Consider the following 57,671-nt stretch of genomic DNA (forward strand, 5'->3'; position numbering starts at 1 on the left):
CGCTGCCAAAGACGAGTCCAAGTAAAAACACCCTCAACTTTTAGCCAAAACCAAATAGCCTCCGTTATGCGGGGGCTTTTTTATTCAGTTGCAAAGCTGTTATATAAACAACAATCTACTGCTCCCCGGCCGCAACACCAACTGTAAACCGCAGCTATCAATCGCCACCTGCATTTCCGCACACTATCTTTTCATTTTAATTTAAAAGCCTATGCTCTTTAAAACTATGTATGAATCAGATTTTAACAGGATCAGGATAGATACCAACAGCAACCTGCTTTATGCAGAATGGCTGCGCCCTGTAAATGAAGAGGAAATTAAAATTGGCAGCCTACAACTTACTGAGGTGTTGCTTGCTACCCGTATACAGCGCGCGCTGGTAAACCTGGAAGTATTTGGTGCCTTGACAGCGGAGGTGAAAGAATGGATTGTAACAACGCTGTATGAAGCGTTGCTACAGACATCGTTGCAGAAGCTGGCGCGGGTGCTCCCCGACAATGTTTTTTATCGCCTCGCGTTAGAATCGATTGTTACGCGCGCTGAAGCATTGCACGCCATCAACTTCCCGATCCAAAATTTTTGCAACCAGCAGGAAGCGCTGAAGTGGCTTACGAAAGAAGCTATACTTGTTACGCCTGCTATAAAGTAAGTAGCAAGACCCACAGCTTGCTATAATAAATGCCAGCTTATACTTCAGCAGGAACATCAGGCAGCTAGTACAGCAGGGTTTGTCTGTTCGTGGTAAGCCTCTTTTCCCAATTTCCGGAGCATGCGGTAGTGCGAGCAAATGGCCGTTAAAAACGTTGGACTTTCATTATAAGGCAAGTCAAACTCTTCAGCTGTTTGCCGCACAATCACAGCAATGGCCGGATAATGAATGTGGCATACTTTCGGAAAAAGGTGGTGCTCGATCTGCCGGTTAAGGCCACCGAGGAAAAAAGCAGCTATTGGGCTCTGAGGAGCAAAATTAGCAGTAGTCCGCATCTGGTGTTCTGCCCAGGCTTCCTCTATGTTACCATCTTCATTCGGCATCGGAAATTCAGTGCCTTCTACTACGTGCGCCAGCTGAAAAACAAGTCCCATCACCACACCTTCGGCCAGGTGCATCACCAGGAAACCGATAGCGGCCTGCCACCAAGTGAGGTCAAGCACCAGCATCGGTACGCCTATAAATAAAAAGTAATGCAGAAATTTATAGAAGAACAGGTTAAAATACTCACTTTTAGGATGTTTGGCGCTGTGCTGACCGATGCTTTTCTTAAAAAACTTAATATAGTCTTTGCGCAGTACCCAGGAGAGCGACGCCAGACCATACAGCCAGAATGCATACAGGTGCTGGTAGCGTTGAATGCTGTTTACCTTCTCAGTGGCATCCAATCGGATCAGTCCCGGTGCGACTTCAATGTCCTCATCATGACCAGGTATATTGGTGTAAGTATGATGTACAATGTTATGGGTGATATTCCACAGGTAAGGATTGGCTCCAACCAGATTAAAAATGTAGCTAAGGCCTTTATTAACATGGGAGTTGCTGGAGAAAGAACCGTGAATGGCATCGTGGCAAATATTGAAACCTACAAAAGCGGCGAAAGCGCCTAGAACTAAAGTAAGCCCCAGCATAACCAGCGGCCCAAACCAGCCAGTCAGTAACAATAAGTATAAAGCGATAAATCCGGTGAGGAAGAAAACCGTTTTGGTCCACATCAGCCCGTTCGCATTTTTAGAAATATTGTTTGCTTTAAAATGTGCCTCTACCCTGCTGCGGGTAGTAGCAAAAAAAGCAGACTGATGGCAGTTAGTAAATTTGATTTTTTTTGACATATGGTGCTGTTCAGCGAGGTGCAACTAAATGGAAATAACTTCTTGATATAGGAATTCCAGAGCCTCACTCGCTGCAATAACACCAATCAGAAAAGAAAATACAAGCTGATGCCTTTATACAATACGTAAATATAAAGTACAGCTCACCGTATGATAACGTACAATTCTGCGTAAAAGTACCACAAATAGAAAAGAAAGTTACTGCAGAACTAGCTAAATGTATCAAACCATACCTATATTAAGCTTCAAACATACTACCATTCGCGTTTGCAGCATTTGCAAGAGGAAAGGCATGCGCGAGCACGTACCTGAAAACGCAGAAGCCAGTCTGAAGTCTAAAAATAAATACCAGCTTTAAACAGCTACAGCCGCGTTTTCGGGCGAAGCTGGAAATTAATCAAGCAAAAATGAATGGTTTTACATATATTTATGTCTTAATAGTATACTAAACAATTATTATGAATCAAGGAACAGTAAAATTCTTTAATGACCTGAAAGGGTTCGGATTTATTAAAGAAACAAATTCAGATCAGGAGTATTTCGTACACGTATCTGGACTTATTAACGAAATCCAGGAAAACGACGAAGTAACTTTTGACTTGCAAGAAGGAAGAAAAGGCTTAAATGCGGTAAACGTAAAACGCGTTTAATAAACCATATCAGTCGTAGAAAAAAGCCTTACTTACCCGTAAGGCTTTTTTCTTTTTATTTATTATTGCCTGGTCTCTAAAACTGCCGCTGCTAATAGCAGCAGGCGTTCTATTTATCCGCACGAACGGGCTTAAGATTAGCTACAATTGTTTTAAAATCGTAGGCAGTAATAGCAAATAGACATTATTAACCTAAACGTACATTATGGGTCGATCTCAGGAAACATTTAGTAAAAAAGAAAAAGAAAAGAAGAAGCTGAAAAAGAGACAGAACAAAGAACAGAAAAAGGAGGAACGAAAAGTGAACTCCAATAAGGGAAAGAGTATGGACGAAATGATTGCGTATGTAGATGATTTCGGCAACATTACTTCTACACCGCCAGAGCCAACTCCCGATCCGGAAAAGTAAGACGATTGTTGCACCTCAAAGTGTGGGCCTGCTGATACGCCATCCTACTGTTTCTCAGATGTAAATTGCGTCCTGTCCGGAGCAGATCATCAGGAAAACGAGCTGGTAAAGGCAGCATCCCACTTTTTTTATGTCCTTGTCCTTACAATCGGTGTAGCAGAAAGCCTCTTAGAGTACACACATGAACAGAAGCAGCAATTTCGAAATATTCAAACACCTGCTTGATCAAACTAACAAGGTATTATTCTCCTATGAACTGGAGAGTCGCAGAATCGTTTCTTTAAACAGCGCCTTTGATCAGATCTGGAAGATTCCGGGTGAAAATGTATTAGCAGATTCGGCTGTTATATTTGATACAATCCATGTGGATGACAAGGAGTACCTGGCTAAAGAATATGCTGAGCTTCTGAACGGCATTCCGAAGCGCGACCTGGAGTTCCGCATTGTGCTTCCGGATAAAGTGGTAAAATGGATCTGCATGACGCCGCAGCTAATTACTGATCGCGATGGGAAACAATTTATTGCCGGTATTGCTGAAGACATTACCGCAGCAAAAGACAATATTGGCAACCTGCAGAAGTTTGCCGCCAAAAAAAATTCGATCCTCGAGATCCTGTCGCATGACCTGGCAGGCCCAATTGCCAACATCCAATCCTTATCAAACCTGCTTTCTGAAAAAGTAGAAGCGTACGAAAATGCCGACCTGAGCAACCTGGTTGACATCATACAGGCAAGCAGCAAAAACAGCCTCCAGCTGATCCGCGATTTTGTGAATCAGGAATTCCTCGAATCATCAAACACCAGCTTGATTAAGCGCAGAGTGAACCTGGTGGAGAAGGTGCAGGAGGTGATTGAGCAGTACAAGGATGGGAAGCAGATACTTAAGAAAGACATCCGGTTCAACACTTCAACAAAGGCGATTTATACTTCTATAGATCAGAACAAGTTTATGCAGGTTATCAATAACCTGATCTCTAATTCCATCAAGTTTACGCGCGACGACGGCATTATAGAAGTTGACCTGCAAGATCAGGGAAACACCGTTTTAGTTATTGTAGAGGATAATGGCATAGGCATTCCTAAAAAGTACCACAAAGAACTGTTTGATAAGTTTACCAAGGCAAGGCGCGAAGGCCTGAAAGGTGAACCAACCATTGGATTGGGTATGTCCATCATCAAAACGATTGTGGAGTGGCATAACGGCCAGGTGTGGTTTGAAAGTGAAGAAAACCAGGGCGCTACCTTTTACATCGAGATACCGAAGGATTAACCTGCCCTAGCAGCCTTGTGCTGCTTACAGGTAAACAGCTGTATAGCTAATAGTAACTGCTTATACTTGCCGCAGCCTTCTTTCCTACCCGCAACGCAGCAGAAAATATTGTGATGAAAGCTTACCTTTGCGAGCACAACGCTTACCTGTATGCAGCACCGCCATTTCATCATTCATAAGCCCTTCGGCTATATCAGCCAGTTTGTTTGCGATAAAAAGAAGAAAAAGCTGCTAGGCGAGCTATACGATTTCCCGGTAGGCACCATGGCTATTGGCCGACTGGACGAAGGCAGCGAAGGTTTGCTGCTACTGACAACGGATGGTTTGGTTAGTGAACAGGTGCGCAGCTGTAAAGTTGAAAAAGAGTATTATGCACAGGTAGATGGCCTCATAAGTGATGCAGCGATTGCACAACTGCAGCAAGGGGTTCTTATCGGCATTGAAGGCACACATTATCGGACTAAACCATGTATAGCATCGCGGCTTACAGCTGATCCGGGATTTGCCGAACGCAGCCGGCGTATTCGGGATGACAGGCATGGCCCCACCAGCTGGGTGTCTATCACGCTCACAGAAGGCAAGAACCGGCAGGTGCGAAAGATGACTGCCGCTGTCGGCTTCCCTACCTTGCGCCTGGTACGTGTGCGGATCGGGGCTATTCAATTGGGCGACATGTCGCAGGGAGCTGTGCAGGAGGTAACAGAATTCGCCCTCTCCCCGGCTCTCTTCAACCAGGCAGTAATACCTCACTCCTGCTCTGAATCACCTTAAAGTATACTTGCAGCATCGCCTTGGCAGGTACCTCACACAAGTATTGCAGACCTTTAACCTAGCGAAAGCAGCACAAGAATACGTTACTTGCTGTGCTGCAGCTATACTTTGCTTCTGCACTTCCTTCTCGCATACTACTGCAAAAGACCACGGGTACAGCCTATACTTCTAATTGCCTCGAAGTATAGGCTGTACCCGTGGAATCTTTGGAACTACATATTAAACATGCCTGAAGTATAATGTAGCACCGCCGTTTTAAAAGCTAGTTGCGGGAGTTATCCGGCTTGTTAACACTACATTGGCGATAAACTGATACGCCTGTTACTTCGGACTGAAGCGATGCTTTTATTTTATTTTATAAACTTTACCGGTGTTTCCACTTGGTCCTGAATTGTCGGTGGTGAGCACGTAAAGCTCACCTGCATTGTCCTGGCCGAAGCCAAGGAGGTAGTGGCCCAACTCGTGATCAGGTGTGTTACTGATGGAGAGCTTGCGATGGTTCCAGTTACTTGCGTTAGCCGAAGCATGAGAAGCAAAGATAGCTCCGCTCTTTTCCGCATCTCCCTGCGACCAGACGCCGAATAAGTAGTCGCCACCAAGGCCAAGCACGTTGTTTAAGCCCCTGTATACATAGCCGCCAACTACTACAACACCAAGGCCACCAGCCACGTGTTCAATGTTACCGAATTCAATAACCGGATCGATCAGAATGTTGCCCCAGATATCGGTATCCGGACATTTGCTAAGTGGGTGCAGCGGATCAGCGGTGTTAAAGCAATGGCGGCCCTCTTTCACATTCCAGCCATAGTTACCGCCTTTTACCACCACATCCACTTCTTCGTAAAGCTCCTGCCCGGCATCACCGGCAATCAGCATGCCGGTCAGCTTATCGAAGGAGAAGCGGTACGGGTTGCGGAAGCCGAAGGCATAGATCTCATCCAGGCCCTCCTTACCAACAAACGGATTATCATTTGGTACACCATAAGGCGAGCCGTTGTCCACGTCCAGCCGCAGGATGTTGCCCTGCAAGTTCTGCGTAATGTCCTGCCCGTTGCCGCCGTCATTTACCTTATACCAGTCTTCCACGTGGCCTAAGTCGTCATCGCCGCCGCCGCCGCCATCACCAATCGAAACATACAAGTATCTGTCTGGCCCAAACATCAGAGTGCCGGCATTATGGTTCAGCTGTGGGTGATCGTCAGCCAGCAGGATTTTTTCTGATGATGGATCGGCTATGTCCATATCACCAGGCATCACCCTAAACTCCGAAACATAGTTTGTATGATCGAAATTACCGGGAGCTGATCCGCGGAGAGGTCCGCTGTAGTATACATAAAACCGGCCATTTTGTGCATAGTCCGGGTGGAAAGCCAATCCCAGCGTGCCTCTTTCGTCATAGCCGGGCCGAATCTGTACCAGCTTGTTTCTGAGATCCAAGAAGGGGGTTTCCTGCAGTTCGCCGTTTTTGATTACCCGGATCACTCCTATCTGGTCCACCACAAAGAGGCGTTGAGGATCGCCGGGTGCCTGCGTCAGAAAAACCGGGGAAGTGAGCCCCTCTGCCACCAGGTCTAACTTAATTGAGTCGCTGTTTCCGATCGGGAAGTTGTCGTTGTCTTTATTACAGGCCAGCAGAAGCAGGCCCAGACCAAACGTAAAGACTGTTTTTAAGGTTTTGGTTACTTTCATAGGTAAAAATTAAGCTTGAGAGATAAGATTTTACAGCAAAGTGAGGAACGGCTGCAAGCGCGTTAGCGGTGTGTCACTAGCAGGTGCTGTTATATAAGGGTGGTGTACATTCCGCGGCTTAAAGGGTAAGCAGCCGCCTGTTTGCTGCGCCAGGTATGAAAAAGGGCAGCATTTAACTTAAGTAGCATACCGCGTTTCTTCCTTCACGCATTAACTTGCCGGATGGTTGCCTGTGTATATAATTTTGATAAGCTAATAATATAAATTTTAATAAAGCAGGATGCCTTGATCCCTGCTGCGACAAGAATGAGCAACCAACACTTGCTTACTCGGTAAGCTCATCATTTTATACTAGCAGTCAGAATTTGATGTGCGCGCAGGTACCTTGAATGAATACATTTCATACATATGCATCAATTATTTTACTGAAAGACGGCCTGTAACTTATTAATTACAAGTATATTAAACTCTAATTATACTTAACTAAACTTATCAAGTATGAACCAACCCAACCTTTATGCCTTAAAACAGTATTATACTCCAGATAAAATATATATAAAAATATATTCCTCTTTAGATTGAATTCTGATCTTCTTTACGACCGTCAGCTTCAAAATCATTCTGATGCTTTATCTGCACCATCTCCACTGTTGCAGTTTAACAGGTATGCGGTGGCGGGCCTGCAAAACACATGGTCCATTTGTTTTGGTAAGCAAGTCCTGTATGCTTTAACCATCTATTTATCAGCTACTTTACCCCTTATTACTCCTGCCGGTCAATCATCCTGGCCGATGCCGCCATATATTCCGATTGCAATCAACATTGTATGAAAAGAAAGCTTACTCAAACTTTAATATCCCTCTTAACAGCAGGCAAGTGGACTACCCTTTGCCTGGCAACCGGTATACTGGCAAGTGCACAATCTGCCTTCTACCTTCCGGAAGTTACTGCTGCGGCTACCAACCATCCACAGCCGCCAATCCCTTTTTCAACCTTTGTTATGCAGGGCCAGGCATCTGCAGCTATTCCTGACTCGCTACGACCTTATGTATCGGCGGTGCGGCCGGCAAATGATGCATCTGAAGTAGCTCTAGATAAATCTGTTTCCGTAGACCTGGAATTTCCGAGTGGCAAATCCATTGATGGTAGTACTGTTAACAGCACAAACGTGCGGCTATACGAGGTAATCGGCGTTTTTAAAAAGCCGGTTTCCGGCACGGCGGTTAATACGACTGCTGCCGGAGATGCCATTACGCTTTCCGCCTCCCTGGCGCTGAATACCACTTATCAGTTTGAAATAACAGATCAGGTAAAGGACCTGAACGGCTATGCGATGAAACCGTTTACGTCCCGCTTTACCACCACCAACACGACCCCAACGGAAATGGCAGGATTGGACGGCGTGGCTTTTACACCCAAGACGCTCATCACCACCAGCCCGGGCGATGATGGCTTCACAACATTGGTTATAGGCCCGGACCATCGCCTGTATGCTACTACCTCCGGCGGCAAAATTGAACGCTGGGATATTGATGCAAATGGTTCACTGAACAACCAGGTAACGATCGCCCCTTTTGGTGACACCCGCCAGTTATTGATCGGTTTCCATTTTGACCCTTTTGCAACAGCCGATAACCTGGTGGCTTGGATGAGCCATTCCTCGGCATCTTTTAATGGTGCACCCGATTGGTCGAGCAAGATCACTCGTATTGACCTGAATAATCCGGACAAGCCCGAGAGCAAAACGTATGTTACCAACCTGCCGCGCTCCACAAAAGACCATGCCATCAACTCGATTGATTTTGGCCCAGATGGTGCGCTTTATGTGCTGATGGGTAGCAACACGGCCATGGGAGCGGCAAATAAGTTGTGGGGCAACAGGCCGGAAAGGCTTTTATCAGCCGCTGTTCTTCGTTTGGATATTTCTAAAGCAGAAAAGCAAACGCTGCCGATAGATGCCAAAACGCCTGACGGCGAAGGCACCTACAATCCTTATGCCAAAAATGCACCGCTCACGATTTTTGCAACGGGCATCCGGAATGCTTACGATATGGTGTGGCACAGCAACGGCCAGTTATACGTGCCCACAAATGGCTCAGCAGCAGGGGGCAGCACACCTGCACTTACAACTAGCACCATCTGGTCAAATGGCAAGCCCTATACCGGTGTGGATGTTCCTGCGATGAACAATGTACGTGCTACCCAAAGCGATTATCTGTACCGGGTGGAGAAAGGCGGCTATTACGGACACCCGAATGCGCTACGGCATGAATACATCCTTAATGGCGGCAACCCCACCGGTGGCGAAGATCCGGCCGAAATAGTATGGACCAACAAAGGCAAGACGTACGGCTATGCCGTGGGTACTCCAAAGGAGCCAAACTTCCGGGGCTGGGTGTATAATTTTGGCCCTAATATATCGCCAAATGGCGCCATAGAGTATCGCAGCAATGCCTTTGACGGTAAGCTGCAGGGCCGGCTTTTGATCTGCCGGTTTAGTGGCGGTGACGACCTGATCGTGCTGGAGCCCAGCCCAACTACCAAGGAGATTGTAAGTGCAGTTGAAGGTATTCAGGTACCCGGCTTACGCCGCCCCTATGCCAACCCGCTGGATGTAGTAGAAGATGAGTTTACAGGCAACCTATATATTTCAGAATACTTTGATGTAAATGGCAAAGGCAAGCCACAGATCACGCTGCTAAAAGCAAATGACCCGGCAAAGATCATTATGCCTCCAGCTGATGAGCCGGTGAGTATGCTGGTTTACCCGAACCCAGTAAAAGATAGAAAAATGATCCTGATGCTGCATCAGTTGGGGCAACAAGAGGATGTGCTTATCACCATGATCGACGTGGAAGGACGCATTGTAGATGTCCGGAAACTAACGTCTAAAGCAGATGGCACCCTTAAAACAGAGTTGATCGTAGCTCCCGCGCTACACGGTGGCTTATACTTTGTTAAAGCTCAGACAGCATCCGGCAAGGTAGAGTATAGAAAAGTGATTGTGCAGTAAAGCCCTCAGTGCTTTACTGGCCGGCAAAGAAGTGTTTAGTCGCGCGCTCCTAACCAGGCCATTGCATCTTCTTTCGTATCAAAGGTCTGCAACTGGTAAGGGCGTGTACCGCGTGGTACCTGGTTGATATTCGCTTGCACTCTTTTTTCCCGATCTGGGTCTAAGGGCAGTACGTGCGCCACTTTCAAAAGCCGGGTCTTCATTAGATCGCTGGTCAGTTGCAAGGCCACGGCTCTGCCTTCCTTCTCGCTAACCCATACTTCGGAATCACTCGAATCAAGCAACAGTTTGCGTACATCGTAATTGCGGATGTTCTCTACCAAAACAGCCAGGCTGTGCTTGATCACCGGAAGCTGCAAGGATCCCAGATCAGGGTACTCCACGTAAAGAATATCCGTGGAGGGGTTATAATGCATTTTAAGAGGGCTGTTCGGGCTAAGGATCATGAAAGAAGCATATGGCAATAGTTTCGGAATACCTCCGATGGTAATCTATGTGGATTAGCCTTACCAGACTGAAAGTCAATTTTATACAGCAACATTTTCAGCAGAATCTTCTTACATTTGGCGCTCTAGTTTCAATTCAGCTTTGTCCTGTTAATGCCGCCTGTTGCCAACTGTTTGACTATATGCAACTGTTACCCAGCTAAAGCAGACATTGCCTAAGCTTTGTTGCCATATTTTTCTAAGATAAAGGTGTACAGGTAGCCACACCTAAAATTACAGTAAATAGCTTTTTTAAACATCAGCAGTTATACTGAGATTGCCATCAACAAATACGTAGTTTTCAAAAGCCCCTGCTAAATCATATGAAGATCCTTTGCAACAAGCACCGTTCTGATGCAAGTTCTAGCAAACTTCCCCGATTGCAGGACAAGTATAAAACTGAATTATAGCTCCTTTATATTTGTAGAGCAATCAGGTTTTACCAGAACGGAGCTAGGGAAACTGTCGCCTGTGCTTCTTACAATAGCATTGAGAAAAGCGCAAAAAAACGCTGCTATACGTAGCAGCGTTCCGGAAAATGGGGTGCTTGCCGCTGGCTAAATGCCGGGCAAGTTGCTTGAAGCTAATAGGCAAGACTTCCCTTTAAAACACAATACGTTCAAAGAAAATGATTTACTGCGGTGTAACAGTAAATTTACTCTAACACCTCGCACTCAAATCCCTGCTGATGCAAAAGCTCTGTTACCGGCGCAATAATCTCAGCATAGTGTACTACCTTCAAAATATGGTCACAATCATCCAGGTCAAAGGTGATCTTTGCTGCCGGTAACTTCTGTTGCAGTTGCGCCAGAAGGTTGTCCGCTGTTGATTTATCCGTAATGTTGGTTTTAAAGATTTCCACCATCGTGTAAGCTATTCCTTAACCGCATGCTTCCCTTGCCTGAAAATGCAACAGCCACTGATTCCCAAACTGATCCGTGAGATCGCCAAACAAAGCTCCCCAGAACGTAAGCTCTAGCGGATTCGTCTTCGTGCCGCCATGGGCCAGCTTTTGGTAACAGGCCCTTAATTCCGCCTCGCTGTCGCAATGAAGCATCATAGCAACTCCATTGCCCCGGTTTAAACCCGCTTCGCCCACCATATCCGACCCCATCAATACCAGGCTGCCGCTTGTGAGCGTTGCATGCAGAATGCAGGACTGCAGGTGCTTTGGCATTTTAGCTGCCATCGGGGATTCGCCTACCGTTTGTAAGCTGAGTTCCCCGCCCAGGCTCTGCTGGTAAAAAGTCATGGCCTGGCGGCAGTTTCCGCTAAAAGTCAGGTAGGAGTTGATGTTCATGCGGCTTCGTATGCTTTCACCAGGTCCGGAATACTCAGTTTTTTCATTTTCATAAAGGCCTGCATCACCTTTCCTGCTTTTTCTTTATCGCGCAGCAGCGAGGGCAGCTGGGCCGGTACAATTTGCCACGTCACCCCAAACTTGTCTTGTAGCCAGCCGCATTGCATCGCAGTGCCTCCCTCCACAAGATTATCCCAGTAATGATCAACTTCATCCTGCGTCTGGCAGGTGACCACAAACGACACGGCTGGGGTAAATGTATACACTGGACCTCCGTTCAGGGCAACAAACTCCTGCCCTTCCAACTGGAAGCTGGCTGTCATGACGGTGCCTTTTGGTAGCGGCGCTCCATCGGCATAATAGGTCACGGTGCCGATCTTCGAATTGCTGAAAATGGAAGTATAAAACTTCATGGCTTCCTCTGACTGGTTGTCAAACCAAAGAAAAGGCGTAATTTTTTGCTGTATCATGTTGGGTATATTTGTTATGATTGCGTTTCTACATACTTGCGGAAGTTATCCAGAATGGCTTGCCATCCGTTCTTCTGTAAGTCCAGCGGATGACTGGTTTCCGGTTCAAAAACTTCTGTCACGGTGGTTTCGTTGCCCTTCGAGGTAAAAATAACAGACACTTTCCGGCCATCGTTCAGCGTGTAATCTATAGCTTTTAAGGGTACGATTCGGGTATAAACGCCTTCAAATTCAAAGGCCATACTTCCATCCTTAGCTGCCATTGTGGTGCTGAATGTGCCCGTAACCTGCAGGTCGTTCACGGCATCAGGCGCATACCAATCATCGGAGGCATAATACCACTTTTTGATGTGGCGAGCTTCCGTCCAAAGTGACCATACCTGGGCTACAGGTGCCGCAAGAGTGGTCTCCACTGTAATGGCTGTTATTTCTTCCGTTTTCATACTTATAAAGTTAAGATAAAGGACTTCACGCACGTGTTAAGTTTTAGCTACTGTCGATTTTAGCTTTCTGGTGGCAATTGCATTGTATATTTCTGCTGCTGCTTATGCTAAAATCATTTAAACAAACTTACAGTAAACCACTAGATTATGAGACGGGCGATAGCGACAATAAAAGGGTAATTTGCGACAGGATTACTTATATTTGAAGTATGAAGCATGTCTCGATACTTGTTCCGGAATCGTCTGTAATGCAGGCCATAGCAGATCCGCGCTACCTGTTCACGGTTGTTAACCAGTTTTTGGCGATGGAGGGCAAACCGCCCCTGTTTCAGGTGCAACTGGTAGGCCTCAACCATGAAGTAAAACTAAATGGCGGCCTATTTACGGTGCACACAGATAAGCAACTGCAGGAAGTCAGGACAACAGACCTGGTGTTTATACCTGCCCTGGCTGGCGATATGGCCGGTGCTGTTGCGGCTAATCAGGAGCTCATCCCCTGGATTCAGGCGCAGTATGATGGTGGTGCAGAAGTAGCTTCGTTGTGTGTAGGTGCCTTTTTGCTGGCTTCTACCGGCTTGCTTGATGGCAAAAAATGTTCGACGCATTGGGGTTATGCCCAGGAACTCAGAGAAATGTTTCCGGCAGTGGAGGTAGTGGATGGCAGCATCGTGACGGAAGATACACGCCTTTATTCCAGTGGCGGAGCCAACTCTTACTGGAACCTGCTGTTACACCTGGTAGAAAAGTATACCAACCGCGAGACCGCTATACTTGCGTCCAAGTACTTTGCCATTGATATTGACCGCAACAGCCAGGCAGCATTTGCGCTGTTCAAAGGGCAGAAGAATCATAACGATGCGGTTATCCAACAGGCACAGGAATACATTGAGCAACATGTAACTGAGAAGATTACGATAGATGAGCTGGCCGCTACTGCTGCAGTCGGCCGACGGAGCTTTGAGCGCCGTTTCAACAAAGCCACCAACAATTCGGTTCTGGAATACATTCAGCGGGTAAAGATTGAAGCGGCCAAGCGAAGCTTTGAATCCAGCCGTAAGAATATCAACGAAGTGATGTTTGATGTTGGCTACACCGATACCAAAGCATTCCGGACTATTTTCAAGAAAATCACGGGCCTGACGCCCCTCGCCTACCGCAACAAGTATAATAAAACCGTTCGCAACTAAAGTATAGCTACTCACTTTACGCTACTGTTAAGAAAATTTGATGCGTTTTACTTCTGCACAATCTCTGCTGCCCCCCTTGCTGGTTTGATTAGGCAGAATATCTAATGCCTTCATCATAAGGGATAGCAAATAGCAGAAGAGCTTTCTGCTTTGACAGCAGTAAACTCCTGACAACATGAAGTTTAAGCAACAGCTCAGTCGTTTTTCCCGGTAGATGTTGCTTCTTTATGCTTGTTGAGCATGTCTACCAGCAAACCGGACCAGGTAAAATCCTCTGCTCCATGCCCTTCTCCGGTAAAAGGGTCGTAGTACTCTCTGAACCCGCTTTTATGGATCAGCCGCTTTACAGTCAGCAGTAATTCTTTAGCTTGATCGTTATAGCCCTTTTCCAGCAGAAAGCCTTGCACAAACCAATTAAAAACAACCCAGGTAGGACCACGCCAAATGTATAAGGATTCGCCCGGTTTAAACGCAGGCTCATCTATGGCAAGCGAGGGAATCGGAAACTGGACATGAAAGCCATCCTGGTGGAACAGGTGCGTTTCCAAAACTTTCCTGCAGACATCTCTAGGCACACTCTTGAGTACCACGGGGAAAAAGATTGTAGCAGTATGCACCTTCAGTTTTGTGAAATGATGGCCATACAGGTCAAAAAAAGCTGCTTCCGACGCATCATACATGTACTTCAGGATACTGGCAGCTGTCTTTTCGGCCTGTGCAAAAAAACGAGGTCCAGCATCATCCCCTGCCAGGCTGCATAAGTGTGCCAGCGCTTCCAGGTTCTGCGCGTAGATTGTGTTAAACGCAGCATCTTTAACTATAAATCTGTTGCTTTTGTAAATCTTAGGCAGGTTATACCCCATCCGGAAGTTATGGGCATCTACCTGCAGCACCTTCCAGAACAACAGCGGACCGCCAACGCCTTTGGTATACTTTAGCACTGGATCATAGCTGGCTTTCCAGTCCATACCTGATTCAAAGGGTGTAATAATGGAGAGCAGTCCCTCCTGCTCAAAGTCGCGGTTGGTGGCTAGCCAGCCATAGTATGCTTTGAGCTTCGGCAGCATCTCTTTCAGAAAAGCGGTATCGTGGCTCTTTTCATAGATGCGGAGTACTGCCTGTGCTGCCAGCGGTGGCTGCACCAAAGCAGACATGTGCGGTTTGTAGAGCCGCAACACGTCGCGGGGCTTCAGCTGCAGCAGGTCGGTAACGCGGGCAGGCCACAGCCGTTCCCAATAGCTCATGTGGCCAACAAAGCCATCTGCTTGCTGCATCCGGAATAAGCTCCTCATGTGCTTTTTTGCCATCTCCACCTCTCCCAACTCGGTAAGTATAAAGATGTGAAAACAGGTGTCCCAGAAGTATTGGAAGGGATATGTGCTGGGGGAGGGCTTGGTATAATGATAATTAAATCCGGCTTTCCGGCCACTAATCATGTTTTTGTATAGCAGCTCCCGTACGAGCTCCTTTATTTGCGCATCGGTCTGCAATGCGTCCTCCTGTTGTACTTGTTTTCCTGCTATATCCATTACTTTCAGTTATACCGCACTATTAGCCTGTTGTGCGGCTGCCGTATACTTTAAGCGCTTACAGATAGTCTTTGTTTTTAAGCTATACCCATCCAGTCTCTCCTGCTTTGCTCCCTGCTTTACGGGCTTCAACCTCATTTAGCTCCGCACGTTATACTTTGCTAACCTATTCATTTTAACAACCAACGCCTCTTTTTGTGCTGTCTGATCATATCAGAACTCTACAATAAACCCAAGCGTCGGCACCAGGTTGCCATCGTCGTTGCTGAGGATGACGGGCAGCGCGTTTGCGCCGTCGGCTCGCAAGGCAGCGTTGTCGGTGGTAGCAAAGCCAGTGTTGTCTTCGTTGCGCTGGAAAGTATAGCGGTCATAGCCGGGCGTTTTGCTGGCAAGCACGTTGGCTATGTCCAGGAAAAGGTCCAGGGTAGCGCGGTTGAAATTCCATTTCTTGTCTACACGAATATCAAGCTGGCTGAAAGGGCGCAGCCGCTCTGTGTTAAGCCTGGCATAATCAAGTATGCCCACGCCCAGGGAAGCATAGTTCCTTTGTGACGCTTCCAGGTCGAAAGGCGTTGTGGGCGCCCCACCTGCATAGCGGTATTTCGCCCCAAGCTCCCAGTTGCGACAAAGCTTTTTACCAAACAATCCGGATAGCAGGTGTCTGTAATCCCAGGCACTGGAGATGTAGCGGCCATCACTTCCGGCAAATTCACTCCGCACGTAAGTATAAGAAAGCACATAAAAAGTGCTTTCTGTCAATTTCTTCTGCATGTAAAACTCTAGGCCATATGCCCGCCCATCGCCAGTTGTGCGCACGGCCTCGTTCCCAATAGAACCAAAGTCACCGCCCTGGTTAGCCAATGAGATTCCATCGCGTACGGAGACAGGATAGTTATTATAATCTTTGTAGAATCCTTCCAGGGTAAATCGTAAATCCGGGCGAGGCAGGTATTCAGTGCCCAGCACATAATGGATGGCTTGTGTGTAATCGGCTGATTTGTTCAGAAACGCTCCTTTTTTCTGAAAGCCAAGAATAGTATAGGAAGGGAGTTTATAGTACACGCCGGATGACGCATTCAGGGTCCACTTATCAGACACCAAGTATGAAAGTGCCAGACGCGGAGAGAAGGTTTTTAAAGGATTTCGCCCTTTCGCTGTAAACGTATTCATATCAGAGCGGATGCCAAATGAGATGCCTAGTTTATCGTTATATACAGACCTGGACACCTGCCCGAAAGCGCCATACCTGAAAAAGCTTAGGTCGGTATTATAATCCAGGGTTATACCTGGCTGCACTACGTTACCAGCTGCGTCGCGGAGCTCACGACGTATCTGGCTAAAAAGATTGTTCGTAAATTGCACATACTGGCCTGATATCCCATAGGCATACCGGAAGCCATACTGATACTTATTTACATCGATCCGCAACTTGTTCTCCGTTTCGCGGGAGCTGGATTGCAGCGTTTTAAGGGGAACGCCGCCGGTTTGGGCTGCCTCGTTCTTCTCCAGGTCGATATTAAAAGTGTTCCGGCTTAAAGCTACATTTACATAGCCTTCATTTATTAGCCGCTTTAAGGCTATGCCGGTCGTATAATTCCATTGGTTGTTCAACGGAATAGAACGCAGGATATACTCGTTTTCAGGGGTGCTGTTGCGGGGTACGCCAAACGAGAACTCGTCTATGGCCCCTACACCTATAAAGGAGAGTGATGTTTTGGCATTTATTTTATTGTCAACTTTATATTGAAAATCCCAGTAATTGGGCCGAATGGGCAGATCGAGGAGTTTGAATAGAAACTGCAGATAGGAACGCCGGGCAGATACCAGGTAGGTTGTTTTGGAGCCGATGGGCCCTTCAAAAGTAGTGGCCAGTTCCGATCCGCTCAGGCGTATGTTCCCGGAAAAGCGATCGGGGTTACCGCTGCGCTGGCTGAACTCAAACACAGCGGCCAAAGCATTACTATAACGGGCATCAAAGGCTGAAGAACTTACTTTCAGGTCTTCAATAAACGAGACGTTCAGTATTCCGGTAGCTCCACCTGCACTGCCTTGGGTGGTAAAGTGGTTGATAAGCGGTATCTCGATTCCATCCAGGTAATACACGTTTTCACTGGGCGCACCACCCCGGATGATGAGGTCATTGCGGCTGCCGCCCCCTGTTCCGCTGGTAGCCATGCCTGGCAGCACCTGCACCACCTTCGAAATATCGAAATTACCTCCTGGGTTGCTACTGATCTCCTCCGAACTCAGGCGCTGTACCGACAAGGGCGTTACCAGGTCAGCTGCGGCGGCACTTTGTCTGCGGTCGGCCACAATTTCTACCTGTTGCAACTGGCTGCTTGCCGGCACCAGTTCAAAATTCAGTATCTGCATGTTGCCAGCCGTAATACTGACGTTGAACTTGCTTAACGTTTGATACCCTACATAAGAAGCTTGCACGGTAAAGGAGCCAACAGGAACACGTTCTATTCGGAAGTCGCCCTGTGCATCACTCAAAGCACCCAACTGTGCCCCTGCTAGCACAACAGAGACTCCGACAAGTGGCTCCTGTGTATTTCTGTCTCTGACACTACCAGTAATCACACCCGTTTGGGCCAGCGTAAGTATCGGGAAAAGCAATGCTAAAATAAATAACAGCCGCATGGTACCTGTATGTTGTAATGGTAGTACATACTTAGGCGTTTAATGTTTGCAAGCCGCGCCATTTTGTTTATCTGGAATCCTGCACTGTAGTTTCGTTTTACAGAAATTAAAGCCCATTTTCTCATGTTCAGGCTCATCATCAACTGAGTGATCACAAAGCAACTTAGGGCAAGGTTTTTACCACTGGTAAACGGCCGATAAACCTTAGATAAAACAAGCTAATTTTAATTTCTATGTTATACTCACCGTTCACCTTGCCAGCTATTCTTAAACGCTGCTAAAACAAAAGGCTCTTACTCCTACTTCTGAGAGGTGAGCCAATCCAAGGCTTCTTCTACGCTATAGAAGTGCTGCATCGGTATGCCAAGATTCGCCTCCTGCCTCACTTCGCTAATGGGCTTTTCCCTGCGGCTACTTTCCGTCACTACACGCGCCATTCGCTGAAGGCGTGTGGCTGCCAAGTCTCTTGTGAACTTGAGCATCATCTCTTTATATACTGCATCGGGGATACTGATCATCCTGTTCCGGGTATCTGTCAACAAATACTTCACATCATAATGCCTGATGGTTTCAATAACTGCATCCATCACGAACATCGCCTCGCTCACTGCATATTCGTTGAAATCAGGCCATACAACTACCAGCACATCTTTGGAAGGATTGTAGTCAAGTTTTACGATAGGGTTTGGTATGATCACGGCTTCTCTTTTTACACTTACTGGCCACTTATTAGCAGGAAAGTGCCAGAACACTTCCTGCTGCTCATTAAATATAGGAATAAAAACAAAGATTGTATTTTAAAAGCCTCCACAGCTATGTATATCCTACCTGTTGTCTTCTATACAACTTTGTAAACCATCTTTCAGGAATAAATTAGAGGATGCCGCTCTCTGGCCCATTCGTTGTCCTGCCCGGGTGCCGACAGAGAACAGCAAAAGCGTTAAAGCAGATTGGGCTAAAGAGTATAGCTCCGATCTATTGATTGAATGCGCTTTTAAATCTAACAACGATTTCCTAATCAGAGAATTATTCCAAAAACATGGTACTATTTTGTTTATCTAAATACCAGCATAAAACGAAGAATTTGAAGGAAGCTTTGCAAAGCTATATAATCATTGTACAATTATAATAAATGTTATAACAACCTATTAAACAGAGTTATAGTATTTAATTTAGTTCGCTTAGAATCATTAAATTGTCACATTTTATATATACTAAAAGCCTTCCTATGAAAACAAAGTTACAGCACATTCAACAGTACTTACCTTTTCTTCTTCTCAGCCGCCGGTGGAACAGGATAATAGGCCTATTACTTTTTTTTGTAAGCCTTTCTTCTACGGCTCTGGGGCAGCAAATTAGCCAAGAATGGGACAGAACCTATGGGAGTGAATATGAAGAAAACATTGAATTTGCAACGATGGTCGCTGCCCCGGATGGAGGTTACCTCTTAGGGGGTGATACCGAATTTAAAGGCACCAACGATGATAAAACTCAGCTTAATAAAGGAGAAAGAGATTACTGGATTGTGAAAACGGATGCGCTGGGTAACAAGGTATGGGACAAAACTTTCGGGGGTAACAGCTATGAGCATTTGGAAGCTATAATAAAGACGGCAGACAATGGTTATTTGCTGGGCGGCTATTCTAGCTCCGGTAAAAGTGGCGACAAAAGTGAAGAAAACAGCCCCAGGGACGAAGCACTCGAATCCTGGATACCTAACTATGACTACTGGATTATAAAAATAGATGCGCAGGGAAATAAAGTATGGGACAAAACTTTCGGGGGTAACAGATCAGATTACTTATCCTCTATTGTAATCACCCCTGATGGAGGCTACCTCTTGGGAGGTTATTCTAGCTCGGAAATAAGCGGCGACAAGAGTGAAGCCAGCCGGGGAGCTAATGATTATTGGGTCGTGAAGATAGATGCCCAGGGAAACAAGGTTTGGGATAAAACTTTCGGAGGCGATAAGGACGATAACTTCACGGCTTTATTAGCCACCAGCGATGGCGGTTATCTGCTGGGAGGCTATTCAAAATCAGGAAGCAGCAGTGACAAAAGCCAGCCCAACCTCGGTACCTGTCAAGGCCAGTATTGCACCAGAGATTACTGGGTTGTAAAGATAAACAACAGTGGGCAAAAAGTCTGGGATAAAACTTTTGGAGGCAATGAAGATGATATCCTGAAAACAATGATCAGTACTCCTGACGGTAATTACCTGCTCGGTGGTGATACCCAGTCTAACTTAAGTGGCAGCAAGAGCCAAGATAAGAAGGGATACTGGATCGTTAAAATAGACAATGCAGGTGAGGAAGTATGGAATAAGACTTTTGGTGGAAATGGCTATTACAAGATGTACACGGTTGTAGCTAACGCAGAAGGTTATCTGTTGGGCGGCTTCGCTAACGTAGGTATTGACACGGATAAGAGCGAAACGAGCCGAGGTGATTTTGACTATTGGATCGTGCAAGTTTCGGAAGATGGTAATACCAAACTCTGGGATAAAACTTTTGGAGGGGGCACCACGCCGGAAATGGGTGAGGAAGTAGGGGCTGATATTTTGAAAACCATCTTACCAACTGCTGATGGAGATTACGTGTTAGGAGGACAATCGGGTTCGGTTGCAGCTAACGAGAAAAGCAGTGACAAAAAAGGTTATTGGGTTATCAAAATAAAGAATACTGCCACACCGCCACCTGTAGATACAACAGTGGCTTTAAGCTATGGTGGCCGGGGGGCGGACCGGCTCAAAGTAGGGCTTAAAACAGCGGATGGTGGTTACCTGGCTGGCGGCTACTCTAACTCCGGCATCAGTGGCGACAAGAGTGAGGCAAACCGCGGAGGCTTTGATTATTGGGTGGTAAAGACCGACGCTAAGGGTAATAAACTTTGGAGTAAGACCTTTGGAGGCAGCGAAGATGATGAGCTAACTACCCTTATAGCCACTAATGACGGCGGGTACCTACTAGGCGGCACTTCCTTCTCCGGGGTCAGTGGCGACAAGAGCGAACCTAACCGAGGGGCAGAGTACGGCAAAACTGAAGATTACTGGATCATAAAAATTGATGCCCACGGCAATAAAGTATGGGATAAAACCTTTGGCGGCTTGTACAGTGATAAATTAAAAGCAATGGTAGTGACCAGGGACGGCAACTACCTGCTTGCCGGAGAGTCTGCCGGAGATGGAGGAGACAGAACCGCAGAACAAACAAACTATATCGACACCTGGCTGGTGAAGGTTGATACTAACGGTAATAAAATATGGGACAATGCATTCTTTTTTCAAGCTGATGAGCAGTATATTACTGCCATATTTACTACTCCAGATGGCGGCTACCTAGTTGGCGGCACATCTAAAATGTATGGTAGCCTGTCTGCAAACTTTGACGATCCTTCCTATTCTTTAGCAGTTATAAAAGTTAATGCAACTGGCGAGAAAGAATGGGAAAAGCTTCTCTACGGAAATGGCTCTCTCAACCAAATGCAAGCAATGATTGCTACTGCGAATGGACACTACTTGTTAGGATCAACTTCTTATAATTATACTTATGAAATAGATCAAGTGTCTGGAACGACACCTAACGACTACTATATAATGGATATAGACAGCAGTGGGTTAAAGCAGTGGGACAAAACACTTGGCGGGACGGGAGACGACGAAATGGCTGCGTTGCTGGCGACCCCAGACGGAGGTTACCTGTTGAGTGGCTCCTCTACTTCTGGGAAAGGTGGTGATCGCACGGAAGCAAACATATCGGGTTATACTTACTTAGATTCTACAGGAGCAGAGGCCTTTCGGCCTTTAAGTGATTACTGGGTTGTAAAACTTAACAAGAATGGCGATAAGCTGTGGGACAAAGCTTTTGGGAATGACGGTTCTACTACTGCCTCTGGCGGCAACTACTTAAGCACCATGTTGGTAGCGCCTGACAGCAGCTATCTGCTGGGAGGCACCAAAAACTGGAACGGTAGCGGGCAGCAAGACAGCGACTTCTGGGTTGTTAAAGTTGAAGATACCGCCACGCCCCCTGTTCCGAATTCCTGGAATGTACGGTTTGGCAGCGCGGGCACCGACCAGTTCACCACTGTCATCAAAACAAAAGATGGCGGTTACCTGCTGGGAGGCTATGCCGCCTTTGGCAGCAGCGGCGACAAAGGCGAAATCCCTAGTGCCTATAACAGGGATTATTCTGGTCGCGGCGGGTACGACTACTGGATCATCAAAACTGATGAAAAAGGCAACCGGCTCTGGAACAGAACCTACGGCGGTACGGCGGATGACTATTTAAACCGGATCATTCCTACGGAAGATGGCGGCTACTTACTGGCGGGTTCTTCTAAATCCGGCGTAGGGGGCGATAAAACAGAGGCCTCGCGCGGTGATCAGGACTACTGGATCATCAAAATCAGCAGCAACGGCACAAAACTATGGGATAAAACCTATGGAGGCTCTGGGTTTGATGATTTGCGCAAGGTTAACCAGCTCGATAACGGGAACTACCTTTTGGCCGGCCAGAGCAGTTCTCCTTTAAGTGGCGACAAGAGTGAAGCCAGCCGGGGCAGCAGAGATTACTGGGTTGTAATGACTGACAATAACGGTATGAAGCTTTGGGACAAACGGTATGGCGGCTCAGGTCGGGAAGACCTGGAAAGCTTTACCAAAACTCCGGATGGCGGCTTTTTGCTTGCCGGTAGTTCCACATCGGGTAAGTCTGGTGATAAGACCCAAGCTACGCAGGGCGGCAAAGATTACTGGTTAGTTAAAATAAATGGCAGTGGTACAAGGCTATGGGATAAAACTTTTGGCGGTAGCAAAGACGATGCGCTGTACTCGATTGGCATTACAAGAAGCGGAGACTACTTTGTAGCGGGCCAAAGTAAATCCGGCAAGGGGGGCGATAAGAGTCAGGACAGCCACCAGGGAAGTACAGACTACTGGATGCTTAAGCTTAGTAAAACAGGCACAAAGCTATGGGATAAGAGTTTTGGCGGCACAGGAGCGGAAATGCTTCGCTCTATAATCCAGGCAAAGGATGGCGGATATATTTTGGCCGGCAGCACCGACTCAGAAGTGAGTGGCGATGTGACGCAGCCCAGCCGGGGTGGCGCAGACTATTGGCTGGTGAAAACAGATGCGCAGGGTAACAAAGAGTATGACCAGCGCTTTGGAGGTGCGGGCAATGAAGAGTTCCGCTACATACAACATACGGCTGACGGAGGTTACTTACTTGGCGGCAGGTCCGATTCAGATGCTAGCGGCGATAAAACGCAGCCTAGCCAAGGAGGCACTGATTACTGGTTGGTGAAAGTAGCTCCTGTAGAGAGCTCAGTACTTGTAGCAGCTGCTAAACAAGAGGCTGTAGTAACTGAAACAGCAAACCTTAAGGGATGGCCTAACCCGTTTGCAGAGAAGGTGATCGTGAGCTTTAGCGTGAAGCAATCCCAACCGGTAAGCCTAAAGCTTTACGATAGCCAGGGCCGCGAAGTGGCTACCCTTTACGAAAGCGAGGCACAGGCTGGCAAAGCATACGAAGTAGAATGGCGACCAGCAGCAGGTCAGGCCAGGGGTATGTACATTCTCCGGCTGCACACTGCTGACAACACCCAGTTCCAGAAGCTTATCTTAACTAACTAGCAGTAAGCTATTCATCAAAAAGGCAATAGCTGTTTCTCTATTGCCTAACCTGTTCTGAAATGCCCGGCTTCCCTAAAGCCGGGCATTTTGATTTACACCTTTTCCTTTCCACAACCTGATCTCTGCTGCTTTAACAAGTATAGTGAATGCGAAAAACTGGACGATTTAGCAGAGGGGCAGAAACAAAAAATCCAGTAAATCAATAATTTACTGGATTTTTACTATTTTTGGTATCGCTACCGGCAGAGAGTGAGGGATTCGAACCCTCGATACCCTTTTGAGGTATACACACTTTCCAGGCGTGCTCCTTCAACCACTCGGACAACTCTCTGTTTGGTGGTGCAAAGTAAAGTATAAAGCGCCATACTTGCAAATTAATACGCTTTATACTTTAGCGTGGTAAAGGCGTCAGTTCTCCCCGCAGGTTTTCACATAGCAGGTTGCGGGTTTCCTCCTCGGGCAATCCAAGCCCGAGCACAAACATCATTTTAGTAATAGCAGCCTCTGTGGTGATATCAGCGCCTGCAACAACACCCATATCCAGCAGGTATTTACTTGTTTCGTAGCGCCCCTGATCCACGTACCCTTTATCACACTGCGACACATTCATTATGTAAATGCCTTTATCTACAGCCTCCTGTAGCAGTGCCAGAAACCATGGGTTAGTGGGTGCATTACCGGCACCAAAGGTTTCGAGCACAACCCCTTTCAGCCCGGGCGAATGAAGTATACTTTGCACGACCTCTGGCATGATGCCCGGAAACAGCTTTAGGATCACCACCCGCTCCTCCATGTTTCGGTGCCCTCTGAAGGGCTTCATCGGTGTTGGCAGGATATCTTCATAGTTATAGTCGATGTCGATCCCGGTTTCTGCCAACGGCGGGTAATTCTCTGACTTGAACGCGTCGAAATGGCTGCTCTCCATCTTTTTAGTGCGATTACCCCGCAGCAGCAGATTCCGAAAATAGATACATACTTCCGGCACCGTGCTTTTGCCGTCTGTTTTGGTAGCGGCGATCTGCAGCGCTGTGATCAGGTTCTCGCGGGCATCCGTACGCAACCGCCCGATAGGCACCTGGGCTCCAGTAAATATTACGGGCTTCTGCAAATTCTCCAGCAGGTAGCTCATGGCAGATGCCGAGTAAGCCATCGTATCCGTTCCGTGCAGCACGACAAAGCCGTCATACTTGTCGTAGTTATCTTGTATCAGCTCTGCCAGCCGGAACCAATCGTGTGCCGAAACATTGGAGGAGTCAATGATAGGTTCGATCGTGAGCACCGTAAGCAGGTAGTTGAACTGCCGTAACTCAGGTACGTGCTCCAAAATCTGGCTGAAATTAAAGGGCACCAAGTGCTGCTCTTTTTTATCAAACACCATCCCGATGGTGCCGCCCGTATAAAAAATCAGAATAGAAGCTTCGGGGTGGAGCGGTGCAGCGGTTTCTATCTCTACAGTCACAACTTTCATTCGTTACAGATTAAAAAGCTGAAGCGCATTGGCTGTGGTTGTGGCGGCTACTTCCGCTTCTGTTTTTTGCATCAGCTCAGCTACTCGTTTAGCGATGAGCGGCAAGTATACGGGTTCATTGCGCTTGCCCCGGTGCGGCACTGGCGCCAGGTACGGGCAGTCGGTTTCCAGCACCAAGTCGCTTAGTTGCAGGTGCGGCAGCACCTGGTCCATGCCGCCATTCTTAAATGTAGCTACCCCGCCTATACCCATCAGAAAGCCCAGTTCTTTCACCTGCTCCGCCTGCGCTACAGTGCCTGAGAAGCAGTGGAAAATACCTCTTAACGATCCGTCCTGCGCAGCGGCAAGAATCTCATACGTTTCATCGAACGAATCGCGGGTATGGAGCACAAGCGGGAGTTGGTGTTTTTTGGCCAGCGCTACCTGCACTTTTAATGCCTCCTGCTGCTCCTTGAGAAAAGTTTTATCCCAGTACAGGTCAATGCCGCACTCGCCCAAAGCTGCAAAAGGGCGCTTGCCAAGCCATTCCTCTACCAGGTACAGCTCTTTTTCAAAGTCCTTACCCACCGAAGTCGGATGCAGCCCCATCATGGGCAGGCATTGCTGCGGGTAGTTTTCTGCTGTTTCCAGCAGCACATCAATAGAAGTATGGTCGATGTTAGGCATGTAAATCCGCTCTACCCCCGCTTCTGCTGCGCGTGCGATGGCTTGGGCCCGATCGGCCTTAAACTGTTCGGAATATATATGCGCGTGCGAATCAATTAAATTCATTTCTAAACTGGTGTTAACATGAAGCAATTCCTTTACCCTACGATCTCCTCTTCAAGTTTGCAAGGTAGGAATTTAATTGCGGACGGGTATTGATGTCTATACACTTAATTAGTGATAATCTTTGCGGCGCTTCCTGTTTTCTGATGGTGCTGCTTTCGTTTTACTTAGTACCTCCTGCCCTTCCAGTTAATGCGCAGAGGCATAAAGAAAAGTATGATCAGGCTGACAGAAGTAACAATGAGATAAAGCTCCAGGAGGATAAAGATCCACCAGGGCATGGTACGACCCAGGCGGTGCAGGCAAATGGCTGCAAACAAGCTTTGAACTAGCAGTTTGGCTATAAATATAAAAATAGCGGTGCTCACCGAAGTATACAGAAAGAACGGCAGCAGAACCGGGTAATAAGCCCCATGAAGTATAAAAATGATCGCCATGTACCAGGGCAGGTGCCTGGTGCCCCGCATCCAGCGCAGGCGCTGGTGCAGAAACCCGTTCAGCGTATGGATGGGCGTAGACAGGGCCAGCACAGAACGGTCGTAAATATTGCGGAAGCCCCATCCTTTTTTTAACACCTGATTGAAGATGGCAATATCTTCTGTAATGGAGAAGTTTATACTCTCAAAGCCTGCCACCTGTTCATAGGCTTCCCGCCGCAGCAGCATATTGTTCCCCATAGCTGTTACCGGCAGGTTCAGGTCCGATACGACCTGCATCAGCCCCAAGGCGTAAAGCCAATCCAACGTTTGCAGCTGCGCAAAAAGACTGTTGCCTTCGGTGGTCGTTATACCGGTTACGACACCCACACCCTCCTTTAGTTCCGACAGCAAGGCGTGTATCCACTGCGGCGGCAGGGCGATATCGGCATCAGTGTAAAAGAAGTAATCAGTAGTAGCAAGCCGAGCCAGCTGAGCAAGCACATTGGCTTTTCCGCGTGCTTTGCCGAGCGTCTCTATAATGGTGGTGCAAGTATACATGGACTTATCTCGGATAAAGGAATCCACTATTGCCCGGGTAGCATCGGTAGAGGCATCATCACCGATAAGCACCTCCAGCTTATCTTTAGGATAGTTTAGTTTTTCAATTGACTCTAAACATCTTATAATGGCATGTTCCTCGTTTCGGGCAGCGATCAGGATGCTTACCCGGGGGAGTTGCGCAAGGTTAAGCCTGTACTGCTGCCGGTTAAACAGCAACAGGGCCAGCAGTAGCAAAAACAGGGAGAAAAAGACTATGAAATAAGCTACTGAAAAGATCATAATGTTTTGAAGGTGTACCCTAGCCCGCAGAAGTGCTCCAGAAAGCGCGGCAAAGTGTACATCAGGTTGTGTCTGGCTTTAAGGCTGTCGTGAAATACGATAATACTGCCGCTTTGGGTATGCTTAAGAGCTTTTTGCAGGCATTTTTCTGCGCCAAGCGTTTGATCATAGTCATTTGTGAGCATATCCCACATAATCAGTTCATACGTAGATGCCAGGTGGGCTGCCTGCCGGCTTGTGATGCGCCCATAGGGCGGCCGAAATAGCCTGTGCTCCTGCTGAGGCTGCAACTTATCCAGTTCAGACTGGCACTTAGCCACATTCTGCAGGTAATCCTGTAAGGGTGTATGCCAGCCTTTCAGGTGGTTGTAAGTATGATTCGCCAGCTTATGCCCCTGAGCCAGTACCTGCCGGGCTACGTCGGTGTGCTTGGCTACGTTTTCACCTACACAGAAGAAAGTAGCTTTTGCGCCGTGCTGCTGCAGTTGCTCCAGTACCCAGGGCGTTACGTCCGGAATAGGTCCGTCATCAAACGTAAGGAAAAGTTCGCGCGCCTGTCCCGCACGCGCCCAGGTATACCGGTGCATCAGTTTCTTTACCAGCACCGGCGTTTTGTAAAGTCTGATCAAAGTAATGTTTGTGGGTTATACTGTTGAACTGTGACTTGCAGAAAGCAACAAAGCTCCTTTGCAGGGTTTGCGGAACCCACCAGACGAATTGCAACAACTACTTAAACCTGCAGGACAGCAGGGTAATATCGTCGTTGAAAGAGGCTTCTTCGTTGTAGAGGTTTATTTCGCGGAGCAGCTGCAGATGCAACATTTTGGAGCTCAGAAAACGGTTGCGCTGCAGAAAGCTGATGGTGCCCTCGATTCCAAATTCCGCCTCGTCTTCATCAAACACCTCTGTTAATCCATCAGTATAGCAAAGCAGCACAGAATTGCGAGGCACATCGACTTTTGTAACAGACATAAACGGCAGCACATCAAAAACGCCCAGCATGGTGCAGCCTTCGTTCAGCAGCTGATGCGAATTATTGTCGTGCAGCAGTATAGGGGAATTATGGCCGGCATTTACGTAGGACAGCTCGCGCGTTTTGCGGTTGTAAATGGCTATAAAAGTGGTGATAAACTTCTCTGCGATTGCATTGCGGTAGATCAGGTGGTTGAGCTCTGATACAACGGTGTTCAGGTCAGCTGTCTGCCGCAGGATGGTACGGAGGCCGGCCTGAAAATTGGACATCAGCAGCGATGCGGGCACGCCTTTGCCTGAAACGTCGGCCACACAAAACAAAAACTGGTCCTTGTCGATCTCAATATAATCGTAATAATCGCCTCCGATGGAAGAATGCGGAATATAGCTGGCATGTATGGTCACATGCTTGTCGTTTGGCAGGCTCTTGGGAAAAAGCATGGACTGCACCTCGCGGGCAATTTCAATCTCCCGGCGAATCGACTCCTGGGCCAGTCGTTGCCGTGCCATCTTATGGTTCTCGATCGCAACAAGCATGATGTTACTCACCGTCTGCACAAAGTTCAGCGCATCCATGTTGTTGTAATATGGCTGCACTTTCCCGATCATCACAAAGGCCAGCACTTTGCCGTTGTGCAGAATAGGAATAACAATCTCAAAAGCCTGCCAGCGTTTGTCCACACTCAGGTCTGCCACGCTGCTTATTTCGGTGATCTTGCGGATAGAGTTGGGCAGTTCCTGCTTTGTAAAGTCCTGCGTGGTGCCAAAGCTAACCTGGCACTTCCACTCCTCATCGTGCACAAATAAGGCCAGGCGGCTGATCTGCAGCTGTGCCAGCAGCGTAAACCGGTAGATCTTATAAAGCGCTCCCTCCGGCAGGTTGTCGTTGATGGCACGCGTAATCTCCAGCAGGGCTGTAAGCTCTAACTTTTTAAGATTCAGCTCCTGCTGCGGGTTTGGTATCGTTAAATCAGGCATTCGAAATCGGTATTTTAGGATCGTATGCATCTCGCAGGCCATTCCCGAGCAAATTAAAGGCCAGCACCAACATGCTGATGCAAATACTTGGTAAAAGTACTAAAAAAAGACCAGCTCTGGCACCAATCAACTGAAATCCCTCATTCACCATCATGCCCCACGAGGGCGCTGGCGGCTGCACGCCCAAGCCTAAAAAACTAAGCCCCGCCTCGATAAGTATGGCAGAAGCAAAATTTGCTGTGGCAATAACAATGATGGGTCCTATCATGTTTGGAAGCAGGTGCCGGAAAATGATAGCATATTGCGTAATCCCCAGTACCTGAGCCGCTTCGATATATGTTTTTTCTTTCAGGCTGAGAATCTGACCCCGCACTACACGGGCTACCTCTACCCACATTGTCAGGCCAACGGCCACAAACGCCACCCATACGCCTTTACTGTCCAGGACCAGGCTGATGGCAATCACCAGCATAATGCCGGGCACCGACCATACTACAGTCATCAGGAAGAGCATCAGTTTATCTACCCAGCCACCGAAATAGCCGCCTACTGCGCCAATCGTCACCCCAACTACAAGCGAGATCAGTACAGCTACAAAGCCAATACCCAGCGAAATGCGTGTACCTAGTATAAGCCGGCTTAAGACATCGCGGCCAGCTTTATCAGTGCCCAGCCAGAAGGTCCTTTGCAACACCTGCTTCTGCTTTATACTTGCAATAATTTGCTGCTTATCAACAGCTTGTCCTTTATCAAGTATAATATCCTTTAAAGCAAACGTGCGGGGTTGATCGGCCATGGCGTTGTTGCTCCGCAGAGGTTGCACGGTCAGGCTATCGCCCTGGAAATGGTAGTTTTCTATTGGCAGTTCGCTGTAGCCAATGGCCCGGCCATGAAGTATAAAAGTCAACGGGTTGCTCTCCTGCCCCACGCCTCCAACGCGCGGCAGCCGAAGTACCTGCGCTGAAAAGCCGGGCGGTTTTTTCTGTATTTGCACAAGCCCGTTATTGGCATTGGGTGTAGCATCGGGCATAATCAGGTACCCTGCCAGTGCAACGAAAACAGCGAACACAATCACGCACAAGCCAAACATAGCCGGTTTGTTCTGCCACAGCCGCTGCCGGATATAATAAGCCGGTGACCGGGAGACAGGCGCTGCTTGCGTTGCTGAATACATCAGATGGAGTTGTGTACAATAAGACCGGCTTTGGTGGCCAGGTAAAAGTACGCGTGGCAGGATGTGCTGAAATTGGCTTCCTCAAAAGGCAGCTCCGTATCCTGGTTCGGGTACAGGATTTTTACATATCCCTGCCGGATCAGCGACTGCAAGGCCGTGCAGATCTCCTCATCTGATAAGGAGAGGGTGCTTTTCAGGTCCGGATATGAGGTAACGAAGTATAGCTCGTCCAGAATATCAAATTCGTTTTCGCTCATGAGGTTCGGATTGTTCTTCCTTTCCAACGGTAGCGGCCAAACAAACCCGCCAAGGCAGTGCCAACCACGTACGGCACATACACCAGTTGCAGCGGCAGCATATACCATACATACCGGCGGCGCCGTAAGAAAAGAAGTATACGATCTAAAAATAAGAAATCTATTCCAAACTTGGTAACATACGCCCCTACAAACCAAGGCACCGGCAACAGCCCCAGCCACACCAGCGGGATGGCGGTAAACAACAGCAGGTTTACGACGAACACATTCAACGCCACCAGTTGCACGTCAAGGCGCTGGTACGCTTTCCATTTACTGGCCCACCGAACGCGCTGCGACATAAAGTTAATCAGGCGTTTATGCGCCATAGTATAAACGATTGCTTTATGGCTCTTCAGAAAGGCTACCTTTTCCGGATAAAGGCTGCTGACCTTATGAAGCAGGAATTCATCATCACCACTGGCTACAGTTTCATTACCGCTAAAACCTTCTACCTGCCCGAAAACAGCTTTGGTATAGGCCAGGTTTGCGCCGTTGCACATGTTTGGCTTCCGCAGTTCGATAGAAGCTCCGCCCACGCCCATCAAGCTGGCAAACTCGACAAGCTGCATGCGTTCGAACAAAGTATGGGTATGCTGAAAGGCAACAGGACCGCTGATGAAGTAGGGTTGCTTTGTCTCATACAGGTAGGCATACTGCCTCAGCCACTCCGGCCCTACCCGGCAGTCGCCATCGGTAAAGACCAGTAACTCGCCCTGCGCCAGTTCTACTCCTTTTTGAATAGCAGCTTTTTTTCCGCTATACTTAACATAAGTATTCAACCGAATACATTTAACTGCCAGAGTGAATTTACTAAAAAACTGTTCGGCCAGTGCCACGGTCTCATCTTCGGAATGGTCATCCAGCACCAGCACCTCGATCAAGTGGCAGGGATACTGCTGCGCTTCCAGGTCCTGCAGCAAAGTTGTAATGTTAGCGGCTTCGTTGCGCACCGGGATAATAATCGTTATCGACGTTTCCGGCTGGAAGCCATGAGGAGCATCCGTACTGCTCATACGGTTCCAGGCGGCGAGGCGGCGCAGGATGAGCCAGCCATACGCCAGTAAGGAAAGCAGCAACAGGTAACGCATCAGGCGATGATCCCTTTCCGCACCAGGCGCAGGCGCAGCACAAACACCAGTCCTGCTGCGCTGGGCAGGGCGATGTTGAGCAGCCACAGGCTCAGGCTGGCGCTCAGCACCTGCAGGCGGGCCTGTCCCAGCAACCCGAATAGGTACATGGCAGAAAGCTCCCGCACTCCCAGATCTGATAAAAGGCTAACAGAGGGCACAACGGACTTCAGGTAGAAAGTACCTGATACGCCGCTGATATACTGCACTGGGCTCAAGTGCACCTCAAACAAGATAAGGAGCAGCACGAACTGCAACAGGAACACGGCATAGCGGCCCAGCGACAGCAGCAGCAGTCGCGACATCTCTCTGGAAGAATAGGTACTCATAATAGCGACATACGGCACCAGCCTTTGCAGCGGCTTTATAGCGGCTACCACTGCTACCAGCACATTGGCATGATATAAAACGACCAGCACCAACATACCTATAGCTCCTAACAAGAAGACAATGCTCAAGCTGATGCCCGGATACGAATGCCAGTAAAAGCGTAAGATAAAGTATAACAGCCCCAAAGAGCCGGCCAGCACGGTAGCCACCAGTTGGCAGAACCTGCCGATAAAGATCGCCCCAAGTGCCTCCAGCCGCTGCCGGCTTTTAAGTTCCAGCACACGCCCGGCATAATCCCCAAGGCGGTTGGGTGTGATAAAGCCTAAGGTAAGCCCCACCATTACTGACCGGTAGGCGCGCAGGTATGAAATAGGCTCGATTTTTTGCCCCAGCAATTGCCATTTACGGGCTTCAAAGCCCCAATTGATGGGGATTAAGAGCGCTGCCAGCAAGTATAATATGCGTAAGGGGCTTTCCAGCGCCCGCCTTACAATACTGCCCCAGGTCAAGTATGTATCCGGTGCCAGGTGAATGGTGTGGTAGAGCAGGTATATGGTGAGCAACAGCACCAGGAGCTTAGCCAGCAGCTGCAGATACTTTTTAGAAGGCATGCTATAAAACATACAAGTTTATAAGGTGCGGCCGGCTAATTCTGGCACGTAGCCCTTAGTGGCGGTTTAATTTTTCCGATCAGCCACAAATATACTTTTTATGGCAGAACAATAGTGTAAATTTGCGGTCCTATGGTTTACACTTCTGCCCTTCCGCCTAATAAACTTATCCTTGGTATAGACCCTGGCACCCAAGTGATGGGCTACGGCCTGATTGAGGTGACGGGGGCTAAAGTGCAGGTGGTACAGTATGGCGTAATACATTTGAAAAGCTACAGCAACCATGCAATCAAATTGAAGAAAATCTTCGACCGCATGATTCAGCTTATCGACGAGTACCTGCCCGATGAATTGGCCATCGAATCTCCTTTTTATGGTACCAACGTGCAGAGTATGCTCAAACTGGGTCGTGCGCAGGGGGTTGCGATTGCTGCTGCCCTCTCGCGCGACATTCCGTATGTGGAGTATGCGCCCAAGCAGATAAAGCAATCGGTTACCGGAAATGGGAATGCTTCCAAAGAGCAGGTAGCCAGCATGCTGGTGCAGATCCTCAAGATACAGGAAGCACCCAAACTGCTGGATGCCACCGATGCCTTGGGCGTAGCGCTTTGCCACCATTACCAGAAAGGCAACAATGCCAAAAAGGGCGGAAAATCGTGGAAAGGCTTTTTGACAGATAATCCGGACAGACTCGCCACATAAACGCTGCCGGAATCATACTTGGACTGCCCTTGGAATAAATTTCTTTAGACTCAGGCACTGGCACAACAGCTTCCGGGCCATACTTTAGCTGGCAAACAGCCATTCGCTTTACTCACTTAATTGCGCTGGTCAGCACCCCTGCTTTCTATACATCCGTATGGATGGGGTAGTATCTATTTATAATTTGTTGCGCTGATTGCCAACATTACCTGTAACTTTGCAGGCGATTGGATTTACTATATAGTAAACACCATCATCTTCATCCAAACTGACGATAGCAAATGCGTAAATATGTAACGACTAGAAGACTGGACCGGGTTTTCCTGGAGATCTACAGAATCTATGTTTTCGTAGTCCGTTTCTTTAAAGAAGTTTTCTTACCGCCCTACGAGGGCAAAGAGATCATTAGTCAATGCTACGAGGTGGGCGTGCGCTCGCTGCCCCTCATCTCACTTACAGGCTTCATCATCGGTATTGTGTTCACGAACCAGTCGCGCCCATCACTGGCTGAATTCGGGGCAACCTCCTGGCTCCCTTCGCTAATTTCCATTGCTATAGTGCGGGCGCTGGCGCCGCTGGTAACAGCCATTATTGCTGCTGGCCGTGTCGGTTCCAGCATTGGGGCAGAACTGGGCTCGATGAAAGTAACCGAGCAGATCGATGCCATGGAAGTATCTGCTACCAACCCTTTTAAATTTCTGGTAGTTAGCCGGGTGTTGGCAACTACCCTGATGGTGCCGGCCCTGATGATGTATACCATGTTCGTTGCCTTAATGGGTGCTTACCTGAGCGTGCATACCAAGGAACTGACAAGTATGACCACTTATTTTGTGCAGGTATTCAATGCCATCTCTTTCCTTGATATTTTCTCTTCCATCATCAAATCCTTCGTATTCGGATTTACGATTGGCATGGTGGGCTGCTACAAAGGGTACTTTTCCTCCAAAGGCACCGAGGGCGTGGGCAAAGCAGCTAACTCATCGGTAGTAACGGCCATGTTCCTTATTTTTATCGAGGAGCTGCTGGCCATGCAGATCATCAATGCCATCCGGGCATTTTAATACGCTACGGAATTATGAAAAAAGAAAAGCCAAAAATAGACTATAGCCACAAAGTAATAGAGATCCGGGGGCTGGAGAAATCGTTTGATGAAAACGACATTCTCCGGGGAGTTGATCTGGACCTGTACCAGGGTGAGAACCTCGTAGTACTGGGCCGCTCCGGCACAGGAAAATCAGTACTGATCAAAATTATTTCGGGTTTGCTGCGGCCGGATGCCGGACAGGTGCTGGTTTTGGGTGAGGAAGTAGACAAACTAAAGCCAAGGCAGCTGGAGAAGCTGCGTCTTAAGATCGGTTTTTCGTTTCAGAACAGCGCCTTATACGATAGTATGACGGTGCGCGAAAACCTGGAGTTTCCGCTGGTGCGCAATTCCCGCAACATGACGCGCAAAGAGATCGACAACCTGATAGAAGTGGTACTGGATGCCGTCGGCCTGTCGCAAACGATCAATCAAATGCCTTCGGAGCTTTCTGGTGGCCAGCGGAAACGCATCGGCATTGCCCGCACCCTGATCCTGCGCCCGGAGATCATGCTTTATGATGAACCTACCGCCGGCCTTGATCCGATCACAAGTATAGAGATCAACAAACTGATCAACGAAGTACAACGCCGCTTCAACACGTCCTCCATCATCATTACGCACGACCTGACCTGCGCCCGCGAAACAGGTGACCGCATCGTAATGCTGCTGGACGGACAGTTTCAACGTCAGGGCACGTTCGAGGAAGTGTTCAACACGGATGATGAACGCGTAAAATCATTTTACAACTACAATTTTATAGATTAAATGGGTACTGCAGAAAATAAACGTTCCATCATGGTGGGGATATTCGTTCTCCTCGCTATCATCATATTTGTTGCCGCTGTACTTACGTTGGGAGGCCAGCAGAAACGGTTTATCCAGAGCATCTCAATCAGTACAGTTTTTGACGACGTGGAAGGCTTGAAGCCCGGTAATAATGTATGGTTTTCCGGCGTGAAGATCGGCAACGTGAAAGAGATCAAGTTTTATGGTAAATCACAGGTAGAAGTGGTGATGAATATCGAGGAGAGCGCGCAGCAGTATATTCGCAAAGATGCCTTAGCCCGCATCAGCTCCGAAAGCCTGATCGGTAACCAGATCATTGAAATTATGGATGGCACGCAGCAGGCTCCTCCAGTTGAAAACGGCACCGTTTTGAAATCAGTGCCCAATCTGAACACCGATGACATTATGAAAACGCTGCAGGAGAACAATAAAAACTTTGTGAGTATTACCGGCGACCTGAAGCAGATCACGTCGCAACTGGTTAAAGGAAAAGGTACCCTCGGTACCCTGCTCACCGACTCTACACTGGCGACAAATTTCAGCTCGATGGTAGCTAGTCTGCAGCAGACCTCCGCCAACACGGTACGGGCTTCCAATGCGCTCACCCAGTTCACGAACAGGCTTAACACTAAGGGAGGTCTGGCGAATGAGCTGCTAACCGATACAACCGTTTTCAACAACCTGCAAGCCTCCGTTGTGCAGTTGCAGCAAGCCTCTGCCGCTGCCTCGCAGATGGCTGCTAACCTGCAGCAAGCTTCCGGCAAACTGGACGGGCAGAATAATGCGGTAGGCGTGTTGCTGAACGACCCGAAGTTTGCCAATCAGCTGCAGAACACCATGGAAAACCTGCAAACAGGTACCGAAAAGCTTGACCAGAATATGGAAGCACTGCAGCATAACTTTTTATTGCGCGGCTTCTTCAAAAAGCAGGACAAGCAACGCGCTAAAGAAGAAAAAGCCCGTCAGGAGGCCGTGCAGGACTCTCTGCAGCAGTTGCAGCAATAAGCCACCTATAGCTGGCATATATAGTACAAAAAGAGCCGGGGCTGATGGAAATAACTTCATCAGCCCCGGCTCTTTTTGTACTTGCGCAGCGTTTTTATTCCTGGTACTGTTCTCTGATTTTCCGGGCTATTTCTTCAAACTCTTCTTTGCTGAACTGCTGCTTGTTACTAAAGTTCATGTCCTGCATGGTGTTAAGAGGGATAAGGTGAACGTGTGCATGAGGCACCTCCAGCCCCACCACCGCAACACCAATGCGCTTGCAGGGTACAGCCTTTTCGACGGCGGTAGCTACTTTTTTTGAAAAAGCCATCAGGCCCAAGTATAGCTCGTCGTCTAGATCGAAAAGGTAGTCTACCTGCTGCTTGGGTATAACTAACGTATGGCCTTTGGTGGTGGGAAATACATCCAGAAAAGCCAGAAACCGGTTATCTTCCGCTACCTTATAGGCAGGAATATCACCGTTGATGATCTTGGTAAAGATGGATGGCTCCATACCGGTTTAGCGACTGATTTCTAATATCTGGAACTCCAGTTTGCCTGCGGGCACCGTAATCTCTGCCACATCTCCCACTGACTTACCAAGGAGGCCTTTGCCAATCGGTGATTTAACTGAAATTTTGCCAGTGGCCAGGTTTGCTTCTTCCTCAGCTACCAGCGTATAATCCAGCACCATGTTGTTCTTCAGGTTTTTGATCTTTACTTTGGACAGAATAAGTGCCTTGCTCGCATCCAGGTTCGATTCATCGATCAGGCGGGCATTGCCAACAATTTCCTCCATTTTGGCAATTTTAAGCTCCAAATGGCCTTGGGCATCTTTGGCCGCATCATACTCTGCATTTTCACTCAGGTCGCCTTTGTCGCGTGCTTCTGCTAACTGGCGCGCTACTTCGGCACGGCCTTTGGTTTTGAGCTCCGCCAGTTCATCCTTCAGTTTCTGCAAACCCTCTGCTGTGTAATAAGAAATCTTGCTCATAGTAGGTTTTCACGTTTAAAACACAAAAACAAAAAGAACGGTTATGCGACCCATAACCGTTCTTTTTGCCAAATATGTAAATTATTTTAATTCTTCTTACAGGTGCCGCTTTGCTTTGCAGCCTTTATCATAAGCTATTTTACTATAAAGCCACCGGGCTACTCCCGTCGGTTTACGGCTTAGGCAAATATACTAATTTTATTTGTAAGACTATGCGGGCCGCTCATATAAATGCGTCTCTATTATACGTCCAGGAGCAGGAGCAGGCTGGTATCGGGATAGGTTTTGTTGTACCACATCCACTTTTCAAGCACTTTAGCCGGCGCTGCGGTTACCTGCGGCACGCGTGTAAAACCACAGCTGCCATAAAAATCGCCCAGGTGCTCAAAAGGCATACAATACACCGGCTTACCTGGTGCCTGCTGCTTTAAATATTCCACCAGGTGTCGGGCAAGCCCACCACCGCGGAAGCTGTTATTTACGTACATACCTCCCAGTTCCAGCGCCTGCTCGTCCAGCCATACCAGCTGGCCAATACCGGCCCGTTCCCCGTCGGCTTCGGCAATCGCAATGATCTCTTGGCCATAATCTGAACGCTGAAACCGAAGTTTATCGTACTGCTCGTTTATCCAAGTTATTTCTTCGGGTTGTGCCCGTCTGATGCTGATCTTCATACTTCTTCTAATTTATGCGCCTATCAAACGCTTTATTTTTGTTACCAACACCTCATTTATTCTGCTATAGGACTCGTGCGTCCATCCGGCAATATGTGGCGTAAGTATAACATTACCGGCCGCTATCAGTGCTTCGAAATGCTGCTGCTGTTTTGTGGTGAGCGTCTGCAGCTTTTCATTTTCCAACACATCCAGAGCGGCCCCTTTGATACGTCCGTTTTGCAAGTATTGTACCAAAGCCACCTGATTGACCACATCCCCACGGGAGGTATTCAGAAACCAGACTGATTTGCTGAATTTACTGAAAAAAGCATCATTGGCAAATGCCAGATTGTCAACAATGTACGGAATATGCAGACTGACCACATCGGCTTCGGCTTGCAGTGTTTCCAGCGACACGCGCTCGACTGGCGCCACTACCTTTTCAGGGGCATAACGATCGTAGGCCAGAATGCGGCAGCCAAAGCCACTCAGAACGCGGGCAAAACTCTGTCCCATGTTGCCATAGCCGATGATACCTACTGTTTTGCTGCCCAGTTCCTCTCCCCTGTTCTCTTCACGCAGCCATACTTTGCGGCGTACTTCGGCATTGGCACGCGGAATATAGCGTAACAGAGACAGTAACACTCCCAATGTGAACTCCCCAACGGCTTGGCTGTTTCCCTCGTTGGCAGCGAGCAAGGTAATGCCACGCTCCTCTAAGGCTGCCGCGTCAATGTTATCCACGCCAGCGCCGGCCCTGGCGACATACTTCAGTTGCTGCGCCAACTGCAGCGTTTCAGCTGTTATTCGCATTTTACTCCGGACGATCAGCCCATCAAAGCCCTGCAACGCTTCCCGCACTTCGGCTGGCTTTATGTCTGGCCGGTAATCGGCCTCGGCGCCTATACTTTCCAGCAGCGGAAACAGGCTTGGGTGCATTTCGTCGATGATCAGAACGCGTGTGGTGGCGGTATGCATGGTTGTATAGCTTAAAGAGAGGTGTGCGCTTCTACCAATCGGGTGAGTCCGATAAAATCGGCTACGGAAAGCTGCTCGGCCCGCTTATCAAATATTGGTTGCTCCTGTACTTCCGGGGGCAGCTGAAAGCTCTTCAGGCAGTTTCGCAGGGTTTTGCGGCGGGTGCCGAAACTGAGCTTTACTACCTGGAAAAACAGCTTTTCGCTGCAGGGAAGTTCTTTCAACTCATTGCGCAACAAACTAATTACCGCCGATTTTACCTTCGGCTTGGGATGAAATACCTGTTCGCTAACCGTAAACTTATACTCTATAGTATAAAACGCCTGAAGCAGCACGCTCAGAATACCATAGGTTTTTGAACCCGGAGGCGCTGCAATACGCTCCGCCACTTCCTTCTGAATCATGCATACTACTTCAGGCACTGCCTCGCGCTGTTCCAGCACCTTGAAAAAGATTTGACTGGAGATGTTATATGGAAAGTTGCCAATGATAGCAAATGGCCTTGCAAACAACTTACTCAAATCAGTCTTCAGAAAATCAGCTAAGATAATGCGGTCGCCAAGCTGCGGAAAATGTTCGCGCAGGTAGGTAATAGACTCACGGTCGATGTCGATGACGGTGGTGCGGTACTGTGGGTGCTGCAGCAGGTATTGGGTGAGCACACCCATGCCCGCGCCAATTTCAAGCACGTCGGTGGTGCCCCGATGCAGCGTCAGCTGCTCCACTATTTTCTGAGCAATATTCTGATCGACCAGGAAATGCTGGCCCAAATGCTTCTTCGGACTTACTTTACTCACAGATTCTGTCTAAAAGATTAAAGCAGGCAGGTATACTTTTTACCTCCTGCCCGTTATACTACTCATGGTAAAGTCAGGTAGTGGTAACTAAGCTGCCTTTTCGCATTACGTTTTATACTTACTATATTGCAACTTTAAATTGCAGCACCAAAGATACGAACCCAAGATGCCAACACAACTTAATTATAATACAAGCCTACCAAATAATACGGACCTTGCCCTACTGGTGCAGCCGGGGCAGGTAATACAGTTATCCGAACTGCAGCCTGAAGAGCAGCAGTATGTGCAGCAACAGGTGCAACAAGAGAGTCAGCTGATAACGCTGAACCGGTACTCACACCGGCTCTATATCGTGCTGCTGCCAGAAAAAACCACGACTGCTGCCCGCCAGGAAGCGCTCCGCCAGGCCGGCCATACATTGCTAAAACAACTGCGCACCGATAAAGTATCGGCGATAGCCCTGCGGGATAAAACTGATACGGATGCCAGTTTATACTTAGCGGAAGGCCTGTACCTAAGCAATTACCAGTATCAGAAGCACAAAACAAAAAACACCCAGCCAAGCCCGCTGCAGACAATTACGATAGCTGACGATAAGATCAGCGCCGAAGCGGTAGCGGAACTGGCGAACCTACTGGATGCTGTCTTTAAGACCCGCGACCTGGTGAATGAACCGCACAGCCACCAAACAGCGGTGCAGCTGAGTGAAACGTTTGAAGAGTTAGGCAAACAGGCTGGCTTTAAAACTGAGGTGCTGGATGAGCTAAAGATCCAGACGCTTAAAATGGGAGGACTGCTGGCTGTGAACCAGGGCTCGGAAGAGCCGCCCACCTTTACCATTATGGAGTGGAAGCCGGAGAATGCCACCAACAGCAAACCTTATGTGTTGGTGGGCAAAGGCGTGGTTTACGATACCGGCGGCCTAAGCCTGAAGCCGACACCCCAATCCATGGATTACATGAAATCGGATATGGCCGGTGCAGCTGCGGTGGCCGGTGTGCTCTACGCGGCGGCAAAAAACAAGCTGCCATTGCACGTTATCGGGCTGGTACCTGCTACTGATAACCGCCCTAGCGGCAATGCAGTCGCTCCCGGAGACGTGATTACTATGCACAACGGCATGACGGTAGAGGTGCTGAACACGGATGCCGAAGGGCGCCTCATCCTGGCAGATGCCTTGAGCTTTGCCCACAAGTATAACCCGGAACTCGTGTTCGACCTGGCCACTCTGACGGGTGCCGCCATGCGAGCTGTCGGTAAAGAAGGCATGGTAGCCATGGGCACCGCTGGCGACAGCATCATGCAGCAACTGAGAGAAAGCGGTAACGCCGTGCACGAGCGCCTGGTGGAGTTTCCGCTATGGGAGGAGTATAAAAAGTATATGGAATCTGATATCGCGGACCTGAAGAACATTGGCGGCGCTGATGCCGGAGCCATTACGGCAGGCATTTTCCTGCAGCACTTCACCAGCTATCCGTGGGTGCACTTTGATATTGCCGGCACGGCCTACCTGCACAGCGAGGACAGCTACCGTGGCAAACTGGCCACAGGCTCCGGCGTGCGTTTGTTGTATAATTTTCTCCGTTTTAAGGCCCAGTAAGTATGGATACCAAACATAGAATCCGCATCGGCATCAGTATCGGCGATACCAACGGCATCGGGCCTGAGATCATCGTTAAAACCCTTTCTGACCAGCGCCTGCTCAGCTTCTGCACGCCGGTTATTTATGGCTCTGTTGCACTGTTGAACCAAGTACGCAAGGCGCTCAACGCAGAGCACTTCCACTTTCAGGCAGTAGACTCGGCTCAAAACCTGGCGCTCAAGAAAATAAACCTGATCAGTTGTATCGATGAAGCGCTGGAACTGGAACCAGGCAAGCCCACTGCTGCTTCCGGCAAAGCGTCGCTCGATTCGCTGCTGGCTGCCTCCCACGACCTCAAGGCCGGCCTGCTGGACGGAATCGTTACAGCACCGATTAACAAGGACAACATACAATCAGAGGACTTCCGTTTTCCGGGGCATACTGAATTTCTTACCTCTTACTTCGATGCTGCCGACAGCCTGATGCTGCTGGTGAGCGGCGACCTGCGCGTAGCAACCGTCACAGGCCACATTCCGGTGAAGGATGTAGCCGACAAACTTTCTGAAGTGCTGCTGATCCGAAAAATCACCATTCTGCTCGAATCGCTGCGGAAGGATTTTGGTATTCAGAAACCGCGCATTGCCGTGCTGGGCCTTAACCCGCATGCCGGAGAGCAAGGTTTGCTGGGCAAGGAAGAAACAGAAATTATTCGGCCGACTATCGTACAGCTTAAAGAACGAGGCCACCTGGTGTTCGGCCCTTACCCGGCTGATGGCTTTTTTGGGATGCAGCAGTACAGGCAGGTAGATGCCGTGCTGTCGATGTACCACGACCAGGGGCTGATTCCGTTTAAGACGCTGGCCATGGAAAGTGGTGTGAACTTTACAGCCGGCCTGTCAGTCGTGCGCACTTCGCCGGACCATGGTACAGCTTACGATATTGCCAACCAGTACAAAGCAGACGAGACCTCATTTAGAGAAGCACTGTTTCTGGCCTGCGACATAGTTAAAAAGCGCCTGGCGGAGCAAATACCAGCTGTTTAAATAGCACAAGTATTTTATTTATCGGAAATATGTTCTAATTTTGCGTCTTGCAATAAAAAGTCGATCGTGAAGAAGTTAAGAGACTATGAAATCGGCATTGCCAACCTCAGCAATAAAACACATCAGTTTGAGTTTGAGCTGAACAATGAATTCTTTGACTACTTTGGCGGAGAAATCATTCATGGCGGCAAATTGGTAGCTAACGTAACACTGGATAAGACAGAGACGCTGCTTACCTTTTACTTTGATATCAAGGGGCATGTGCAGCTTACGTGCGACAGAAGCCTGGAAGAGTTTGAGCATCCGGTAGCTATACAGCAGGTTTTCCGTGTTAGGTTTGGCCCTGAAGAAGCGGAACTGGACGATGATCTCTGGCAGATAACGTTTGATGCGCAGACCATCAACATCGCGCAGCACCTGTATGATTATATCGTGTTGTCGCTGCCGATGAAGAAGCTGCACCCGCGTTTTGCTGCAGAACAGGAAGAAGAGGACGAGGATGAAAATGACATTCTGATCTACTCTTCGCAGCAGCAGGGCGACGATGCAGACGAGGATGACGGCGACGATAACAACGATATTGATCCACGCTGGGACGCGCTCCGAAACTTGAATTAAGAATTTTAGAAATTTAAAGTATAAACACAAGCAATTATTTAACTTAAAAAATGGCACATCCTAAACGTAAGATTTCGAAGACCAGAAGAGATAAGCGTAGAACTCATCAAAAACTTTCTGAGAAAGCCATTGCGATCTGCCCGACTACTGACACCCCGCACCTGTACCACCACGCGTACGTTGTAGAAGGTGACCTGTATCACAAAGGCAAGCTGGCAATCAAAAATTATACAACGAACGCGCAATAAACAATCGCTTGCCTGCGCCCTGTTTTAGTTCTGTATAATTTAAAACCCACCCCTGTAAATGAGGATCGCCTTAGACGCTATGGGCGGCGATTTTGCACCTGAGGCAGTCATTAAAGGTGCATTGTTAGCCGCGAAGCAGCTTAGCGAGGATGATGAAATTCTGCTTATTGGCAAGGAGGACGTTATCAAGCCGCTGCTTGAAGAATATGGATATACCGGCTCCGGTATTAAGGTTTACCATGCCAGCCAGGTTATAGAAATGGGTGAGCATCCTACAAAGGCGCTCACCCAGAAAACCGACTCCAGCATTGCGGTAGGGTATGGCCTGCTGAAAGCACAATTAGTAGATGCTTTTTGCAGCGCCGGCAACACCGGGGCGATGCTGGTAGGTGCCATGTTCAGCGTTAAAGCAATAGAAGGCATACTCAGGCCCTCTATTGGTGGTCTTGTCCCAAAGCTTAAAGGCAACTTCGGCATTATGCTCGATGTAGGCGCCAATGCGGAGTGCAAGCCGGAGGTGCTGGAGCAGTTTGCCGAAATAGGCTCTATTTATGCCCGGTATGTGCTGGAAATAGAGAACCCCAAAGTTGGCTTGATGAACCTGGGCGAAGAAGAAGGAAAGGGTACTGTAAACACACAGGCAGCCCACCAGCGCCTCAAGGCTAATAGCAGTATAAATTTCATCGGTAACATTGAAGGGCGCGACCTCTTCAACGATAAAGCCGATGTAATTGTATGCGATGGCTATACCGGAAACATCATCCTGAAACTGGCTGAATCGCTTTACGATATCCTGAACGAAAAAGGGATTAAGGATTCATTTTTCGACAAGTTCAATTACGAGGCCGTAGGTGGCAGCCCTATACTTGGCATCAATGGCAATGCCGTGATTGGCCATGGAGTTTCGTCGCCACTGGCCATTTGTAATATGGTGCTGCAGGCGCAGAAGATGGTTGCCTCCAGAATTTCCGAACGGTTTCGAAAGAACTATAGCGCTTAAGTAAATGGCCTCTGGCCAGACAGCAAACTTGGCATAATCTGTAACAGCTATTCTTTTTATAGAATCTGACAGGTTAGGCCAGGTTTTTTTCGTTAAATTGCCCTTCTGTAAGTATAACACGCAACAAAACTATTATGAGTAAAATTACTGCCGCCATCACTGGTGTGAGTGGCCATGTTCCGGAATACGTCCTGACAAACAAGGAACTGGAAACAATGGTCGAAACAAACGATGAATGGATTACCTCTCGTACCGGCATTAAGGAAAGACGCATTCTGAAAGGTGAAGGTCTTGGCACCTCCCACATAGCGGTACCGGCAGTAAAAGAACTTTTCCGCAAAACAAATACGCAGCCCGAGGAAATCGACCTGCTTATTTGCGCTACTACCACTCCGGATATGGTGTTTCCGGCCACCGCAAACCTGATCACAGCTGAAGTTGGCGCTGTCAATGCCTTTGGTTATGACCTGCAGGCTGCCTGCTCCGGTTTCCTGTTTGCGCTGGCTACAGGCGCTAAGTTCATTGAGTCGGGCCAGTACAAGAAAGTGGTTGTAGTGGGAGCTGATAAAATGTCGGCCATTGTTGATTACACCGACAGAACTACCTGCATAATTTTTGGCGATGGAGGCGGCGCCGTACTGCTGGAGGCAAATACGGAAGGCTACGGCGTGCTGGACCAGGTATTGAAGTCCGATGGTGCCGGAGCACAGTTCCTGCATATGAAAGCCGGAGGCAGCCGCAAACCTGCTACCCTAGCCACTGTGCAGGCCCGGGAGCACTATGCTTTCCAGGAGGGGCAGCAGGTGTTTAAATTTGCTGTGAAGGGCATGGCTGACGTGTCAGCTGAGGTAATGGAACGCAATGCGCTGACAGCGGATGATATCGCCTGGCTGGTACCACACCAGGCAAACAAACGTATCATTGAGGCCACTGCCAACCGCATGGGCGTGAGTAACGACAAGGTGATGCTGAACATACACAAGTATGGCAACACCACCAGCGGCACGATTCCGCTTTGCCTCTGGGAGTATGAAAGCCAGCTTCGTAAAGGTGATAACCTGGTACTGGCGGCTTTTGGCGGTGGCTTTACCTGGGGTGCTATTTATCTTAAATGGGCATATGACCCCGCATAGACGCTTGCACGTAACTACTAAAGTATAAAAGCGGCCCCAAAGCCGCTTTTTTTGTTGCCGTCTCTTTTTAGAATTGTAAAGTCAGAGTTGTGGCTTTACTCAGTATACAGCATACATTAACTTCTATACTCTTCTTTCACGATCGATATTTATCACCCGCTGATAAGAGGCTTAGAAGCAGGTTTATAAAGTATACGGATCAGGATCATTGAAAACAAAAAGGCTTAACATTACTGCTAAGCCTTTTATGTTATATAGGCAAGTAAATTACTTTACTTTGTCAACGATGCTTTTAAAAGCTTCCGGGTGGTTCATCGCCAGGTCAGCAAGCACTTTGCGGTTCAGGTCGATGTTCGCCTTTTTAAGAGCACCCATCAGAGCTGAGTATGACAGGCCGTGCTCACGGGCACCAGCATTGATACGCTGGATCCAAAGGGAACGGAAGTCTCTCTTCTTAACTTTTCTATCACGATACGCATAAACAAGACCTTTTTCAATTGCGTTTTTCGCAACGGTCCATACGTTTTTGCGACGGCCAAAGTAACCTTTGGCCATTTTCATCATTTTCTTTCTTCTGTGTCGTGCGGCAACGACATTTACCGATCTTGGCATTTCTTTAAAGTTTTAGCGGCTGGTGACCTGTTGGTCTTATAAAACCAGACACTGGGTTCGTACTAATAATTAACCTCTAATTTGTGCGTAATTAGATTTGAAGCATCAGCTTCACTCTGTCCGTATCAGCGGAGCTAACAAGGCCAGTGTGCGTCAGGTTACGCTTCTGCTTCGTTGTTTTCTTGGTCAGGATGTGGCTCTTGTAAGCGTGCTTACGCTTGATTTTGCCAGTACCTGTCAAAGAAAAACGCTTCTTTGCACCAGATTTAGTTTTTACTTTAGGCATGGGTATATAATTGATTAAAAAATTACTTCTTAACGGGCGGAGCTACCTTTGGTGCTAGAATCAGGAACATACGCTTTCCTTCTAGCTTCGGCAACTGCTCCACTTTGGCAACATCTTCGAGCGCCTGAGCAAATTTAAGCAGCAGGATCTCTCCACGCTCCTTAAATACAATGCTTCTACCCACGAAGTGCACGTATGACTTTACTTTAAAGCCACTCTCCAGAAAGCCCTGCGCGTGCTTCAGCTTAAACTCAAAGTCGTGGTCATCAGTGTTAGGGCCGAAACGGATCTCCTTGATGACTACCTTTTGCGCTTTCGCTTTCATTTCGCGCGTTTTCTTCTTCTGCTCGTACTTAAATTTCGAGTAGTCGATGATGCGGCAAACGGGTGGGGTCGCTGTTGGCGAAATTTCAACCAGGTCAAGGCTTTGTTCATTAGCCATTTGCTGAGCCTGCCTTGTTGGGTAGACTCCCTGCTCTACATTGTCACCAACCACCCTCACTTCTCTGGCAGTTATTTTATCATTGACTTTGTATGGCTCCTCCACCTTTCCGCGTGGGATATAGCGCCTGTTTTGCGTAGCTATAGTTGTACCTCCTTAATGTTAATGTTATTATAATTTGGGTGCGAATATCGCAATAAATCTATTGATATAAAAATATCTTTAGTTAATTGTTCAGCATCTGGGCAACTTTCTCTTTAAACATGCCAATGAATTCTTCCACCTTCATGCTGCCCAGGTCGCCTTCGCCATGCCTGCGCACAGATACAGTTCCTTCTTCCTGCTCCTTCTCCCCTACAATCAACATGTAGGAAACCTTACGTACTTCCGCATCGCGTATTTTTCGGCCAATCTTCTCATCCCGGTTATCTACAGAACCACGGATATCCTCTAACTGCAGCTGTTCATTCAGCTGCTGGGCATAGTCGTGGTATTTTTCCGAAATAGGAAGTATGGCAAACTGCTCCGGGCTAAGCCACAGCGGGAAATTACCGCCGCAGTGCTCGATCAGTACCGCTACAAAGCGCTCCAAAGAGCCAAATGGTGCGCGGTGAATCATCACCGGCCGGTGTTTCTGGTTATCAGCGCCAATATATTCCAGTTGGAACCTTTCTGGTAAGTTATAATCTACCTGAATAGTTCCCAACTGCCACTTACGGCCCAGCGCGTCGCGCACCATAAAGTCGAGCTTTGGTCCGTAAAACGCAGCTTCGCCGAGTTCGGTTACAGTACGCAAGCCTTTCTCCGCTGTCGCTTCGATGATAGCCCGTTCTGCTTTTTCCCATACTTCATCCGAGCCAATGTATTTGGCTTTGTTCTCCGGGTCGCGCAGTGAGATCTGGGCGGTGTAATCTTCAAAGCCCAGTGCCTTGAATACATAGAGCACCAGATCAATTACCCTGTTGAACTCTTCCTTTACCTGGTCGGGACGGCAGAAGATGTGGGCATCGTCCTGGGTAAAGCCACGAACACGAGTCAGACCGTGCAACTCCCCGCTCTGCTCGTAACGGTATACCGTGCCGAACTCGGCCAGACGTACTGGCAGCTCTTTGTAAGAGCGTGGGCGCACTTTATAGATCTCGCAGTGGTGCGGACAGTTCATGGGCTTCAGCAGGAACTCCTCCCCTTCGTTCGGCGTCTTGATCGGCTGAAACGAGTCTGCACCATACTTCTCATAGTGGCCGGAAGTCACGTAAAGCTCTTTGCTGCCGATGTGCGGCGTTACGACCGGCTGATAGCCGGCGCGCATTTGTGCTTTGCGCATGAACTGCTCCAGGCGCTCCCGCAGCAGCGTACCTTTCGGCAGCCACAGCGGCAGGCCCATGCCCACTTTCTCAGAGAAGGCAAACAGCTCCAGTTCCTTGCCTAGCTTGCGGTGATCACGCTTTTTAGCTTCCTCCAGGCGCTCCAGGTATTCTGTCAGCTCTTTCTGCTTCGGGAAAGTTACGCCGTAAATGCGTGTTAACTGTTTCTTGCTTTCATCACCACGCCAGTAAGCTCCGGCCACATTCATGATCTTTGCTGCCTTGATAAAGCTTGTATTCGGGATATGTGGTCCGCGGCAAAGGTCTACAAACTTGCCCTGCTCATAAAAGGAGATAGTGCCGTCGGCCAGGTCTTTAATCAGGTCCAGCTTATACTCGTCGCCTTTTTTGGAGAAGTAGTCAATAGCCTCTGCTTTAGAAACATCGCGGCGCTTGAACTCATTTTTGTTGCGGGCCAGCTCTAGCATTTTCTGCTCCACCTTGGCAAAATCCTCCTGCGAAAACTGCTTGTCGCCCAAGTCCACATCGTAGTAAAAGCCGTTCTCCACAGGGGGACCGATGCCGAACTTCACGCCAGGGTATAGTTCTTCCAGCGCCTCAGCCAGCAAGTGCGCAGACGAGTGCCAGAAAGCATTTTTGCCGAGGTCATCATTCCAGGTAAGCAGCTGCACGTTGGCATCCTCGTTGATCGGCCGCGAAAGGTCAACCACAGTGTCATTTACTTTGGCAGCCAGCACATTGCGGGCCAGGCCTTCACTTATACTTTGTGCCACCTCTAAGCTTGTCACGCCCTTTTCATACGCGCGTACAGAGCCATCTGGCAGTGTGATATTGATCATGTATGTTTCGTTTTCTTTTATTCTTCTATAATTACGGGTGCAGAACTTTCCTCCTGCTGCACCGGCAGGGCAGGTTTCTGTAATTTATACTTGAGGCGGGCAATAGCGCCATAGGCATACGTGTACTTGGGTTCTACCTGCACCAGCCGCTGATAAGTAGATAAGGCATTCACCACCTGTCCCGTTCGTTCATAACTTCCGGCTAAAATAGCCAGATAACGGGGTGCGTTTTTATACTGCCTTTGCGCGTTGAGCAAATGCGCCAGCGCCCCTTCGGCATCTCCTTGCTTGTACAACTGCATCCCTAGAAAATAGTGCGCGTGTTGTAAAGTATCATTCACCGCCAAGGCCCTGTTAAAGTATAGCTGTGCGCTATCCGGTTGTTGCGCCTGCTCGTAGGCCAGCCCACTGTAATACAAAACTAAAGCATCTTTCGGTGCGAGTTTTGAGGCCCGCCGCAAGTAAGGCTTTGCTCCTTCCAAGTCTTTTTGAGCAACCAAGATACCGGCTACTTCGCGCTGGGCTTCCATCAGTTGCGGCATCTGCTCCAAAGCAAGGTTATAATTACGAAGTGCCCTGGTCGTATCGCCCGTAGTTGCCAGCAGGCGCCCTTTGTAATAATAAGCATACTCATTAGCAGGCGATAATTCCTGTGCTTTGCTGATATACTCCCTGGCAAGCGCATATTTCTTTTGCTGCAGGTATAGCTCGCCTAGCAGCACGTAAAGTGATGCGCTTTGGTAAGAGTTATGTTCTGCCTGCAAAGCAAGCGGCAGTGCCTCCTCGCGTTTACCCATGGCCCGTAATACCTGTGCCTTTACAAAGAGGCTGGCCGGATCATTGCGCGTCAGCTGCACCGCTTTGTCAGCATCTGCCAGCGCTTTTTGGAGCGCACCATTCCGAAGCAGCACTACGGCACGACGGGCATGTAAACTACCATCGCGCTGCGACTGGGCAATGGCCGCATTCAGTTGCGCCAATTGCGCCTGTGGGTTATCTTGTACCTGCTGCAGGTTCACCATCTGCTCTCTTGCGCCTTCTTCCATGTTACAGGCGGCCATTACCACCGGCAACAACAGCAGTATGAGCGAGCGGAAAAAACGAACCATAAGCAGGTATAGAATGTATGCTGAGCCTCCAGGTTATTCCCTTTATAGCTGCGCTAAATTATAATTTTTTTGCCCAAATAGAAACATCCATCCCTAACTGACGGCCTGTAACTTAAAACAAAAAGCCTGCCACCGGAAGGAAGCAGGCTTTTTGGCAGGTGCTGAACAAGTTATTTTGCCTGTTCTTCCTGCAGCATCAATTTACATCGCCTGCTTAGCTCCAGTTCATCTTTCGTGTCTAGGTTTACCATCAATGCGTCTTCCAACGTACGCTGGTAGGCTTCTTTGTCCTTCATTTCATCATACACACACGCCAGGTCATAGTAGTAGCGAATGTTATTGGGGTTATACCGGATAGCGTTTTGAAGTGCTTCGACTGCATCCTGGTTGGTGACCTTGTCTTTGATTCCGCCAAAAAACAATTTGGCCGCAGCCTGTTCAGCGATGTTCAGGTTCGCAACCTTAAAGTACCAGCGGCCTAAGATATACCACGCCCCATCATGTTGCCTGTTACTGGCGAGCGCCTGGTCAATGAAGGGCTTCATCTGGTAAATTGAGGCCAGCCGCTGCTTAGGGCCTGACACCATGGCAGTGCAGCCCATCGACAGGGCCATTACATAATTAGCTTCGGCATCTTCTGGCTCAAGGGCATAAGCCTGCAACGCCAGTTCACGCGCTTTTTCAAAATGATCCAACTTGCTGCTTTCATCCGTAAACCGATCGCCGATCCGGCAATGCAGGTAACTGGCTTTGCAAAGTGCCTCGTAGTTATCTGCCGATGTGCAGAGCACCTGCTCATACAGGGCCAGTGCTTCACTGTCTTTATAAGCTACAAGCAACTTGCCGGCACGTTGCAGCATAAGCTCATGCTCTTTAGCGGTGCCGTCTGCCAGAACAGCAGGCGCTCCTCCAAAGAGCATGATAGCTAACAATATGGCTGTATAAAGTCTTTTCATTTGTAGCATTACTTCCGGTAACTTACAGGTTTAAAAAGACTTTTGCAAGCGTTATATGCTTTTGCCTAAAACAAATTAAGCTGTTTTTTCTTTTTTAAAGTCTCTTTTTCCTCATCCGGGATTGTACTACTTTCTACGGCTTCTGTAGCAAGAGGTTGGGTGCCACTGGCACGGGCTGCTTCTTCTGCAAGTTCCTTTAACTCAGAAGGTAAGGTCGCCGGTGCCTTTTTAGGAGAAGCCGGCTTTTTAGACTTGCCTTTTTCCTCGTCTGGCATTAGCACTTCCTGCTTCGGCATGCTTACTTCCAGTATCTTAAGATAATTCAGTTTGTTGCCCATCGCTTTCCAGCCTTTCACATCTATGAAATCACTCAGCAGCAGCTTTTCGGCTTCTTTATCGCTCTTGCGGTCGCGCTTGAACTTGATCTCAGCCAGTGGCTCCGGGTGTGTCGAAACAGCCTCGAGACGCGACCCTTTGCTTTCAGAGATAAATGTAAAACGCTTCCCTATCGTAGAGGTTTCTATCCTGAAGCGCTTTACAAAATATACCTTGTTTTCGCCTTCGTAGTAGATGGTAGAAATCACCAGCTCCGGATCAAACTTCTGCAGCACCTTGATCTTATCTACCGTGTAATGGTTGGCAAGGTCAAAGGAAGTCTGCTCATAGCTTCCATCCTCGTAGATCACCAGGATTGTATCATCGGTGTTGAAAGAGCCCAGGTAACGGCCACGGCCTTCGGTATTCAGACGCCCGATCACTTCGTCATAGAAAATCTCACGGCCACCCAGGGTAGAGTCGCCGAGGCTCTTCTGTACCACTTTCTTCACCGGATATTTGGTGATGATGTTTCCATTGGAGCCTTTGCCCTTGATCATCAGTTCGGCAAAATCAAAGTCAAACGTTTTGATACGGGCATTGGCGCTTGGAGCCAGCGTAACAGTAACGACCTCAGACTCGGAATTGGGATTAGCAGTAAGGTAATGCACTTTAGAGCCCTTCTCTCCTTTTGTCAGATCGTACTCCTTGTCCCGCGTGATGGACTTCACAGCAAAACGCTTCGCATACGACACACCCGACTTGCCATCGACATAGATCATGTTGTAGACCATGTGCTCGTCGTTCTTATTGTACACGCTGGCAAGTATGATGTCTTTGCCCACAAAGGTTTTTTCGGCTACTTTGGTTACTGTAAACTTGCCGTCTTTGCGGAAAACGATGATATCGTCCATGTCCGAGCAGTCGCAAACAAACTCGTCTTTGCGCAAGCCTGTGCCGATGAATCCGTCCTTGGCATTCATGTAGAGCTTTTGGTTAGCAATGGCAACTTTCTGAGCTGTGATCACATCAAATGTTTTTACCTGTGTTTTGCGATCACGGCCCTGCCCATACTTTTTCAGCAAGCCTTCAAAATAGCTGATCGCATACCGGATGAGATTCGCCAGGTGATCATCTACCTCCGCCATCTCTTCCTCCAGCTTTCGGATATACTCGTCAGCTTTAAAGGAATCATACTTAGAAATACGTTTAATTCTAATCTCTGTCAGGCGGAGAATGTCCTCTTCCGTCACCTCGCGGCGCAGCAGCTTTTTAAATGGATCAAGCCCTGTATCAATGGCATTCAGCACAGCTTCCCAGGTCTCGCACTCTTCGATGTCGCGGTAGATGCGGTTCTCGATAAAGATCTTCTCCAGCGACGAATGATGCCATTTATCTTCCAGTTCTGCTTTCCGGATCTCCAACTCCCGCTTCAGCAGGTCTACCGTTTTGAAGGTGGAAATACGCAGCAGCTCGTCCACGTTCAGGAAGTGTGGCTTGTCGTCGATAATCACACAGGTGTTCGGCGAAATGGACACTTCGCAATCGGTGAAGGCATACAGCGCATCCATGGTCAGGTCCGGCGATACGCCCGGGGGCAGTTGCACATGAATCTCCACTTCCGCCGCCGTGTTATCGATCACTTTTTTGATCTTGATCTTGTTGTTCTCGCTCGCTTTCACGATCGACTCCATCAAGCCGGTGGTAGTGATGCCATACGGCACATCCCGGATAATGAGCAGGGTTTTATCTACCTTTTCAATGGTAGCACGCACCCGTATTTTACCGCCGCGTGCGCCGCCGTTATAATTGGTTACGTCTACCTGGCCGCCCGTTAGGAAGTCAGGCAGCAGCTGTGTTTTACGGCCTTTCAGCACATCAATAGAGCCTTTGATTAGCTCCTTAAAGTTGTGCGGCATCACCTTGGTAGACAAGCCTACGGCAATACCTTCCACGCCTTGTGCCAATAGCAGCGGGAACTTCACTGGCAGGGTTACCGGCTCGTTCTTGCGGCCGTCGTAGCTCAGCTGCCATTGTGTGGTCTGGGGATTAAATACTACATCCAACGCAAACTTCGACAAGCGGGCTTCGATGTATCGGGATGCTGCCGCACTGTCGCCGGTGCGCACATCGCCCCAATTTCCTTGCGTCTCAATCAGCAGGTCTTTCTGGCCCAGGCCTACCATCGCATCACCAATAGAAGCATCGCCGTGCGGGTGGTACTGCATGGTTTGCCCGATAACGTTGGCTACCTTGTTAAAGCGGCCATCGTCCATCTCTTTCATTGCGTGCAGAATACGACGCTGCACCGGCTTCAGGCCGTCCTCAATGGCTGGCACCGCACGCTCCAGTATCACATACGAAGCATAGTCGAGGAACCAGTTCTGGTACAGGCCAGCAACCGGGGTTACGTTGTGGATCTTTGCTTCTCCATCCGTAAACTCCGTTGCCAGTTCATCATCGTGATTTAATTCTTCGTTGTTCAGCTCGTCGTTATGCATATACTTCCTCTACTATATCTTTTTCAATTTTCAGGTTGTCAATAATGAAGTTCTGGCGCTCCGGCGTGTTTTTGCCCATATAGTAGCTCAGCATCTTCTGTATCGTGGTATCTTTCTGCAGAATCACCGGCTTTAACTTGATGTTATCGCCAATAAACTTGCCGAACTCGTCCGGCGAGATCTCCCCCAGTCCTTTAAAGCGGGTAATTTCCGGCCGCTTGCCTAGTTTCTCTATCGCCTGCTGCTTTTCGTTTTCGTTGTAGCAGTAGATCGTCTCTTTTTTATTACGAACCCTGAAAAGCGGCGTCTCCAGTATGTACACATGGCCGTTTTTTACCAAATCCGGGAAAAACTGGAGGAAAAACGTGAGCAGCAGCAACCGAATGTGCATGCCATCTACGTCTGCATCGGTAGCGATCACCACCCGGTTGTAGCGCAGGCCATCCAGGCCTTCTTCTATGTTGAGGGCGTGCTGCAGCAGGTTAAATTCCTCATTCTCATACACGACCTTTTTCTTCATACCGAAGCAGTTGAGGGGCTTACCACGCAAACTGAACACCGCTTCACTATCCACGTTGCGGGATTTTGTGATGGAACCACTGGCCGAGTCACCTTCCGTGATGAAGAGCGTGGAAAGCAGTGACTTCTCGTCTTTGTCTTCGTTGAAGTGCAGGCGGCAGTCGCGGAGCTTGCGGTTGTGCAGGTTGGCTTTCTTCGCGCGCTGGTTAGCCAGTTTCTTCACACCGGCCATGTCCTTGCGCTCCCGCTCACTCTGCTCGATCCGCTTCTTCAGCGCTTCGGCAGTCGCCGGGTTCATACGCAAATAGTTGTCCAGGTGCTCCTTTATAAAATCATTTATATAGGCGTTTACCGCTGGTCCGTCCGGTCCCATATCAATTGAACCCAGTTTAGTTTTTGTTTGCGACTCAAACACCGGCTCCTGCACCCGAAGTGAGATCGCGCCAATTACAGACCCCCTGATATCAGTGGCATCGTAATCTTTCTTGTAAAAGTCGCGGAGCGTTTTCACCAGTGCTGTCCGGAACGCAGTCAGGTGCGTGCCGCCCATGGTGGTATACTGCCCGTTCACAAAGCTGTAGTACTCCTCGCCATAGTCGTTGCCATGCGTGAGCGCGATCTCGATGTCCTCGCCTTTCAGGTGGATGATCGGGTAACGCATACTCTCTTCATCTGCCTTGTTGCGGAGCAGGTCGAGCAGGCCGTTTTCAGAATAAAACTTTTTGCCGTTGAAATTAATGGTGAGGCCGGCGTTCAGGTATACATAGTTCCAGATCTGGTTTTCCAGATAGTCCGGATTGAACTGGAAATTCTTAAAGATCGTCTCGTCCGGCACAAACACCGTCAGGGTGCCGTTGCGCTGGCTGGACTCCTGCAGCTCGAAGTCCGCCGTTAATACCCCCTTTTCAAACTCGGCCGCCTTCATTTTGCCATCACGCACCGACTGGATACGGAAGTGGCTGGAAAGGGCGTTCACCGCCTTGGTACCTACCCCGTTCAGACCAACTGATTTCTGGAAAGCCTTGCTGTCATACTTGCCGCCGGTGTTGATCTTGCTCACGCAGTCGATCACTTTGCCCAGCGGAATGCCCCGGCCATAATCGCGCACCTGCACTTTGTGGTCGGATATCTTTACTTCAATAGTTTTACCAAAGCCCATCACGTGCTCGTCAATCGAGTTGTCGATCACCTCCTTCACCAGGATATAGATACCGTCGTCGGCTGATGAACCATCGCCGAGTTTACCGATATACATACCAGGACGCAGGCGGATATGCTCGCGGGGCTCCAGGGAGCGAATACTGTCTTCGGTATAGTTATGTTCTAACTCTGCCATGCTTTAAGCGTAAGTGTGTTATGAAGATAAATCAATCGGAAATATAGAAAATTTAAAACAGACAGCGCGCTTATATTAAACTCCGCCGCAGCGTTCTGGCTGCAAATAAAAGAAAATTTTTGCTAAATTTATTAGTTATACTTAAAAGTTTAACTGGCTCCTGTCGCCTGTTTATAGTATAAGAACCATCTTTAAGGAATTCTGGTTCATCAAAGGGGAGATATTTACCAACACATTTAGCTAATAAAATTAGCATATCAAAAACACTATTATACAACTAAACTTAACCTTTAAATTACGACCTTTCGCCTGAGCACAGCTGTGCCTGGTATTCCTCACGGCGCAAGCGAGCAGCTACTATATGGAAATAAAACTACCCAATTACTTTAAAATTACGGTTATCCTGCTCGGCCTGGTGCTGCTAATTTACCTGCTGCAGCTGTTCAAGTCCGTGCTCGCACCGCTGGCTTTTTCCATTCTTTTTGCGTTGCTGCTGCTGCCGCTTACCCGTCACCTCGAACGGTTGCGTGTCCCACGGCCGTTAGCCATACTTTGCAGCATCACGTTGGTGGTGGTGGTGCTTGCCATGGTCATCTGGTTTCTCTCTTCCCAAATGATGGACCTTACTTCTGAGTTAGATTCTATCAGCGGCAATGTCGGTGACCTGATCGCTAATGTGCAGGACTTCCTCTATCATAAATTTGGCATCAAACCTTCTAACCGCACCGAGCTCATCCAGAACATGATCGGCAGCCTGCAGGACATCGCCACCAGCTTTTTGGGCAACACTATCTCCATGACAACGGGCGTTATCGCTGCCCTGACGGTAGTACCAATCTTTGTATTTTGCCTGCTCTACTACCGCGATCATCTGGAGGAGTTCCTGTTCAAGTTTGTGACCAGAGACCGCCGTAGCGGTCTGCTGCAGACGATCACGAACATACAGCAGGTGGTGCAAAGTTATATTTCAGGGTTGATGATCGTGATTGTGGTGGTGTCGCTGCTGAACTCGGCAGGGCTACTTATACTTGGGGTGAACTATGCGCTTTTCTTCGGCATCTTTGCTTCTGTGCTCACCATCATTCCGTACATCGGCATTATGATAGGCGCCACAGTGCCTGCTTTATTTACGCTGGCCGCTACCGGCCACCTGATCGATGCGGTACTGGTGATCGCTGTATTTGCCTTTGTGCAGTTCCTGGAAGGTAACTTTATCACGCCCCTGGTCGTGGGCTCAAAAGTAAGTATAAATCCTTTTGCGGCGATAGTGGCCTTGCTCATAGGCGGCGAAATATGGGGCGCTCCCGGCATGATCATCGCCCTCCCTTTTATTGCCATGTTGAAGGTTATTTTTGATCGGTATCCGCCGCTGGCCCCTATCGGTTTTCTGCTGGCTGATATTGACGACGTGCACCCGAAAAGGAAGGGGAAAGTACAGAGCTGGTTTGCCGAAATCTGGAACGGGCTGACCCATGGTAAACGGGAGGAAGACCTATAACAACTAATTTTACCTGCCGGCAGAGAAGTAGGACTGCTATTTGAAACGCATTGCTAAAAATATTGGTTTACTTTGGGAGTGCGCCTGCGGCCAAAAGCCCGTGCACCGGACGCCATAAAAAATACAAGCTTGTACGCCATTATAGACATTGAGACCACTGGAGGTCAGCCTGCGCAGGACAGGATTACCGAGATCGCCATTTTTATACACGACGGCCAAAAGGTAGTAGACCAGTACAACACGCTAATCAATCCGCAGCGGCCCATCCCCTATTTTATTTCGCAGCTTACTGGTATTACCGACGAGATGGTGCAGGATGCGCCAAAGTTCTATGAAGTAGCCAAAGAGATCGTGGAGTTTACCGACGGCAAAGTATTTGTTGCCCACAACGTGCGCTTCGACTACTCTTTTGTGAAAAAGGAATTTGCGGACCTGGGCTATACCTTCCAGCGCAAAACGCTTTGCACCGTCCGCCTCAGCCGCTCCCTTATTCCAGGTTTACCCTCCTATAGTTTGGGGAAACTTTGCAAAAGCATCGACATCCCGCTGAACCAGCGCCACCGGGCTATTGGCGACGCCGAGGCTACTGCCAAGCTGTTCGACAAGCTCATCAAGATCAACCGCCCGCTGATTGACGGTAACCAGCACATGGCAGCGGAGTCGGAGCAGATCCTGAAGCAGGAGATCAAAACCTCGCTGCTGCCGCCGGCTATCAAAAAAGAGCAGATGGATGCGCTGCCAATGGTGCCTGGCGTGTATTACTTCTACAACGAGGCCGGTGAGGTGATCTATGTAGGCAAGAGCATCAACATTAAAAAGCGCATCATCCAGCACTTCAACATCGACTATAAAAGTCGCAAATCGCTGGATTTTAAGAACAGCATCGCCGACATTACCTACGAACTGATGGGCAACGAATTGGTGGCGCTGTTGTTTGAGTCGGCAGAGATCAAACGCCTAAAGCCACAGTATAACCGGCAGCAGCGCCGTAGCGTGTTCAATACAGGCATATTTGTGTATGAAGATG

Annotated in this window: 51 protein-coding genes, 1 tRNA gene and 1 pseudogene (1 of these 53 running past the window's edge); 20 read left to right on the forward strand and 33 right to left on the reverse strand. The window is 48.5% G+C overall.

Features of this window, described 5'->3' with window-relative positions:
* Positions 1-211: 211 nt before the first annotated feature.
* Complete coding sequence (locus ABDW72_RS12820) at positions 212-649, forward strand: hypothetical protein (RefSeq protein WP_347158970.1); 438 nt, start codon at positions 212-214, stop codon at positions 647-649.
* A 56-nt stretch (positions 650-705) separates the two neighbouring features.
* Here the strand turns inward: ABDW72_RS12820 and ABDW72_RS12825 are convergent, their stop codons facing one another.
* Entirely contained in the window at positions 706-1,821 is a 1,116-nt protein-coding gene (locus ABDW72_RS12825; protein WP_347158971.1) for a fatty acid desaturase family protein, read from the reverse strand.
* A 458-nt stretch (positions 1,822-2,279) separates the two neighbouring features.
* Here ABDW72_RS12825 and ABDW72_RS12830 point away from each other — a divergent pair, with 458 nt between their 5' ends.
* The 4 genes and pseudogenes from ABDW72_RS12830 to ABDW72_RS12845 all read left to right on the forward strand — a co-directional run bounded on the left by ABDW72_RS12830 (position 2,280) and on the right by ABDW72_RS12845 (position 4,921).
* Positions 2,280-2,471, forward strand: coding sequence for a cold-shock protein (locus ABDW72_RS12830; protein WP_347158972.1), 192 nt, complete (start codon positions 2,280-2,282; stop codon positions 2,469-2,471).
* Between the two features lie 205 nt (positions 2,472-2,676).
* Positions 2,677-2,859: pseudogene (locus ABDW72_RS12835) on the forward strand (cold shock domain-containing protein); the annotation flags it as partial.
* 202 nt (positions 2,860-3,061) lie between these two features.
* Complete coding sequence (locus ABDW72_RS12840) at positions 3,062-4,150, forward strand: PAS domain-containing sensor histidine kinase (protein ID WP_347158973.1); 1,089 nt, start codon at positions 3,062-3,064, stop codon at positions 4,148-4,150.
* A 150-nt stretch (positions 4,151-4,300) separates the two neighbouring features.
* Positions 4,301-4,921, forward strand: coding sequence for a pseudouridine synthase (locus ABDW72_RS12845; protein WP_347158974.1), 621 nt, complete (start codon positions 4,301-4,303; stop codon positions 4,919-4,921).
* 345 nt (positions 4,922-5,266) lie between these two features.
* On the opposite strand, the gene ABDW72_RS12850 is transcribed toward ABDW72_RS12845, so the two are convergent.
* Positions 5,267-6,610, reverse strand: coding sequence for a PQQ-dependent sugar dehydrogenase (locus tag ABDW72_RS12850; RefSeq protein ID WP_347158975.1), 1,344 nt, complete (start codon positions 6,608-6,610; stop codon positions 5,267-5,269).
* Positions 6,611-7,436: 826 nt separating this feature from the next.
* Here ABDW72_RS12850 and ABDW72_RS12855 point away from each other — a divergent pair.
* The gene (locus tag ABDW72_RS12855; protein ID WP_347158976.1) at positions 7,437-9,623 is read left to right on the forward strand and encodes an Ig-like domain-containing protein; all 2,187 of its coding nucleotides are present in this window, start codon (positions 7,437-7,439) and stop codon (positions 9,621-9,623) included.
* 35 nt (positions 9,624-9,658) lie between these two features.
* Here ABDW72_RS12855 and ABDW72_RS12860 read toward each other — a convergent pair whose 3' ends face one another.
* The 5 genes from ABDW72_RS12860 to ABDW72_RS12880 all read right to left on the reverse strand — a co-directional run bounded on the left by ABDW72_RS12860 (position 9,659) and on the right by ABDW72_RS12880 (position 12,321).
* On the reverse strand, positions 9,659-10,039 hold the full coding sequence (locus tag ABDW72_RS12860; protein ID WP_347158977.1) for a hypothetical protein: 381 nt from the start codon (positions 10,037-10,039) through the stop codon (positions 9,659-9,661).
* Positions 10,040-10,763: 724 nt separating this feature from the next.
* A complete protein-coding gene (locus ABDW72_RS12865; RefSeq protein ID WP_347158978.1) occupies positions 10,764-10,973 on the reverse strand; it encodes a hypothetical protein in 210 nt (69 codons plus the stop codon).
* A 15-nt stretch (positions 10,974-10,988) separates the two neighbouring features.
* On the reverse strand, positions 10,989-11,408 hold the full coding sequence (locus tag ABDW72_RS12870; protein ID WP_347158979.1) for a VOC family protein: 420 nt from the start codon (positions 11,406-11,408) through the stop codon (positions 10,989-10,991).
* Complete coding sequence (locus tag ABDW72_RS12875; protein ID WP_347158980.1) at positions 11,405-11,878, reverse strand: VOC family protein; 474 nt, start codon at positions 11,876-11,878, stop codon at positions 11,405-11,407. The genes ABDW72_RS12870 and ABDW72_RS12875 overlap by 4 nt, the downstream gene beginning before the upstream one ends.
* 14 nt (positions 11,879-11,892) lie before the next feature.
* Positions 11,893-12,321, reverse strand: a complete 429-nt coding sequence (locus ABDW72_RS12880) for an SRPBCC domain-containing protein (RefSeq protein WP_347158981.1) — start codon at positions 12,319-12,321, stop codon at positions 11,893-11,895.
* A gap of 209 nt (positions 12,322-12,530) precedes the next feature.
* Between ABDW72_RS12880 and ABDW72_RS12885 the strand changes: the two genes are divergently transcribed.
* Entirely contained in the window at positions 12,531-13,508 is a 978-nt protein-coding gene (locus tag ABDW72_RS12885; RefSeq protein WP_347158982.1) for a GlxA family transcriptional regulator, read from the forward strand.
* A gap of 194 nt (positions 13,509-13,702) precedes the next feature.
* On the opposite strand, the gene ABDW72_RS12890 is transcribed toward ABDW72_RS12885, so the two are convergent.
* From ABDW72_RS12890 to ABDW72_RS12900, 3 genes are all read right to left on the reverse strand, one after another.
* Positions 13,703-15,037 (reverse strand): amylo-alpha-1,6-glucosidase, encoded by a 1,335-nt coding sequence (locus ABDW72_RS12890; protein ID WP_347158983.1) that lies wholly within the window; start codon positions 15,035-15,037, stop codon positions 13,703-13,705.
* A 213-nt stretch (positions 15,038-15,250) separates the two neighbouring features.
* Positions 15,251-17,680, reverse strand: a complete 2,430-nt coding sequence (locus ABDW72_RS12895) for a TonB-dependent receptor (protein ID WP_347158984.1) — start codon at positions 17,678-17,680, stop codon at positions 15,251-15,253.
* A 299-nt stretch (positions 17,681-17,979) separates the two neighbouring features.
* Complete coding sequence (locus ABDW72_RS12900) at positions 17,980-18,378, reverse strand: hypothetical protein (RefSeq protein ID WP_347158985.1); 399 nt, start codon at positions 18,376-18,378, stop codon at positions 17,980-17,982.
* A 530-nt stretch (positions 18,379-18,908) separates the two neighbouring features.
* Between ABDW72_RS12900 and ABDW72_RS12905 the strand changes: the two genes are divergently transcribed.
* Positions 18,909-23,315 carry a T9SS type A sorting domain-containing protein gene (locus tag ABDW72_RS12905; protein ID WP_347158986.1) on the forward strand — a complete coding sequence of 1,469 codons (4,407 nt, stop codon included), beginning with the start codon at positions 18,909-18,911 and terminating at the stop codon, positions 23,313-23,315.
* Between the two features lie 243 nt (positions 23,316-23,558).
* On the opposite strand, the gene ABDW72_RS12910 is transcribed toward ABDW72_RS12905, so the two are convergent.
* The 10 genes from ABDW72_RS12910 to ABDW72_RS12955 all read right to left on the reverse strand — a co-directional run bounded on the left by ABDW72_RS12910 (position 23,559) and on the right by ABDW72_RS12955 (position 32,313).
* Positions 23,559-23,646: transfer RNA gene (locus tag ABDW72_RS12910), tRNA-Ser, on the reverse strand.
* Positions 23,647-23,706: 60 nt separating this feature from the next.
* Positions 23,707-24,783: an asparaginase gene (locus ABDW72_RS12915; RefSeq protein ID WP_347158987.1), complete on the reverse strand. Its 1,077-nt coding sequence runs from the start codon at positions 24,781-24,783 to the stop codon at positions 23,707-23,709.
* 3 nt (positions 24,784-24,786) lie between these two features.
* Positions 24,787-25,554: a TatD family hydrolase gene (locus tag ABDW72_RS12920; RefSeq protein WP_347158988.1), complete on the reverse strand. Its 768-nt coding sequence runs from the start codon at positions 25,552-25,554 to the stop codon at positions 24,787-24,789.
* A gap of 164 nt (positions 25,555-25,718) precedes the next feature.
* The gene (locus ABDW72_RS12925) at positions 25,719-26,810 is read right to left on the reverse strand and encodes a glycosyltransferase (RefSeq protein WP_347158989.1); all 1,092 of its coding nucleotides are present in this window, start codon (positions 26,808-26,810) and stop codon (positions 25,719-25,721) included.
* Positions 26,807-27,439, reverse strand: a complete 633-nt coding sequence (locus tag ABDW72_RS12930; RefSeq protein ID WP_347158990.1) for a polysaccharide deacetylase family protein — start codon at positions 27,437-27,439, stop codon at positions 26,807-26,809. Before ABDW72_RS12930 ends, ABDW72_RS12925 begins: the two co-directional genes overlap by 4 nt.
* A gap of 97 nt (positions 27,440-27,536) precedes the next feature.
* Positions 27,537-28,760 carry a GAF domain-containing SpoIIE family protein phosphatase gene (locus ABDW72_RS12935; protein ID WP_347158991.1) on the reverse strand — a complete coding sequence of 408 codons (1,224 nt, stop codon included), beginning with the start codon at positions 28,758-28,760 and terminating at the stop codon, positions 27,537-27,539.
* Positions 28,753-29,934 (reverse strand): ABC transporter permease, encoded by a 1,182-nt coding sequence (locus ABDW72_RS12940; protein ID WP_347158992.1) that lies wholly within the window; start codon positions 29,932-29,934, stop codon positions 28,753-28,755. The genes ABDW72_RS12935 and ABDW72_RS12940 overlap by 8 nt, the downstream gene beginning before the upstream one ends.
* Entirely contained in the window at positions 29,934-30,191 is a 258-nt protein-coding gene (locus ABDW72_RS12945) for a hypothetical protein (protein ID WP_347158993.1), read from the reverse strand. The genes ABDW72_RS12940 and ABDW72_RS12945 overlap by 1 nt, the downstream gene beginning before the upstream one ends.
* On the reverse strand, positions 30,188-31,408 hold the full coding sequence (locus tag ABDW72_RS12950) for a glycosyltransferase (RefSeq protein ID WP_347158994.1): 1,221 nt from the start codon (positions 31,406-31,408) through the stop codon (positions 30,188-30,190). Before ABDW72_RS12950 ends, ABDW72_RS12945 begins: the two co-directional genes overlap by 4 nt.
* Positions 31,321-32,313, reverse strand: a complete 993-nt coding sequence (locus ABDW72_RS12955) for a lysylphosphatidylglycerol synthase domain-containing protein (RefSeq protein WP_347158995.1) — start codon at positions 32,311-32,313, stop codon at positions 31,321-31,323. Before ABDW72_RS12955 ends, ABDW72_RS12950 begins: the two co-directional genes overlap by 88 nt.
* A 120-nt stretch (positions 32,314-32,433) precedes the next feature.
* Here ABDW72_RS12955 and ruvC point away from each other — a divergent pair, with 120 nt between their 5' ends.
* From ruvC to ABDW72_RS12975, 4 genes are all read left to right on the forward strand, one after another.
* On the forward strand, positions 32,434-33,003 hold the full coding sequence (ruvC, locus tag ABDW72_RS12960) for a crossover junction endodeoxyribonuclease RuvC (RefSeq protein ID WP_347158996.1): 570 nt from the start codon (positions 32,434-32,436) through the stop codon (positions 33,001-33,003).
* 281 nt (positions 33,004-33,284) lie between these two features.
* Positions 33,285-34,064, forward strand: a complete 780-nt coding sequence (locus ABDW72_RS12965; RefSeq protein WP_347158997.1) for an MlaE family ABC transporter permease — start codon at positions 33,285-33,287, stop codon at positions 34,062-34,064.
* A 14-nt stretch (positions 34,065-34,078) separates the two neighbouring features.
* A complete protein-coding gene (locus ABDW72_RS12970) occupies positions 34,079-34,852 on the forward strand; it encodes an ABC transporter ATP-binding protein (protein ID WP_347158998.1) in 774 nt (257 codons plus the stop codon).
* 30 nt (positions 34,853-34,882) lie between these two features.
* The gene (locus ABDW72_RS12975) at positions 34,883-35,878 is read left to right on the forward strand and encodes an MlaD family protein (RefSeq protein WP_347158999.1); all 996 of its coding nucleotides are present in this window, start codon (positions 34,883-34,885) and stop codon (positions 35,876-35,878) included.
* Between the two features lie 94 nt (positions 35,879-35,972).
* Here ABDW72_RS12975 and ABDW72_RS12980 read toward each other — a convergent pair whose 3' ends face one another.
* The 5 genes from ABDW72_RS12980 to rsmA all read right to left on the reverse strand — a co-directional run bounded on the left by ABDW72_RS12980 (position 35,973) and on the right by rsmA (position 39,282).
* Positions 35,973-36,371: an HIT family protein gene (locus tag ABDW72_RS12980; protein WP_347159000.1), complete on the reverse strand. Its 399-nt coding sequence runs from the start codon at positions 36,369-36,371 to the stop codon at positions 35,973-35,975.
* A 6-nt stretch (positions 36,372-36,377) separates the two neighbouring features.
* Positions 36,378-36,851, reverse strand: a complete 474-nt coding sequence (gene greA / locus ABDW72_RS12985; RefSeq protein ID WP_347159001.1) for a transcription elongation factor GreA — start codon at positions 36,849-36,851, stop codon at positions 36,378-36,380.
* A gap of 242 nt (positions 36,852-37,093) precedes the next feature.
* Positions 37,094-37,525, reverse strand: coding sequence for a GNAT family N-acetyltransferase (locus ABDW72_RS12990; protein WP_347159002.1), 432 nt, complete (start codon positions 37,523-37,525; stop codon positions 37,094-37,096).
* A gap of 12 nt (positions 37,526-37,537) precedes the next feature.
* Positions 37,538-38,485: an NAD(P)-dependent oxidoreductase gene (locus ABDW72_RS12995; protein WP_347159003.1), complete on the reverse strand. Its 948-nt coding sequence runs from the start codon at positions 38,483-38,485 to the stop codon at positions 37,538-37,540.
* A gap of 11 nt (positions 38,486-38,496) precedes the next feature.
* On the reverse strand, positions 38,497-39,282 hold the full coding sequence (gene rsmA / locus ABDW72_RS13000; RefSeq protein WP_347159004.1) for a 16S rRNA (adenine(1518)-N(6)/adenine(1519)-N(6))-dimethyltransferase RsmA: 786 nt from the start codon (positions 39,280-39,282) through the stop codon (positions 38,497-38,499).
* A 166-nt stretch (positions 39,283-39,448) separates the two neighbouring features.
* On the opposite strand from rsmA, the gene ABDW72_RS13005 reads away from it, so the two are divergent.
* The 6 genes from ABDW72_RS13005 (at position 39,449) to ABDW72_RS13030 (ending at position 44,906) form a co-directional block, all read left to right on the forward strand.
* Positions 39,449-40,882 (forward strand): leucyl aminopeptidase family protein, encoded by a 1,434-nt coding sequence (locus ABDW72_RS13005; protein WP_347159005.1) that lies wholly within the window; start codon positions 39,449-39,451, stop codon positions 40,880-40,882.
* A 2-nt stretch (positions 40,883-40,884) separates the two neighbouring features.
* On the forward strand, positions 40,885-41,907 hold the full coding sequence (gene pdxA, locus ABDW72_RS13010; RefSeq protein WP_347159006.1) for a 4-hydroxythreonine-4-phosphate dehydrogenase PdxA: 1,023 nt from the start codon (positions 40,885-40,887) through the stop codon (positions 41,905-41,907).
* 66 nt (positions 41,908-41,973) lie between these two features.
* The gene (locus tag ABDW72_RS13015) at positions 41,974-42,525 is read left to right on the forward strand and encodes a YceD family protein (protein ID WP_347159007.1); all 552 of its coding nucleotides are present in this window, start codon (positions 41,974-41,976) and stop codon (positions 42,523-42,525) included.
* Positions 42,526-42,575: 50 nt separating this feature from the next.
* A complete protein-coding gene (rpmF, locus tag ABDW72_RS13020) occupies positions 42,576-42,773 on the forward strand; it encodes a 50S ribosomal protein L32 (protein ID WP_229961645.1) in 198 nt (65 codons plus the stop codon).
* Positions 42,774-42,831: 58 nt separating this feature from the next.
* The gene (gene plsX / locus ABDW72_RS13025) at positions 42,832-43,773 is read left to right on the forward strand and encodes a phosphate acyltransferase PlsX (RefSeq protein WP_347159008.1); all 942 of its coding nucleotides are present in this window, start codon (positions 42,832-42,834) and stop codon (positions 43,771-43,773) included.
* 134 nt (positions 43,774-43,907) lie between these two features.
* Entirely contained in the window at positions 43,908-44,906 is a 999-nt protein-coding gene (locus ABDW72_RS13030) for a beta-ketoacyl-ACP synthase III (protein WP_347159009.1), read from the forward strand.
* 267 nt (positions 44,907-45,173) lie between these two features.
* On the opposite strand, the gene rplT is transcribed toward ABDW72_RS13030, so the two are convergent.
* From rplT to ABDW72_RS13070, 8 genes are all read right to left on the reverse strand, one after another.
* Positions 45,174-45,518 carry a 50S ribosomal protein L20 gene (gene rplT / locus ABDW72_RS13035; protein ID WP_242919352.1) on the reverse strand — a complete coding sequence of 115 codons (345 nt, stop codon included), beginning with the start codon at positions 45,516-45,518 and terminating at the stop codon, positions 45,174-45,176.
* A 91-nt stretch (positions 45,519-45,609) separates the two neighbouring features.
* On the reverse strand, positions 45,610-45,804 hold the full coding sequence (gene rpmI / locus ABDW72_RS13040; protein ID WP_163914704.1) for a 50S ribosomal protein L35: 195 nt from the start codon (positions 45,802-45,804) through the stop codon (positions 45,610-45,612).
* 22 nt (positions 45,805-45,826) lie between these two features.
* Positions 45,827-46,390 carry a translation initiation factor IF-3 gene (infC, locus tag ABDW72_RS13045; protein ID WP_347159148.1) on the reverse strand — a complete coding sequence of 188 codons (564 nt, stop codon included), beginning with the start codon at positions 46,388-46,390 and terminating at the stop codon, positions 45,827-45,829.
* Between the two features lie 82 nt (positions 46,391-46,472).
* Positions 46,473-48,410 (reverse strand): threonine--tRNA ligase, encoded by a 1,938-nt coding sequence (thrS, locus tag ABDW72_RS13050; RefSeq protein WP_347159010.1) that lies wholly within the window; start codon positions 48,408-48,410, stop codon positions 46,473-46,475.
* A 17-nt stretch (positions 48,411-48,427) separates the two neighbouring features.
* A complete protein-coding gene (locus ABDW72_RS13055) occupies positions 48,428-49,519 on the reverse strand; it encodes a tetratricopeptide repeat protein (protein WP_347159011.1) in 1,092 nt (363 codons plus the stop codon).
* 170 nt (positions 49,520-49,689) lie between these two features.
* A complete protein-coding gene (locus tag ABDW72_RS13060) occupies positions 49,690-50,475 on the reverse strand; it encodes a tetratricopeptide repeat protein (protein WP_347159012.1) in 786 nt (261 codons plus the stop codon).
* A gap of 65 nt (positions 50,476-50,540) precedes the next feature.
* Entirely contained in the window at positions 50,541-53,291 is a 2,751-nt protein-coding gene (locus ABDW72_RS13065) for a DNA gyrase/topoisomerase IV subunit A (RefSeq protein WP_347159013.1), read from the reverse strand.
* Entirely contained in the window at positions 53,284-55,146 is a 1,863-nt protein-coding gene (locus tag ABDW72_RS13070) for a DNA topoisomerase IV subunit B (RefSeq protein ID WP_347159014.1), read from the reverse strand. Before ABDW72_RS13070 ends, ABDW72_RS13065 begins: the two co-directional genes overlap by 8 nt.
* Positions 55,147-55,507: 361 nt before the next feature.
* On the opposite strand from ABDW72_RS13070, the gene ABDW72_RS13075 reads away from it, so the two are divergent.
* Together ABDW72_RS13075 and ABDW72_RS13080 are read left to right on the forward strand one after the other, a co-directional pair.
* Positions 55,508-56,644 (forward strand): AI-2E family transporter, encoded by a 1,137-nt coding sequence (locus ABDW72_RS13075; RefSeq protein ID WP_347159015.1) that lies wholly within the window; start codon positions 55,508-55,510, stop codon positions 56,642-56,644.
* Between the two features lie 129 nt (positions 56,645-56,773).
* Positions 56,774-57,671 carry the 5' portion of an exonuclease domain-containing protein gene (locus ABDW72_RS13080; RefSeq protein WP_347159016.1) on the forward strand. Its footprint extends 515 nt past the window's final position, so only the first 898 of its 1,413 coding nucleotides appear in the window; the start codon lies at positions 56,774-56,776; the stop codon falls past the right edge of the window.

The sequence above is a fragment of the Pontibacter chitinilyticus genome (assembly GCF_039748935.1).
In the GTDB taxonomy this organism is placed as follows: domain Bacteria; phylum Bacteroidota; class Bacteroidia; order Cytophagales; family Hymenobacteraceae; genus Pontibacter; species Pontibacter chitinilyticus.

Bases quoted from the DNA above. Each gene is read 5' to 3' on its own strand.
- ABDW72_RS12820 (WP_347158970.1), top strand. From the start codon at position 212: ATGCTCTTTAAAACTATGTATGAATCAGATTTTAACAGGATCAGGATA.
- ABDW72_RS12825 (WP_347158971.1), bottom strand. From the start codon at position 1,821: ATGTCAAAAAAAATCAAATTTACTAACTGCCATCAGTCTGCTTTTTTT.
- ABDW72_RS12830 (WP_347158972.1), top strand. From the start codon at position 2,280: ATGAATCAAGGAACAGTAAAATTCTTTAATGACCTGAAAGGGTTCGGA.
- ABDW72_RS12840 (WP_347158973.1), top strand. From the start codon at position 3,062: ATGAACAGAAGCAGCAATTTCGAAATATTCAAACACCTGCTTGATCAA.
- ABDW72_RS12845 (WP_347158974.1), top strand. From the start codon at position 4,301: ATGCAGCACCGCCATTTCATCATTCATAAGCCCTTCGGCTATATCAGC.
- ABDW72_RS12850 (WP_347158975.1), bottom strand. From the start codon at position 6,610: ATGAAAGTAACCAAAACCTTAAAAACAGTCTTTACGTTTGGTCTGGGC.
- ABDW72_RS12855 (WP_347158976.1), top strand. From the start codon at position 7,437: ATGAAAAGAAAGCTTACTCAAACTTTAATATCCCTCTTAACAGCAGGC.
- ABDW72_RS12860 (WP_347158977.1), bottom strand. From the start codon at position 10,039: ATGCATTATAACCCCTCCACGGATATTCTTTACGTGGAGTACCCTGAT.
- ABDW72_RS12865 (WP_347158978.1), bottom strand. From the start codon at position 10,973: ATGGTGGAAATCTTTAAAACCAACATTACGGATAAATCAACAGCGGAC.
- ABDW72_RS12870 (WP_347158979.1), bottom strand. From the start codon at position 11,408: ATGAACATCAACTCCTACCTGACTTTTAGCGGAAACTGCCGCCAGGCC.
- ABDW72_RS12875 (WP_347158980.1), bottom strand. From the start codon at position 11,878: ATGATACAGCAAAAAATTACGCCTTTTCTTTGGTTTGACAACCAGTCA.
- ABDW72_RS12880 (WP_347158981.1), bottom strand. From the start codon at position 12,321: ATGAAAACGGAAGAAATAACAGCCATTACAGTGGAGACCACTCTTGCG.
- ABDW72_RS12885 (WP_347158982.1), top strand. From the start codon at position 12,531: ATGAAGCATGTCTCGATACTTGTTCCGGAATCGTCTGTAATGCAGGCC.
- ABDW72_RS12890 (WP_347158983.1), bottom strand. From the start codon at position 15,037: ATGGATATAGCAGGAAAACAAGTACAACAGGAGGACGCATTGCAGACC.
- ABDW72_RS12895 (WP_347158984.1), bottom strand. From the start codon at position 17,680: ATGCGGCTGTTATTTATTTTAGCATTGCTTTTCCCGATACTTACGCTG.
- ABDW72_RS12905 (WP_347158986.1), top strand. From the start codon at position 18,909: ATGAAAACAAAGTTACAGCACATTCAACAGTACTTACCTTTTCTTCTT.
- ABDW72_RS12915 (WP_347158987.1), bottom strand. From the start codon at position 24,783: ATGAAAGTTGTGACTGTAGAGATAGAAACCGCTGCACCGCTCCACCCC.
- ABDW72_RS12920 (WP_347158988.1), bottom strand. From the start codon at position 25,554: ATGAATTTAATTGATTCGCACGCGCATATATATTCCGAACAGTTTAAG.
- ABDW72_RS12925 (WP_347158989.1), bottom strand. From the start codon at position 26,810: ATGATCTTTTCAGTAGCTTATTTCATAGTCTTTTTCTCCCTGTTTTTG.
- ABDW72_RS12935 (WP_347158991.1), bottom strand. From the start codon at position 28,760: ATGCCTGATTTAACGATACCAAACCCGCAGCAGGAGCTGAATCTTAAA.
- ABDW72_RS12940 (WP_347158992.1), bottom strand. From the start codon at position 29,934: ATGTATTCAGCAACGCAAGCAGCGCCTGTCTCCCGGTCACCGGCTTAT.
- ABDW72_RS12945 (WP_347158993.1), bottom strand. From the start codon at position 30,191: ATGAGCGAAAACGAATTTGATATTCTGGACGAGCTATACTTCGTTACC.
- ABDW72_RS12955 (WP_347158995.1), bottom strand. From the start codon at position 32,313: ATGTTTTATAGCATGCCTTCTAAAAAGTATCTGCAGCTGCTGGCTAAG.
- ruvC (WP_347158996.1), top strand. From the start codon at position 32,434: ATGGTTTACACTTCTGCCCTTCCGCCTAATAAACTTATCCTTGGTATA.
- ABDW72_RS12965 (WP_347158997.1), top strand. From the start codon at position 33,285: ATGCGTAAATATGTAACGACTAGAAGACTGGACCGGGTTTTCCTGGAG.
- ABDW72_RS12970 (WP_347158998.1), top strand. From the start codon at position 34,079: ATGAAAAAAGAAAAGCCAAAAATAGACTATAGCCACAAAGTAATAGAG.
- ABDW72_RS12975 (WP_347158999.1), top strand. From the start codon at position 34,883: ATGGTGGGGATATTCGTTCTCCTCGCTATCATCATATTTGTTGCCGCT.
- ABDW72_RS12980 (WP_347159000.1), bottom strand. From the start codon at position 36,371: ATGGAGCCATCCATCTTTACCAAGATCATCAACGGTGATATTCCTGCC.
- greA (WP_347159001.1), bottom strand. From the start codon at position 36,851: ATGAGCAAGATTTCTTATTACACAGCAGAGGGTTTGCAGAAACTGAAG.
- ABDW72_RS12990 (WP_347159002.1), bottom strand. From the start codon at position 37,525: ATGAAGATCAGCATCAGACGGGCACAACCCGAAGAAATAACTTGGATA.
- ABDW72_RS12995 (WP_347159003.1), bottom strand. From the start codon at position 38,485: ATGCATACCGCCACCACACGCGTTCTGATCATCGACGAAATGCACCCA.
- ABDW72_RS13005 (WP_347159005.1), top strand. From the start codon at position 39,449: ATGCCAACACAACTTAATTATAATACAAGCCTACCAAATAATACGGAC.
- pdxA (WP_347159006.1), top strand. From the start codon at position 40,885: ATGGATACCAAACATAGAATCCGCATCGGCATCAGTATCGGCGATACC.
- rpmF (WP_229961645.1), top strand. From the start codon at position 42,576: ATGGCACATCCTAAACGTAAGATTTCGAAGACCAGAAGAGATAAGCGT.
- plsX (WP_347159008.1), top strand. From the start codon at position 42,832: ATGAGGATCGCCTTAGACGCTATGGGCGGCGATTTTGCACCTGAGGCA.
- ABDW72_RS13030 (WP_347159009.1), top strand. From the start codon at position 43,908: ATGAGTAAAATTACTGCCGCCATCACTGGTGTGAGTGGCCATGTTCCG.
- rplT (WP_242919352.1), bottom strand. From the start codon at position 45,518: ATGCCAAGATCGGTAAATGTCGTTGCCGCACGACACAGAAGAAAGAAA.
- rpmI (WP_163914704.1), bottom strand. From the start codon at position 45,804: ATGCCTAAAGTAAAAACTAAATCTGGTGCAAAGAAGCGTTTTTCTTTG.
- thrS (WP_347159010.1), bottom strand. From the start codon at position 48,410: ATGATCAATATCACACTGCCAGATGGCTCTGTACGCGCGTATGAAAAG.
- ABDW72_RS13055 (WP_347159011.1), bottom strand. From the start codon at position 49,519: ATGGTTCGTTTTTTCCGCTCGCTCATACTGCTGTTGTTGCCGGTGGTA.
- ABDW72_RS13060 (WP_347159012.1), bottom strand. From the start codon at position 50,475: ATGAAAAGACTTTATACAGCCATATTGTTAGCTATCATGCTCTTTGGA.
- ABDW72_RS13065 (WP_347159013.1), bottom strand. From the start codon at position 53,291: ATGCATAACGACGAGCTGAACAACGAAGAATTAAATCACGATGATGAA.
- ABDW72_RS13070 (WP_347159014.1), bottom strand. From the start codon at position 55,146: ATGGCAGAGTTAGAACATAACTATACCGAAGACAGTATTCGCTCCCTG.
- ABDW72_RS13075 (WP_347159015.1), top strand. From the start codon at position 55,508: ATGGAAATAAAACTACCCAATTACTTTAAAATTACGGTTATCCTGCTC.